Genomic DNA, 51,300 nt, shown 5'->3' on the forward strand with positions numbered 1-51,300 from the left:
GCTGTTCGCCATTTAAAGTGGTACGTGAGCTGGGTTTAAAACGTCGTGAGACAGTTTGGTCCCTATCTGCCGTGGGCGTTGGAAATTTGAAGGGGGCTGCTCCTAGTACGAGAGGACCGGAGTGGACAGACCTCTGGTGTACCGGTTGTCACGCCAGTGGCATTGCCGGGTAGCTAAGTCTGGAAGAGATAACCGCTGAAAGCATCTAAGCGGGAAACTTGCCTTAAGATGAGATTTCCCAGAGCCTTGAGCTCTTTGAAGGGTCGTTCGAGACCAGGACGTTGATAGGTCAGGTGTGGAAGTGCAGTAATGCATTAAGCTAACTGATACTAATTGCCCGTACGGCTTGTCCCTATAACCTTGGCAGTTATAGAGAATGAGATTTACCGCGTTGCCGTTCGTTGATACGAAGCGAACTACCTACAAAATGTTGAGGACAGAGTTACGTCGCTGTGCGACTAGACTCTTTCCCGCAATTTGATACAAGCCTACTTCTTCCAGATTCAAGGTACTGCTGCCCGGCCGGGAGCAGAACCTGCACAAGTTATGCCTGATGACCATAGCAAGTCGGTCCCACCCCTTCCCATCCCGAACAGGACCGTGAAACGACTTTGCGCCGATGATAGTGCTGCAACCAGTGTGAAAGTAGGTCATCGTCAGGCTTTTATTAGAAAACCCTCCCTGCCCACGCAGGGAGGGTTTTTGCTTTGCGTGAAGAATTTATAAAACGCAGAACAATTACCTCAAAAGACAGCTCTCCAGCCGGAATTGACACTGCAAAACCCGCCTCTTCAATATAAAACTTCGTCGCAAACACTTCTTTACCTGCAAATTCCCGCACACACTTCCCTCAATTTCTACGATTTGCCAAAAAAATAAGCAAAAAAAAACCAGTCAGCTTGCGCGACTGGCCTTCTTGCTAATCTATCCTGCTTCGTTATCGCGATTAATTATCCGACTTAGAACGGATAAGCTACCCGCAACACGGCAAAATTGGCGCCACTGTTCGGCTTCTTGATGCCGCCATTGGAGAAATGCTGTAATTTGAGGCCGACATCAAGCCCGTTGCTGAATACGTAGCCGGTGCCGATATGGTCGCCAAACTCGAAAGCGGTGGAAAAGCGACGGCTGTTGTTGTCATACAGATGTGACATCAGATGCACGCCGATGCCGGCTTCCCCGTACAGGCCCTTTTTATCATTGGCCTGGAAACGGAACACTGGCGTGAAGCCGATATCGGTCAGATTTTTCTTCTGGCCGGGAATATTCTGATACTGGTTCTGACGAAATTCAGCCAGGCTCAAATCCCAATAACCGCCAAGCTGGGTGCTGCTGCCTTGCCACAATGGCGCATTCCAATCCCATTGAGCGGCAACCCGTGCCAGCTGGCTCTTGTTGCCGGTGCCGAGTTCGAACGATGCGGAATCAACCGCGAAGCTGCTTGCGTGAACGCCAGCCAATAAGGTAGCTACAGCGAGAATCTTGAGTCCGGTTTGTTTTTTTTGCATAAAAGACTTTCGAGCGTAAAAAATAAAAAGCGAATGGCAAACAAGCCCGCGCTTTATTCATGAGGAGGCTGCGTTAGCCGGCCGGCGCCGACAGGAGAAAATTGCTTTTCTTATCGGATTGCCGCAGCGTACAGGTACAGCCCTAAAGAATAGTCGAAAACAGGAATTGTTGCCGAACTACAGGCAATTTGTGTCGTAAAACGGTGATTCAGCGCTTTAAAATCAAGCAATATAAGCAGGCTCAGCCCTTCCAGGCACATCAACGCGAAGCGACAAGACACAACCAGACAAGGGATATTCTTCCAGCTCTGCCGGGCTGCGCTTCTCACGCACGCTGGTAATGTATAAGGTACGCAAATCAGGGCCGCCAAAAGCTATCATGGTCGGGCAGCGTACCGGCACGATCACTTCCTGCAGCACCTCGCCGGCCGGCGACAAGCGCAGTAAACGGCCGCCTTCGTACATGGCGCACCAGTAGGCATCTTCGCTATCCACTGCCGCGCCATCAGGGCGTCCGCCATAATCCGGCGCGCTTTTGTCCATGGCAAACTGCTTCAGTACATGGCCTGCGCCGATTTTGCCACTGACCAGGTCAAACTCATAGCTGGTGACCCTGTGTGCGGTGGTATCGCTGTGATACAAGGTGCGGCTGTCACCGCTGAAGCCGAGGCCGTTGGAGACCGTGACAGGATTTCCAGCTGCGCGAACCACGCCTTTTTCGATCGCATACAGCTGCGCGCCGGCATGGTCGCGGGGCTCGTAAATAGTGCCTGCCCAGAACCTGCCGGCAGCGTCGCAGCGGCCGTCGTTAAAGCGCGCGGTGCTCATGTCATATGGCGCGTCGGCGATATGAGTGACTGTACCGGTGTCCGTATCCAGGCGGGCGACGCCGCTGCGCATGGCGACCACCAGGCCGCCACCCGCCTGCAAGCCGATACAGCCAGGCTCGGCGTCCAGCTGCCACATGGCGTGTTTGCCGTCGGCGGGATGCAGGCGATGCACTTGCATGGCGGAGATGTCGACCCAGTAAAGTGCCGCTTCTGCTGCATGCCAAAGCGGGCATTCGCCCAATAACATGGGAACGTCGTACGCGGCTTCGATGTGGTTCATGAGTGTGGTGATATGAAGTGAAGGTGGAGCCGAAGGAGAGCAAAACGACGTGCGCCGGCTCACAGTTGAAACCGTTAAGCCGGCGTCGCCATATTGCATCGTGTCGCCGCCGCGCCCGTGCGAGCGCGCGCGACGCCGCAATCATTTTTTCTTTAAATACGTCTCTGCCAGATTAACCCAGTAACTGGCGCCAATCGGCAGCAAGTCATCATTGAAATCATAGCTGGCATTGTGCAGGTTGCACGGTCCGAGGCCATGACCGCTGTCCCGGTGTGCGCCTTCGCCATTGCCGATGAAGACATAGCAGCCAGGTTTGTTCTGCAGCATGAACGCAAAATCTTCCGCCCCCATGGTTGGCTCGACTTGCGGATTGACGTTGTTGCTGCCAACCATCGCCTGCAGCACTTCCACAGCAAATGCGGTCTCTTTGGCGTGATTCACCAGCGGCGGATAATTGCGATGGAAACGGAACTCCACTTCGGCGCCAAACGCCGCCGCAGTGTGCTGCGCCACTTCCCGCATGCGGGCTTCGATCGTATCCAGCACCGCTAACGAGAATGTCCGCACCGTGCCAATCAGCGTTGCTTCATCGGGGATCACATTGGTAGCGCTGCCGCTATGGATCTGCGTCACCGACAGCACCGCCGGGTCATTCGGATTGATATTGCGCGAGACAATAGTCTGCCAGCTCTGCGCAATCTGCACCGCAACCATCACCGGATCGATACTCTTGTGCGGCTGTGCAGCATGCGACCCTTTGCCCTTGACGATCACCTCGAACTCGTTGCTCGATGCCATCATCGGTCCCGGCGTAACGCCGAAACTGCCGGTCGCCATACCCGGCCAGTTATGCATGCCGAACACCGCCTCCACCGGACATTTCTCAAACAAGCCATCATCGATCATGCGTTGGGCGCCACCGCCGCCTTCTTCCGCCGGCTGGAAAATCAGGTAGACGGTGCCGTCGAAATTGCGGTGCTGCGCTAGATGGTGCGCCGCACCAAGCAGCATCGCCGTATGACCGTCATGCCCGCAAGCGTGCATCTTGCCCTGATGTTGGGAGGCATGTGAGAAAGTGTTCAACTCCTGTACCGGCAACGCGTCCATATCGGCGCGCAAGCCGATGGCGCGGTCGCTGCTGCCGTTCTTTATAATACCGACAACGCCGGTAACGCCCATGCCGCGCAGAATGGGAATCTGCCATTCGGTAAGCTTGCGCGCCACCACGTCGGAAGTGCGTTGTTCTTCATAGTTGAGCTCGGGATGGGCGTGTAAATCACGTCGGATGGCTTGCAGTTCGGCCTGGAAGGCGATGATAGGGTCGATCAAATTCATAATGCACTCCTGATATATGGCATGCCTCTTGCCTATAGAAAAAGGTTAAAGGCGTAGCGTCCAGAATGTGTATATTACGCCTACACGGTCCGTCGGTGTTCATTCACAGTAGAGCATTATGTGTCTGATGTCTTGGTTTGCCCGGATGTGGTCGCGCATCAGCATCGATGACGGCTACGCCATCCCGATTCATCGGCAACTGACCACATGGGCCACAAAAAAAGGTATCGTATATAACCCGCGTACCGACGAGCGCACCCACGCTTACGGTTTCTATCCGCAATAGAAGTGGCGCGTGCATCCGCTCAGCGCGTGTGGCGAGCGGATTTTTTATGGATGTAATTAGGATATTCGATGCTGGCTTTTATTATCCGCCGCGTACTGCAAAGCCTGGTCGTGCTACTGGTCATGTCGCTGCTGGTGTTTATCGGCGTGTACGCGATCGGCAACCCGGTCGACGTGCTGATCAGCCCAGATGCAGATCAGATCGAGCGCGCCAAGGTGATCATCGCCTTCGGTCTCGACAAGCCGCTCTGGCTGCAATATTTCATTTTCCTGAAGCATGCGGCGGGCGGCGACCTGGGACTTTCGTTTGCCTATTCAACGCCGGCCTTGAGCCTGATTTTCGAACGCATGCCGGCAACGCTGGAACTGTCCTCGGCGGCGATCCTGCTCTCCGTCGTGCTGGGGCTGCCGCTGGGCTTGCTGGCCGGCCTGCGTCCTAACGGCATCGTCGGCAAAACCATCATGGCGGTTTCCATACTCGGCTTTTCGCTGCCGACATTCTGGGTCGGGCTGATGCTGATCATGGTGTTTGCAGTGCAACTCGGCTGGCTGCCTACCAGCGGCCGCGGCGAGACGCAATTGCTGCTGGGTGTGCCGGTCAGTTTCCTCAGTTGGGACGGCTTGAAACATTTGCTGATGCCGGCGTTCAACCTGGCGCTATTCAACATCGCCCTGGTGATCAGGCTGACGCGCTCCGGCGCGCAAGAGGCGCTGATGCAGGACTATGTCAAATTCGCGCGCGCCAAGGGCTTGCGCAATAGCCGCATCATTGGCGTCCACGTCCTGAAAAATATCCTGATCCCGATCGTCACTGTGATTGCCTTGCAATTTGGTTCGATCATCGCCTTTTCCATCGTTACCGAAACCGTGTTCGCCTGGCCCGGCATGGGCAAGCTGATTATCGATTCGATCCGCGTACTGGACCGGCCGGTAATCGTCGCCTATCTGTTATTGATCGTCACCATTTTCATCCTGATCAACCTGGTGGTGGACATGTTGTACTCATTGCTCGATCCGCGCGTGCGCCTGGCAGAAAGCAAAGGCTGATATGCAGATCACCGAAACGCTGGCGGCAGTAGAAACACCATGGCAACGCTTCGTGCGCAATTATTTCAGCAGCAAGATCGCCACCGTCGGTTTCGTGCTACTGGCGCTGATCCTGCTGGCGGCGATCTTCGCGCCGATCTTGTCGCCGCAAAATCCCTACGACCTGGCCAAGCTGGATGTGATGGATTCACGCCTTGAGCCGGGCAAGACCTCGGTCGACGGCAGCATGACTTATCTGCTTGGCACCGATGACCAGGGCCGCGACATGCTGTCGGCGATTTTGTATGGCGTCCGTATCTCAGTGCTGGTCGGCGTCGTAAGTACAATCATTGCGTTATCGCTGGGCTTGACCTTGGGCCTGCTGGCCGGGTACGCCGGCGGCCGCACTGAGGTGTTCATCATGCGCGTGGCGGATATCCAGCTATCTTTCCCGCCCATCCTGATCGCGCTGATTCTGCTGGCGCTGACCGGCCGCGGCGTCGATAAGATCATCATTGCGCTGGTAACGGTGCAATGGGCCTATTACGCTCGCACCACGCGTAGCGCCGCGCTGGTAGAGCGCAAGAAAGAATATATCGAGGCCGCCACTGCGCTCGGATTGTCGCCGTTGCGCATCATGTTCCGGCATTTGCTGCCTAACTGTCTGCCGCCGCTGATCGTGATCGCCGCGCTGCAAGTGGCATCGGCGATCTCTCTGGAAGCGACGCTGTCCTTTCTCGGTCTCGGCCTGCCGATTACGGAACCATCGCTAGGCCTGCTGATCGCCAACGGCTTCCAGTATCTGCTCTCCGGAAAATACTGGATCAGCGTGTTTCCCGGCATCGCCTTGCTGTTGACCGTGGTCACGATCAACCTGGTGGCGGACCAGTTGCGCGACGTTCTCAATCCACGCTTGCAGACGCAATAGGACGGCTATGGATACGCAAGCGACATTGGTCGTCAATAACCTGCAGACTCAGTTTGCTACCCGTGCCGGCCTGGTCAAAGCGGTCGACCAGGTTTCGTTTTCAGTCAAGCGCGGTGAAATCATGGGGCTGGTGGGGGAATCCGGATCCGGTAAATCGATGACCGGCTATTCCATCATGGGCCTGATCGATCCGCCGGGAAAAATCGTCGCCGGTGAAATTCTGCTGCAAGGGAATAATTTGCGGGGCTTGCCGGCGGAAGCCATGCGCAAGATTCGCGGCAACCGCATCGCCATGATTTTTCAAGATCCGATGATGACGCTCAATCCCGTGCTGCGTATCGATACACAGATGATGGAAGCGGTACGCGCGCATCAGGATGTGAGCCGCATGGTGGCACATGAAATGTCGCGTGAAGCGCTGGTGCGGGTCGGGATTCCTGCGCCGGATGAACGGCTGCAAGCGTATCCACATCAGTTTTCCGGCGGCATGCGGCAACGGGTGGCGATCGCGATTGCCTTGCTCAACAAACCGGACCTGATCATTTGCGATGAGCCGACTACGGCATTGGACGTGACGATACAAGGACAGATCCTGTACGAAATGCAGAAACTGTGCCGGGAATCCGGTACGGCGCTGATCTGGATTACCCACGATCTGTCAGTGGTGGCCGGGCTGGCGGATACCGTATCGGTGATGTACGCCGGACGTATCGTCGAGAGCGGTACGGTGCAGCAAGTCCTGGAACATCCGCGTCATCCTTATACGCATGGTCTGATCGCATCGGCGCCATCACGTAATCCGCGCGGCCGGCCGCTGCAGCAGATTCCGGGCATGACGCCATCGCTATTGAATCTGCCGGATGGTTGCACCTTCCGCACGCGCTGCGCCCATGTCACGGCCGAGTGCCAACAGACACCGCCGTTGCGTGCGGTTGAACAGCGCAAGCTGCGTTGCTACCATCCGTTGCGAGACGATGTGGTTGGGGCAATGCAATGAAGCAGGATGTCGATAACGAAGCGGCGCCAACGCCGGCATCAGCGCCGCTGCTGGAGCTGCAGGCGGTCAGCAAGCGCTTTGTCAAAGGTCTGGATAGCGCAGCAAAAATCGCTAACCTGTTCGGCGCCGGCATGCAACAGGAAGTGGTGCATGCCGTGGATGAAGTCAGTCTGAGCATCGCCCGCGGCGAGGTAGTGGGCCTGGTCGGCGAATCCGGTTGCGGCAAGTCGACATTGGGGCGGATGGCGGTCGGTCTGCATAGCCTTAGTGCCGGTGCACGCTTATGGAAAGGGGAGTCGCTGGAACAGCTGGATGCATCTGAAAAGCGCAAGAAACAACTCGCGATCCAGATGATTTTCCAGGATCCCTATGCCTCGCTGAATCCACGCATGCGCGTGCAAGATATCGTCGGCGAAGCGCCACTGGTGCATGGCCTGGTGGCCGCTTCGCAACAGCGCGACTATGTTGAAAACCTGCTGCAGCGGGTCGGGCTGGACGGCAGCATGTTGCGCCGTTTTCCGCATCAGTTTTCCGGCGGCCAGCGCGCACGGGTCGGCATTGCACGCGCGCTGGCGGTCAAACCGGAATTCCTGGTCTGCGATGAAGCCGTCGCGGCGCTGGATGTTTCGATCCAGGCACAGGTGCTCAACTTGTTTATCAAGTTGCGCGACGAGCTCGACCTGACATACTTGTTCATCAGCCATGACCTTGGCGTGGTCCGGCATTTGTCGGACCGGGTGGTTATCATGTATCTTGGCCGTATTGTTGAATCGGCCGCGACCGATGCGATTTTTGCCCACGCCAATCATCCTTATACGCAGGCTTTGCTGGCGTCGGCGCCCAAGCTGGAAGTCAGGAGAACAGAATTTTTTGCGGTGAAGGGAGAAATCCCGTCGCCGCTGCATCCGCCCTCCGGCTGTCACTTTCATCCGCGCTGCCCGCATGCGATGCCGCGTTGTAAAGTTGAAAAGCCAGAGTTGAAAGAAATCAGCAGCAACCATTTTTCCGCCTGTCATTTGAACCATGGCTAGCGTAGAGGACAGCACCATGAACGCACCGCACACAACCCAGCTGATGCCTTCCGCCGACGTCATGGCAATGATAGAACGCTTGATCGCGTTCCAGACCGTATCGCGCGATTCCAACCTGGGATTGATCGAATGGACCCGCGATTACCTGGCCGGTTTCGGTGTCAAGTCGCGCCTGACCTATGACGCCACCGGCAAGAAAGCCAATCTGTTTGCCACCCTTGGTGAAGGCACCAAACCCGGCTTGATCTTGTCCGGTCATACCGACGTGGTGCCGGTCGAAGGGCAGGCCTGGGATACGGATCCGTTCAAGGCCACCATCAAGGATGGTTTGCTATACGGCCGTGGCTCGGCTGACATGAAGAGTTATATCGCCACCGCGCTGGCGCTGACGCCTCAATTTTTGGCGGCGAAGATGGATGCGCCGCTGCACTTTGCCTTGTCGTATGACGAAGAAGTCGGCTGCATCGGCGTGCAAGGACTGATCAAGGATTTGCAGGAACTGGGCTTGAAACCGGCGGCCTGCATAGTCGGCGAGCCGACCTCGATGCAACCGATCATTGCGCACAAGGGTACGCACCGTTTCCGCTGCTGCATCCGTGGTCGCGAAGCGCATTCCAGCTACACCACCATGGGCGTCAATTCGATCGAATACGCGGCCCGCATCATTGTCTATATCCGCCAGATGGCGGACCGCTTTGCCCAGCTGGAGACGCGCGACTACGGGTTCACCGTGCCCTACACCACCATGCAGACCGGTATCATCCATGGCGGCCTGGCGGCGAATATCGTGCCGAAGGATTGCAAATTCGAATTCGAAGCGCGCACCATGCCCGGCATCGACGTCGAACGCCTGTACCAGGAAATCCAGGCTTTCGCCGCCACCCTGCTGCCGGAAATGCAAAGGGTAGAGCCGAACGCCGCCATCGACTTTGAATGGATGGCTTCCGCGCCCGGCCTCAACATGCAGGAGGGCGATGCGGTGGTCCAGCTGGCGAAGGCGCTGGCGCGCAACAAGACGCATGGCGCGGTTTCCTACGGCACCGAAGCCGGCCTGTTCCAGCGCGCCGGGATTCCCACCGTGGTTTGCGGTCCGGGCAGCATCGAGCAGGCACACCGGCCGAACGAGTTCGTGGCGCTGGAGCAGGTAGCGCAGTGCGAAGCGTTCATGCTGCGTCTGATGGATCCGGAAATGCAGTTGCAAGGCGTTAAATAGAAAAAGCGCAGAGAAAAACCGCAGTGGTCGTGTAAACGCCATCCTGCATGGCCGGATTTTGCTAAAGTAGTGGTTTGAAGCGCTCTGGTTCCGATGACATTATGACTACTACCATCGTTCGTGCCGCCTGCCCGCATGATTGCCCCGATACCTGCGCACTGCTGGTGACTGTCACCGACGGCGTCGCCACCGAAGTTCGCGGTGATCCCGGCCATCCGACCACGGCCGGCGTCCTGTGCACCAAGGTCTCGCGCTACACCGAGCGCACTTATCACAAGGACCGCCTGCTGCATCCGCTCAAGCGGATCGGCAAAAAGGGCGAAGGCAAGTTCGTCCAGATCAGCTGGGATGAGGCGATCGGCACGATAGCCGGACGGCTGGGCCAGATCGCCGCACGCAATCCGCAAGCCATCCTGCCCTACAGCTATGCCGGCACCATGGGCCTGGTGCAGGGTGAATCGATGTCGATGCGCTTTTTCAACCGCATCGGCGCTTCGCTGCTGGACCGCACCATTTGTGCATCGGCTGGCAGCACCGGCTACAAATACACGATAGGCGCCAAGATCGGCATGGACCTGGAACAGGTTCAGAACGCCAAGCTGATCCTGATCTGGGGCGGCAATCCGATCGCATCGAACCTGCATTTCTGGATGCGCGCACAAGAAGCCAAACGCAACGGCGCCAGGCTGATCGCCATCGACCCCTACCGCTCCCTCACCGCCGACAAATGCCATCAGCACATTGCGCTGCTGCCGGGAACCGATTCGGCGCTGGCGCTGGGCATGATGCATGTGCTGATTGCGGAAGATTTGCTGGACCACGATTACATCGCTCGCCATACGCTCGGTTTTGAGCAGCTCAAGCAACAGGTGCTGGAATGGTCGCCGCAAAAGACCGCGGAAGTGTGCGGCATCAGCGCCGATGAAGTCATCGATCTGGCGCGCGCCTACGGCGGCGCCGCGTTGTGCGGCGAGGCTGTGGCGATCCGGATCAACTACGGTTTGCAGCGAGTGCACGGCGGCGGCATGGCGGTGCGCAATATCACTTGCCTGCCGGCGTTGGTCGGCGCTTGGCGCCACGCCGCCGGCGGCGCTCAGCTATCGGCATCGGACAGTTTTCCAAAGAACAACCAGTTTTTGCAACGTCCCGATTTTTTGATCAAGCAAGGCATGGCGCCACGCACCATCAACATGAGCACCATCGGTGACGACTTGCTGCGCCAGGCTTCGCCTGAGTTCGGTCCGAAGATTGAAGCCGTGATCGTATATAACTCGAATCCGGTCGCCGTCGCACCGGAATCCGGGGCCGTCATGCAAGGCTTTGCGCGCGAGGATCTGTTCACCGTGGTGCTGGAGCATTTTCAGACCGATACCGTCGACTACGCCGACATCGTGCTGCCTGCCACTACGCAGCTGGAGCACGTCGATGCCCATTCGGCCTACGGCCATTTGTACATGCTGGCCAATAACGCAGCGATTGCGCCGCTCGGCGAAGCCAAACCGAATACTGAAATTTTCCGTTTGCTGGCGGCGCGCATGGGCTTCGATGACGCTTGTTTCCTTGAGAGCGACGACGACATTGCAGCGCAAGCGTTCGACCGCAAACATGTGCGCGCCGTCCATTTCGACTGGGATACGCTAAAGAAAAACGGCTGGCAAAAATTGAACGCACCGGACGCGCCGTTTGCCGAAGGCGGTTTTCCGACGCCATCCGGCAAATGCGAGTTCTACAGCGCGCAGATGCTGAAGGACGGATTGGATCCTTTGCCGACCTATATCGCGCCCTACGAATCGCGCGCCAGCAATCCTGAACTGGCGAAGAAATACCCGCTAGGGATGATTTCGCCGCCCGCGCGCAATTTCCTTAATTCCAGCTTCGTCAACGTCAAAAGTTTGCGCGATACCGAAGGCGAGCCGCATCTCGACATGCATCCATTCGACGCCGGACAGCGCAGCCTGGCCAGCGGCGACACAGTGCGTATCTATAATGACCGAGGCAGTTTCAACGCCAGGCTCCGGGTGACCGACAAGGCCAGGATCGGCTTGGTGGTGGGCTTGTCGATCTGGTGGAAAAAAATAGCCAGCGACGGAAAGAACGCCAACGAGGTGACCAGCCAGCGCCTGACCGACATGGGACGCGCGCCGACTTTCTACGATGTGCTGGTGGAAGTGGAAAAAGCCGACGTCAGCGTCACCGCTGGAATTAGCGCCGAGGCATGAGCACGCGCCGGCTGCTTCCGCTGCTTGCGCTGGTGCTGATCGCCGGCTGCGCCCAGCTGGCATATTACGGGCAAGCGGCCAACGGCCAGTTTTCGCTGCTGGACCGGGCCCATCCGATCGATGACTGGCTGGCGGATCCGCATGTCGACGCCGGCCTCAAGGCCAAGCTCAAGCGCACCAAGCAGATGCGTCGTTTTGCGGTCAGCGAACTGGGCCTGCCGGATAATCGCAGCTATACGGAATACGCCGATCTGCAGCGTCCTTTCGCGTTATGGAATGTGGTGGCGGCGCCGGCGTTGTCGCTGGAACCCAAGCAATGGTGTTTTCCGGTAGCGGGCTGCGTCAATTATCGTGGCTATTTCAGCCAAGGCGCAGCGCAGAAATTTGCCGCCGACATGCGGCAACAGGGCTATGACGTCCAGGTCAGTGGCGTGCCGGCCTATTCGACGCTCGGCTGGTTTAACGACCCGCTGCTGTCGACCTTTATCAAATATCCCGACGGCGAACTGGCTCGGCTGATTTTCCATGAGCTGGCGCATCAGACTGTGTATGCCAAGGACGATACCCAATTCAATGAATCGTTCGCCACTACTGTGGAACAGGCCGGCGTCGAGCGCTGGCTGCAAGCGGTCGGCGATCAAAAAATGCGCGACACCTACGTCCGGTTTGAAGGACGCAAGGAAGATTTTCTGGCGCTATTGCTGAAGTACCGCGAACAGCTGGCCGGCAACTATGACAGCGATCTTGGCGATGCGCAAAAGCTGCAGCAGAAGGCGGAAATTTTCGTCGCCCTGCAAGCAGACTATCAACGGCTCAAGGCCGGCTGGGGTGGCTACGCCGGTTATGACCGCTGGTTTGCCGAGCCGCTGTCGAACGCCCACCTGGCGCTGGTGGCGACCTATTACGATCTGGTGCCGGGCTTCAAGGCTCTGCTGGCGCAACAGCAGAGCCTGCCCAAGTTCTATATCGCCGTCGCCAAGCTGGCCGCGCTCAGCAAAGAAGAAAGACACCGGCAGTTGGCCGAGCTGGCGAAAGCGCCGCCGGGATAAGGCCGCAGGCGGGGGAGTCAGCCAAGCGGTATATCTCATCGGATAGTGCGTATTGTGTCGGGCGATTGGTTACAATGACAATATGACCTTCAATACCGACCTGCATCGCAGCACGTTGAAATTGCCCGGCCGCCTGGCGCGCGACGGTGGCGCCGCGCTTGAAATGAGCGTGCTTGACGCTGGTCCGGAATATGGCCGCAGACCGAGAAACCAGCAGCCGACCATGGTTTTCATCCACGGCTTTGGCGGCCGCGCCGCCTATTGGGAATATCAGCTGGAACAATTCCAGGCCGACTACCGGGTAATCGCGCTCGACCTGCGCGGCCACGGCTACACCGATGCGCCGACCGAGGCTGACGGCGCCCGCTATGACGTGCCGGAACTGGTGGCCGATATCGCCGCCGCACTCGATCAGCTGGACCTGCCGCCAACCTTCATCTTGGTCTGCCATTCCTTCGGCGGTGCGCTGTCTGCCTATTTTCTCAAGCAATTTCCTGAGCGCGTGTCGGCGCTGATCATGATCGCCTCGGCGGCGCGTTTCCGTCTGCGCTGGGCCGGCCGGACCCTGTTGCGCATGCCGCCGCCGATTTTCGGCGTAGTGCGCAAACTGATGCCGTATTTCGGCATCACCGCCGCCCGTATTTATCCGCCGCCGCATGTGGTCTACCTGCAAAACAAGAATGCCTTGCTGCCATGGGATGGCAGCGATTATTTGCGCGCCGTCAAGGCGCCGGCGCTGGTGATCCTGGGCCACCGCGACATCCTGTTCGATGAAGCCGCCTACAAGGAAGTGGCCAGCCTGATTCCAGGCGCCGAGGAAGTGGTGGTGCCGGTTTCCGCGCATCAGGTGATGGTGGAGCGGCCGGACGCGGTCAACCGCGCGATCGAACGCTTCCTGCAGATGCAATTCGATCCGGCCGAGCAAGCTGAGCGCCGCATCCGGCAAAAGGCCGAGCGGCGCGCCGCCCGCAAGCAACTGGAGAGCGAACGGCCGTGGCTGAAATTCTATGACGCCCGTACGCCTTACCGCATCAAGCCGCCGACTGTGGCGCTGCCGCGTTTGCTGGAGGCCACCGCCCGCCGCTTTGGCAAAACCACCGCGCTCTCTTACCGCGGCGGCAAGATCGATTGGCGCGAACTGGACCGGCAAGCCAACCGCTTTGCGCATGGCTTGATCGAGATGCGGGTCAAGCCGGGTGAGCGGATCATGCTGGCTTTGCCGAACATTCCGTCTTTGGTGATTGCCTATTTCGGCATCCTGAAAGCCGGCGCGGTGGCGGTGCTGAGCGATGCGGCGACGCCCGATGAAATCTTGCTGACGCGGATTGCGGACGCCACGGCGGTGATGCTGATAACGACCACCAACCGTTATGACGAATTGCGCGATGTGCTGCAAAGTGATCGCCGCGCAGCCGGCTTGCGACGCGTGATATTCGCGTCGATGATCGATTACATGGGCTGGCGTGAAAAGCTCAAGTTCGCAGTTTTGCATCATGTCCAGGAAGGGCACTGGCTGCCATGGTTCCGGCAGGACCAGCAGCATCGCAAGCAAGAGCGGCGCTATCTCAAATTCAAGCAGGTTTTGGGGCGCGGCATGATCTATCCGGTAGAACTGGCGCAAGACGTCAACGACATCGCCGTGGTGGTCTATACCTATGGCGCCACCGGGACGCCGCTGCCGGTGGCGCTCTCGCATCGCAACCTTGCGGCGAACGCCTTGCAGTTGCGACACTGGCTGCCGGAATCGCGGCCGGGCGACGAGCGCTTCCTGGCGCAGCAACCTTTGTCCAGCGTTTACGGGCTTACCGGCTTGCTGCACCTTGGCGTCTATCTGGGCGCAACCCTGATCCTGTTACCCGGCGCCGAGCTGGAGCCCTTGCTGAAGACTGTGAAGAAAATGCGGCCGACCTATTTCCCGACCACGCCGCGCATGGTGCGCGAGTTGGCGCATACGCCGGGTGTAAGGCGCTATGGATTGGCGTCGATACGCGTATGCGCGGTCAGCGGTTCGCCGCTGGCGCAGGAAATCCGCGAAGAGTTTGAGAAGCTGACGCGCGGCCGCCTGGTGGAAGCCTATGGCCTGGCCGAAGCGTCGCCTGCGGTGCTGGCCATGCCGTTGTCGGCGCGCCGTAATCCGGGTGTGGTGGGCGTGCCGCTGCCGGATACGGAAGTGAAAGTGGTCGATCTCGATAATGCCGAGCCCTTGCCGGTCGATACCTTGGGCGAGTTATGGGTACGCGGCCCGCAGCTGTTCTCCGGCTATGATCAGGGTCATGCCGACGCCGGTTCCAGCCTCGGCGCCACCGCCCTGAATCTGGTTGCTAAAAAAATAAGCAAAGAGCGCCTGCACGATGGCTGGTTCGCCACCGGTGACGTCGCCAGCATCGATGAAGACGGTTTTGTTTCTATTATCGATCGCAAGAGTAATATGTTGGTACGGGGCGGCCAGCGAGTATTCCCGCGGCAGATCGAAGAAGTCTTGTTCGAGCATCCGGCGGTTGCCGTGGCGCACGTGAAATGGAGTCCGGAGGAGGAGGGCGTTAAGCATCTGCGGGCAGAGGTTTTGTTGCACCACAACATGAAGCTTAGTGTCGACGATTTGCTCAAATATGCATCAAAACGCTTGCATGCCGACGCTTTGCCCGATAGCATCGCGATAGAACAAAAAAATACAACCGTGCTTTTTTAGCGGACGGAAGACAGAGGTCCCGGCAGCACTCCCCCTATCGGCATGTTTACTTTATATTCAAGTAAAACAAGCCAAAAACAATGCATTTATAACAAGCAGAGACTAAAGGCAGAATATGGATAAATTTTGGCTCAAATCGTATCCTGAAGGCGTAGCCACCGAGATCGACTACACGCAGTACCAGTCGCTGGTGCAATTGCTGGAAGAGTCGTTCCAGAAATATGCGGTGCGCAATGCCTATGCCTGCATGGGTAAATATCTGACCTACGCCGAAGTCGACCAGCTGTCGCGCAAAGTCGGCGCCTGGTTGCAAGCCAAGGGCCTGCAAAAGGGCGCGCGGGTCGCCATCATGATGCCTAACGTGCTGCAATATCCGGTGGCGATCGCCGCCATTTTGCGGGCCGGCTATACCGTGGTGAACGTCAATCCGCTGTATACGCCGCGTGAACTCGAACACCAGCTGAACGACTCCGGCGCGGAAGCCATCTTCATCCTGGAAAATTTCGCCACGACTTTGCAGCAAGTGGTGGCGCGCACCAAGCTCAAGCATGTCGTGGTTGCCAGCATGGGTGACCTGATGGGCCTCAAAGGCTTGGTGGTCAATCTGGTGGTGCGGCATGTCAAGAAAATGGTGCCAAGCTTTTCCCTGCCTGGCTCGACCCCGTTCAACAGCGCAGTCTCGCAAGGTGCTTCGATGCAGTTGCAGGCTGTTACGCTGGGTCCAGACGATGTCGCTTTCCTGCAATATACCGGCGGTACGACCGGCGTCTCCAAGGGGGCGACTCTGACGCATCGCAACGTGGTGGCCAACGTATTGCAGGCCGAAGCCTGGTTGTCGCCAGGTCTGGCCAAAGGACCGAAGGTCGAGCAACTGGCGTTCGTTTGCGCTCTGCCGCTGTATCACATCTTTGCGCTGACGGTCTGCGGTCTGCTCGGCATGCGCGAGGGCGCATTGAACCTGCTGATCCCGAATCCGCGCGATATCGCCGGGCTGATCAAGGAAATGTCGAAGTACCAGATCAATACTTTCCCGGCCGTGAATACCTTGTACAACGCGCTGCTGCATCACCCTGACTTCGCCAAGCTGGATTTCTCCGGCTACCGTGTGTGCGTCGGTGGCGGCATGGCGGTGCAAAAAACGGTTGCCGATAAATGGAAGGAAGTCACCGGCTGCCCGATCATAGAAGGTTACGGCTTGTCCGAAACTTCGCCTATCGCCAGCGCCAATCCTTGCAACATCACGGAATACAGCGGCACCATCGGCTTGCCGCTGCCATCCACTGAAATTGCGATCCTGGACGATGACGGCAATCCGGTGCCACTGGGACAACCAGGCGAAATCGCGATCCGCGGCCCGCAAGTGATGCGCGGCTACTGGAACCGTGACGATGAAACCGCCAAGGTCATGACGGCAGACGGCTTCTTCAAGTCCGGCGATATCGGCGTCATGGATGAGCGTGGCTACACCAAGATTGTCGACCGCAAGAAAGACATGATCCTGGTCTCCGGTTTCAATGTCTATCCGAACGAAGTCGAAGGCGTGGTGGTGCAGCATCCCGGCGTTCTGGAATGCGCCTGTGTCGGCGTGCCGGATGAGCATGCCGGCGAAGTCGTGAAGATTTTCGTGGTGCGCAAGGATCCGTCGCTGACTGCTGAACAACTGATGGCTTATTGCCGCGAACAGCTGACCGGCTACAAGCGGCCGAAGTACATCGAGTTCCGCACCGATCTGCCGAAGACCAATGTCGGCAAGATCTTGCGCCGTGAATTGCGCGATGAAAAGCCTGCGGAGCAAAAGCAGGCAGCTTGAAATTTAAAGTCTGAAAACAGCAGCATCTTGCCGGATGCCGCGGTTGTGAAGTGAGCACCCCGGATATGCCACAAGCGTATCCGGGGTTTGTTTTTTTTGCGACGCTTACACTGCTTCAGGCAGTGATGCGTTCCACTTCCCCTACCAGCAGGATGTACGACAGCGCACCTGCCAGCGCCATCACCGCGACATAAGTAATGGCCGGTGCGAAGCTGCTGCCGCTGATCAGGAAGCCGATCACCAGCGGCGTGGTGATGGCGGCCAGGTTACCGATGAAATTGAACACGCCGCCGGTCAGTCCCAGCATCTTGGCAGGCGCCAGCGACGACACCAGCGACCACGAGATCGAGGCGAAGCCGTTGCCGAAGAAAGCGACAGCCATGAAGACGATGATCCAGGCCGTCGAATCGGTATAGTTGGCGCCGATGATGCAGGTGGAAATCAGTAGGCCGCCGATGATCGGCACTTTGCGCGCCATGCCGAGCGAAGCACCCTTGCGGATCAGCCAGTCGGAAAACATGCCGGAGCTCAGCACGCCGAGGAACGCCGCGAGGAAGGGCAATGATGCCAGGAAACCGGATTTGATGAAGTCCATGCCGCGATATTTGACCAGGTAGGTCGGGAACCAGGTCAGGAAAAACCATAGCGTCGAATTGACTGCGTACTGTCCCAGATAGATACCCCACAATTTGCGCCGGCTTAGCACCAGTCGGAGGTCGGCCATGCTGAAGCCCGGCTTTTGCATGCTGGAGCTCTGGGCGATATCGACCAGGCCGCCGCCGGCGCGTATCAGTTCGATTTCCGCTGAGTTTGCGCCTTTGAACTGGCGCGGCTCACGATATATCCAGTACCAGATCGCGGCCCAGGCGACGCCGGTCAGGCCGGTGCTGACGAATACCATATGCCAGCCGTAGCGCTGCTGCAGCCATGCCAGCAGCGGCGTCAGGAACGCCAGGCCGACGAACTGGCCTGACGTGTAGAAGCCGATGGCGGTAGCTCGTTCGCGTTCCGGGAACCAGGTGGTGACGACGCGGTTATTGATCGGGTAGGCCGGCGCTTCCAATGCGCCAACCAGCAAGCGCAATGCGAACAAACCGACGAAGCTGCCGATGAAACCAAGACAGACGGTAGCCAGCGACCACAAGGCCAGCGCCAGCGCATAAAGCACGCGAGGAGCTACCCGGTCTACCAGCCAGCCGCCGGGGATCTGCATGGCGGCATAGGTCCAGCCGAAGGCGGAAAAAATCCAGCCGGCGCGGACCGGATCGATCGCCAGATCGCGCATCAGTTCAGGGGCCGCGATCGACAGGTTGCTGCGGTCCAGGTAATTGATCACGACTGTGATAAACAACAGCAGCATGATCAGGAAGCGCTTGCGGCTTGGCGCCTGCGTCGATGCTGCCGAGCTTGTTGATTGCGGGGATGGCCGTTCTGTTTCAAGCACCTGCTCTTGCATATGAATCTCCTGGCCGGCTACTGCCGGCCGTGTTTTGCAATGCGAGGGCTATAGCTGCCCCTTGTGAAACGGTTGATCCGCGCATTACTCCCTGCCATGCTTGCTTATTTCAAGCCTTACCACTCCGCAAAACTGCCGTCCTTGTGACGCCAGATCGGATTTCGCCAGCGATGGCCGATGGCGGCCCGTTCCTTGACATACTCTTCGTTGATTTCGATGCCCAGCCCCGGCCCCTGCGGAATCGTGACGTAGCCTTTATCGTAGGCGAACACTTCCGGCTGCTTCACATAGTCGAGCAGGTCGTTGCTTTCGTTATAGTGGATGCCCAGGCTTTGCTCCTGGATGAACGCGTTATACGACACCGCATCGACTTGCAGACAGGCGGCCAGCGCGATCGGACCGAGCGGGCAATGCAGCGCCACGGCGACGTCGTAGGCCTCGGCCATGGTGGCGATCTTGCGCGTCTCGGTAATGCCGCCGGCGTGCGAGACGTCCGGCTGGATGATATCGACATAGCCTTCGCTCAGGATGCGCTTGAAATCCCAGCGCGAATACAGCCGCTCACCCAACGCAATCGGCGTGCTGGTCAGCGGCGCCAGTTCCTTCAGCGCTTCGTAGTTTTCGCTGAGCACCGGTTCTTCGATGAACATCAGTTTGTACGGTTCCAGTTCCTTGATCAGGATCTTCGCCATCGGCTTGTGCACCCGGCCGTGGAAATCGACGCCGATGCCGATATGCGGACCGACCGCTTCGCGCACCGCGGCGACGTTGGCCAAGGTCGCTTCGACTTTTTCATAGGAGTCGACAAACTGCAATTCCTCGGTGCCGTTCATCTTCACCGCGGTGAAGCCGCGCGCCACGGCATCCTTGGCGGCTGCCGCGGTATCGGCGGGACGGTCGCCGCCGATCCAGGAATAGACGCGGATGCTGTCGCGCACCGGACCGCCCAGCAACTGGCTGACGGAGACGCCGAGCGCCTTGCCCTTGATATCCCACAAAGCCTGGTCGATGCCGGCCAGTGCGCTCATGTGGATGGCGCCGCCGCGATAAAAGCCGCCGCGGTAGAGCACCGTCCAATGGTCTTCGATATGGCGTGGATCCTTGCCGATCAGGTAGTCGGATAATTCTTCCACCGCGGCCACCACGCTGTGCACGCGGCCTTCCACCACCGGCTCGCCCCATCCGACCACGCCTTCATCGGTTTCTATCTTCAGAAAGCACCAACGCGGCGGGACGATGTAAGTGGTGAGTTTGGTGATTTTCATTAAACTGGTCTCCTGGTTACAAGCGACGGGTCGGCCCGCGCCTGGTCAACTATTTGCTGTGTTGTTCTTGTGCCGTACACCATGCCGCGACGAACTTGTTGGCATGCTGGCCTACTTGCTCCGCGCTCAGGCCCGGCTTGTACAAGGCCGATCCCAAGCCGAAGCCGGAAGCGCCGGCATCGATGAATGTTGCGAGGTTTTCCGGCGTGATGCCGCCTACCGGCAGCAAGGCTATTTCATGCGGGACGACCGCGCGCCATGCTTTCACAACATGTGCACCCAACTGCTCGGCCGGGAACATTTTCAAGACGTCGGCGCCGGCAGCGAGCGCGGCAAACGCTTCAGTGACCGTGGCGACGCCGGGCGCGCAAGCCAGGCCGGCCTGTTTGGCCGCAGCGATCACCAGCGGATCGCTATGCGGCATGACGATGATTTCGCCGCCGGCGCGTTTGACCGCAGCCACCTGGTCCGTGGTCAAGACGGTGCCGGCACCCACCACGCAGTCTGCAGGCAGGGTAGTGCGCAAGGTGCGAATGCTGTCGTAAGGTTCGGGCGAGTTGAGCGGCACTTCGATAATCCTGAAGCCGGCTTCATACAGTTTGAGGCCGATCGCCGCCACTTCGTGCGGCTTGACGCCGCGCAGGATGGCGATCAATCCGCATTGTTTCATTGCTTTTTTTAGCATGATGGTTTCTCGTCGACTCAAGAGCCTGGTTCAAATTGACGCGTCATTCAGCAAGCCGGCGCTGAGCGCCAGTTGCCAGAGTCCGCGTTCGGTGGCTTGCTGCACCACCTCGATGTTGTCGAAACCGTAGGCGCGCAACACTTGCGCATAGCGCTCGCACAAGCCGGTTTCGCCGACCAGCATGACTTTGCCCGGCAAGCGCTCCTGGGCTTGCAGCATGTGTTGCAAGGCGGCGATTTCGTGGCCGATCAGCAGGCCGGACAGGTATTCGCGCTGGCCTGCGCCGTCCAGCACGCCGGTCAAGCCCAGCGTGCGGGTGCTGAATATGGTCGACAATACACCCGTCTGGCCGGCCGGGGTTTGTGCAACTTGCAGGCCGCGTTCGAAGCCGCGCCTGGCTGTTTCGCTATTGCCGTCATCGGCGGCCATCATGCTGCGTCCCAGAATAGTGTGGCCGCACAGCGCGGCGTAGACCTCGCCGGTCATGAACGTGTCGAAACGGGTGACTTCGCTGCCGGCTTTCGCATCATGGATTTGCACCCATTTGGAATGGGTGCCGGGCAAGCCGATCAGAATGTCTTGTGCGGCGTCGTTACTGCGCGGGTACCCGTGCCGCCGGTGCAGGGCCAGCATCCCGACCACCTGGGTTTCTTCGCCGCGCATGACATTCGGCAGTTGCGAATGTTGAATCAGGCCGGGCACGATATGGATCAGCTGGCCATGCCGGTTGCGCAAGCAGGTCAAGTTGCCGCCGATCTGGTCGACCGCGATCGGCACCTCCAGGTAGGGCGCTTCATTCCAGCCCTGGCGGCTGCCGACCATGCCGGCCGCAATCACCGGCGTCTCCGGCGCGGCGCGCAGCCAGTCGCCGCATGCCTGTTCGAAAGCCGCTTCGAAACCGGCATTTGCTTCGGTTCCAGCTTCCGGCAGCTGCATCACACCCCAAGGCAGCGCACGCAACTCCAGCCGCTCGCCACCGGCGCCTAGCCGATATGCGCGCAACGACGAGGTGCCCCAATCGAGGGCGATCAAGCGCGTTTGATGCGGTGCTGGGTTCATTTTGTTTTACGCATCCAGGGATTATTCGGTTCGCTACCGACGGTTTTCAGATAAAAATTTCATCGGTCAAGTGCTGCGTACTTTATTCCGGCGTCGATTGCTTGTCAATATATGATATACTATCCCAATATATGGGATTAAAAGATAGTTAAAAGGTTGAATGATGCGCAAATCGCCGGACTCGGCCGAACCGATAAAAAATGCAGCTGAACACAGCGTGGCGATGCCGACCGGCACCCAGACCCTGACTCGCGGCTTGGCGGTGTTGCAGGCTGTGGCAGGCGGCGCTCGTGACTTGAAAGATATCTCGCTATTGCTGGGCACGACGCGCAGCACCACCCACCGGCTGGCGAATTGCCTGGTGCAAGAGCGCTATCTGCGTTTTACATCCGGCATCGGTTATGTGCTGGGGTCGAAACTGATTGAACTGGGTTTCCAGGCGCGTGAAGAAGTCTCGCTGAGCGTCGTGGCGCGGCCTTATCTGGAACAGTTGGCGGAACAGTCTGGCGACACGATCCATCTGGCTTTGCAGGACAGCGACGATGTACTTTACCTGGACAAGATCCCCGGCAAGAAGGGCTTGGAAATGCGTTCGCGCGTGGGACATCGGATGCCCATCGCCACCACCGGCGTCGGCAAGGCCCTGATGCTGGGCATGAGCGAGGATGAGTGGAAAAATCTATACCAGAAGCGCAGCTCTGCCACCAGCGTCGATACTTCCCGCTTGCTGCCGAAGCGCAGCTGGGCCGAGTTTCGCGAGCAGATGCGTGACTATGCGAAGGGCGGCTACGCCTTCGATCTGGAAGACAATGAACCGTCGATTCGTTGTGTGGCGGCGCCGATCTACGACGCCAGCCACGCCATCGTCGCCGCCATCAGCGTCTCCAGCACGCTGCCTTACATGCCACTTGAGCGGATGCAGTCGCTGATTGCGGTGGTGCAGGCCGCAGCCGCGGGCATCTCCGGCGAACTGGGTGCAAACCAGGAAATGGCTAGAAAATAATCAGAGTCTGATCAAGGTGTAAGCGGCGGCAACTGGCGCGGCTTGCGTTGAGCGTCGGTGGCGACATAAGTCAGCGTCGCTTCAGTCACCTTGACGATTTCCGTCTGCAGCCGGTTACGCTCAGCATAGACTTCGACATTCACCGTGATCGAGGTATTGCCGACCTTGACGATATCGGCGTAAAAAGACAGCAGGTCGCCGACGAATACCGGCTGCTTGAACAAGAAGGAATTCACCGCAATGGTGGCGACGCGGCCGTTGGCACGGCGCGTTGCCGGCAGCGAGCCGGCAATGTCGACCTGCGCCATGATCCAGCCGCCGAAGACGTCGCCATGGACATTGGCGTCGGCCGGCATCGGCATCACGCGCAGTTGCGGCATGGTGCCAATTGGTAATTGATTGTCGGTTTGATCAGTCATCTTTTATTTCCCCTGAGAGCTACAATGGTTTGTTGTTGCCGTTAGCTTAAACTATTCTTTAAGATTGTCACCTTATGCGCCACCATTCTGCCCCACAGCCGGACGCCGCTGCCTCCGTTGCCAACGGCGCCCAGCCCAAGCGCAGCGACTGGGCCACGCTCAAGACCCTGCTGCCCTATCTCTGGACCTATAAATGGCGGGTCTCGCTGGCGCTATTGTTCATGCTGGGCGCCAAGCTGGCCAATGTCGGCGTGCCGCTGGTCCTGAAGAAACTGGTCGACAGCATGACCATCACCGTCAGCCATCCGCAGGCGATGCTGGTGCTGCCGCTGGGGATACTGGTGGCCTACGGCGCGCTGCGGCTAAGTACGACCTTGTTCACCGAACTGCGCGAATTCGTCTTTGCCCGTGTCACCCAGCGCGCGGTACGCACCATCGCCTTGCAGGTTTTCCGCCACCTGCATGCGCTGTCGCTGCGCTTCCATCTGAATCGCCAGACCGGCGGCATGACGCGCGATATCGAACGCGGCACGCGCGGCATTTCCTCGCTGGTGTCGTATGCGCTGTTCAGCATCTTGCCGACCCTGATCGAAATCTCGCTGGTGCTGGGTTACCTGGTGCTGCATTACGATATCTGGTTCGCCGGCATCACCGTGGTGGCGCTGGTCAGTTATATCGGCTTTACGGTCACGGTGACCGAGTGGCGCACGCATTTCCGGCGCACCATGAACACGCTGGATTCGAGCGCCAATACCAAGGCCATCGATTCATTGATCAACTACGAAACCGTCAAGTATTTCGGTAATGAAGAATACGAAGCGCGGCGTTACGACGATGGCTTGATGCGTTATGAAACCGCGGCGGTCAAATCGCAGACTTCCTTGTCGCTGCTGAACACGGGACAATCGCTGATCATCGCCATTGCCGTCACCTTGATTTTGTGGCGCGCGACACAAGGCGTCATCGACGGAAAAATGACCCTGGGCGACCTGGTGCTGGTCAATTCCTTCATGATCCAGCTGTACATTCCGCTGAATTTCCTGGGCGTGATTTATCGTGAAATCAAGCAGAGCCTGGCCGACATGGAAAGGCTGTTCCATCTGCTCGACGAGAACCGCGAAATCGCGGACGCTGAAGAGGCGCGGCCGTTGCTGACCGGTGGCGCGCAAGTGCGTTTCTCGCACGTTGATTTCAGTTACGAAAGCAAACGCCAGATTCTGTTCGACGTCGATTTCACGATCGCGGCCGGCACCACCACCGCCGTGGTCGGCCATAGCGGTTCCGGCAAGTCGACCTTGTCGCGTCTGCTGTTCCGCTTCTACGATATCAACGGCGGCCGCATCACCATCGATGGCCAGGATTTGCGCGACGTCACGCAAGCCTCGCTGCGCCAGGCGATCGGCATCGTGCCGCAGGATACGGTGCTGTTCAATGACAGCATCGAGTACAACATCGCCTACGGCAAGCCGGGTGCGAGCAAGGAAGAAATCATTGCTGTGGCCAAGGCCGCGCACATCCACGATTTCATCGAGTCGCTGCCGGACGGCTATGGCTCGATGGTCGGCGAGCGGGGCTTGAAATTATCCGGCGGTGAAAAGCAGCGGGTCGCCATCGCCCGTACCTTGCTGAAGAATCCGGCCGTACTGATATTCGATGAAGCCACATCGGCATTGGATTCGAAATCGGAACAGGCAATCCAGGCGCAGTTGAAGGAGATTGCCAAGGACCGGACCACGCTGGTGATTGCCCACCGCTTGTCGACGATCGCCGACGCCGCGCAGATCCTGGTGCTGGATCATGGTCGCATCATCGAACGCGGCACCCATGCGCAACTGCTGGCTGAGGATGGCGCGTACGCGCAAATGTGGCTGCGCCAACAGGCGCATCCGGAGGAAGCGGGGCACGCATCGTCACCAACACCGGATGCCGATGGTTATACCGAGAACGTGATTCGCATGGTGTAGTCGCACAACGCTTGCGCCAATTTCCTGTGCTGAATACGCCGTCTCGCGTTACGATAGCGGCATGGAAAGCAAATGGTTAGAAGACTTCATTTCGTTGGCGGAAACGCATAGTTTCAGCCGTTCGGCAGAATTGCGTCACGTTACGCAGCCGGCGTTTTCGCGCCGCATCCAATCGCTGGAGGCGTGGCTGGGCGCCGATCTGATTGACCGCACTTCCTATCCGACGCGCCTGACCGCGGCCGGCGAAGTCTTTTACGAGCAGGCGCTGGAGATGCTCGGCCAGATCAACAACGCCCGCGCACTGATGCGCGGCAAGCGGCCGACAGCCCTGAGCACGGTCGATTTCGCGGTGCCGCACACCTTGTCCCTGACGTATGTGCCGCGCTGGATTCGCGTGCTGGAAGAGGGTTTCGGTCCGCTCAACACACGTTTGCTGGCGCTGAATGTGCATGACGCGGTGATGGCGATGGTCGATGGCGGTTGCGACCTGCTGCTTTGCTATCACCATCCGCGCCAGCCGGTGCAGCTCGATACCGGCCGCTACGACCTGATCACGCTGGGCAGCGAAGTGCTACGCGCCTACGCCCATTGCAACAAGGCCGGCGAGCCGGACTATCGTTTTCCCGGCAATGCTGCCTCGCCTTTGCCCTTTCTCTCTTACACCAGCAACGCTTATCTCGGACGCATGGTGGAACTGATCCTGGCCGACGCCAAAAAGCCGCTGCATCTGGAAAAACGCTACGAAACCGATATGGCGGAAGGCTTGAAGATGATGGCGCTGGAAGGCCACGGCGTGGCGTTTTTGCCGGAGTCCGCAGTGACGCGCGAGGTCAAGTTGAAGCAGTTGGCCAGCGTCGAGCAAGGCGTGCCGGAATGGGAGGCGACCATGGAAATCCGCCTGTATCGCGAGCGTCCCACGGTACAAAGACCGGGCAAGCCGGTGGTCGCGCGCTTGTGGGCCTATCTGCTGCAACAGCAGGACCTGGCGGCCAGGAACGCCAAACGCAAAACCCCGATTCCAGCCATTTCCAGCCAACGCTAACCGTTGCGCCAGCGCCTTGCGCGCTGGCAAAAGCCATGCTTCCAGCATGAAAATTGCCCTGTTGATAACCATGCAAAAAATGCATAGTTACATGCGCACAAAGCATTGGCAATGCCCTATGCCGTTGTCCTACGATTCGCCACTAGATCGATTTCGCCCCTGCTGCAATCTTTCATGCGGGGGCCGGTCTGCTACTTCCAGGAGCGCGCAAACGTATGACTATCAAGCACGAAGTCCCATCCTATCTGTCGCAACATGGCATTGGCCCATGGGGCGATTATCTCGAACAAATCGACCGCGTTACCCCTTACCTTGGCAACCTGGCACGCTGGGTTGAAACCATGAAGCGTCCGAAGCGGATGCTGATCGTCGACGTCCCTATCGAACGCGACGACGGCACCATCGCCCACTTCGAAGGCTACCGGGTCCAGCACAATACTTCACGTGGCCCGGGAAAGGGCGGCGTGCGTTTCCACCAGGATGTGACACTGTCGGAAGTGATGGCGCTGTCGGCCTGGATGACGGTCAAGAACGCGGCTGTCAACGTGCCGTACGGCGGCGCCAAGGGCGGTATCAGGGTTGATCCGAAGACCCTGTCGCAAGGCGAACTGCAGCGCATGACACGGCGCTACACCAGTGAAATCGGCATCATCATCGGCCCGAATAAAGACATCCCGGCGCCGGACGTCAACACCAACGAACAAATCATGGCTTGGATGATGGATACCTATTCCATGAATCAGGGCAGCACGGCGTCGGGCGTAGTGACCGGCAAGCCGATTTCCCTGGGCGGCAGCCTGGGACGGCGCGAAGCGACTGGCCGCGGCGTGTTCGTGGTGGGTTGCGAAGCGGCGGTCAAGCGCGGCCTGGATATCCATGGCGCCAAGATTGCGGTACAGGGTTTCGGTAACGTCGGCAGCATTGCGGCGCGCCTGTTTTCGGAAGCCGGCGCCAAAGTGGTGGCGGTGCAAGATCATAAGACCACCGTGATGCGCGACAGCGGCCTGGACGTGGCGGCGTTGCAAGCCCATGTGCAGGAAACCGGCAGCGTTGCCGGCTTCAGCGGCGGCGATGAAATCACCGACCGTGCGCAGTTTTGGGCGGTGGATTGCGATATTTTGGTGCCTGCGGCGCTGGAACAGCAAATCACTGTCGAGAATGCCGGTTCGATTCGCGCCAAGATCATTCTCGAAGGCGCGAACGGTCCGACCAGCCCTGCGGCCGATGACATCCTGCATGAAAAAGGCGTGCTGATCGTGCCTGACGTGATCGCCAATGCAGGTGGTGTGACCGTCAGTTATTTCGAATGGGTACAGGATTTCTCGAGCTTTTTCTGGAGCGAAGACGAAATCAATTTGCGTCTCACCCGCATCATGCGCGAAGCGTTCACGGCGGTCTGGCAACTGGCTGAAGAGAAGAAGGTGTCACTGCGCACCGCAGCGTTTATCGTTGCTTGTACGCGGGTATTGCAGGCGCGCGAAATGCGCGGTTTGTATCCTTGATTGATACTGCGCTAAGTTGAGTTATAGTCGAAATATTTTGCACGTGCGCAAACGGTAATCACCGTTTGCGCACGTGGCTTCCGGCCTCGGTACAATCCGGGGCGTTTGCTTATCTAAGAGCGATAAAAATAATCGCCGTCGGCAGCTAAGCAGCTGGCTTGAATATTGCATGTTTAAGCATATTCAAGACATAAAAATAGTTCGGCAACATTAGCGCATATCAACGGGAGAACAGATTGGACAACAGGGAATGCAACAAGAGCGGCCTGGCTGCTTGGCGTACATCGAGCTTGGGCGCGGCATTAATACTAGCGCTGGGCTTGAGTACAACGGCGGCGCATGCGGAAGATGTGCTGGCAAGAATCCGCGATAGCAAGACCATCACGATTGCGTATAGAGAAGCGTCGTTTCCCTTCTCTTTTCTGGATCAGGATAAAAAGCCGGTGGGCTACGCGATTGACCTGTGCTTGAAAATAGTAGATGCAGTAAAGCAACAATTGAAATTGCAGCAATTGAATATCGCTTATGTTCCGGTGACCTCTTCCAATCGCATCGATATGATTGCAGGTGGAAAAGCCGATCTGGAATGCGGTTCGACTACGAATAATGCGGAGCGGCGCAAGAAGGTGGCCTTTACCATTGCCCATTTCATGGCATCGTCGCGGATGATTGTCCGGGTCGACGACAAGATCAAGAACTGGCCGGACCTGCGCAATAAAAAAGTGGTGACGACCAAAGGCACGACCAGCGTCAAGTCGCTGGAAGACCGTGGCCAGGTCCGTTCGCTGAACATGACAGTGCTGGAAGGGCATGACCACAACGAGTCATTCAAGATGGTGGAGGACAAGCTGGCCGATGCGTTTGTGATGGATGATGTGCTGTTGTACGGCTTGAAAGCGACGGCCAAGGATCCTGCGGCCTATGCGATTGTCGGCGATCCGTTGACCACCGAGCCATACGCTATCATGTTGCCGAAGGATGATCCGGCATACAAAGCGCTGGTGGACCGCGAAATGGGCCGCATCATTCACGATGGCGAAATCTACAAGCTGTATACAAAATGGTTCCTGAGTGCGATACCGGCAAAAAATAATCTTACGTTGAACATGCCTATGAGCTATCTTTTTAGAGAGTCCTTGCGCTTTCCGTCGGATCAGGTGGGAAATTAAGTCAGTGAATCAAGTCGTTGCGCAGGCCATTGCGTACGGCGTGCCGGGCAATACAAAGAGCACAAGAACAAGAAAATTGATCGTTGTTGATATTTAATACAGGTGGGGAGGCCGGTATTTTTGGAGGAGAGCTAGAAATAAGCAATAAGCACAGGTATAAGTCTGCTGCGGCAGCAGTGAGTTTGTTAAACTATACAGATAATTTTTTAACGGGAGTTGCTATGATGTCATCGAAATTGGTTGTCGCTTTGGTAGGCTTGGGAGTGCTGGTTAGCTCCGTGCAAGCGCAAGAACTGACCGGAACACTCAAAAAAATCAAAGACACCGGCACCATTACCCTGGGTGTGCGTGATTCTTCCATCCCTTTCTCTTACCTTGATGACAAACAATCGTATCAAGGCTATTCGATCGACCTGTGTCTGAAAGCCGCAACCGCGATTCAAAAGCAGCTGGGCCTGACAGCACTGAACGTCAAGATGGTGCCAGTGACATCGGCTACCCGCGTTCCGCTGATCGCCAACGGCACGATCGACCTGTCCTGCGATTCCGCCACCAACAATGCCGATCGTCAAAAGGTTGTTTCTTTTGCGCCGACCATGTTCGTGACTGCAAACCGTATCCTGGCCAAGAAATCGTCCAACATCAAGACGCTGGACGACTTGAAGGGCAAGACTATTGTTTCGACGTCCGGTACTTCCAACCTGAAGCAGATCACGATCCTCAATGGCGAGCGCAACCTCGGCATGAACATCCTGGCTGCCAAGGACCACGCTGAAGCGTTCCTGATGGTGGAAACCGGCCGTGCAACGGCGTTCGTGATGGATGACATCCTGCTGGCTTCGCTGGCGGCAAGCTCGCGCGCGCCGAACGACTATGCCATCACTACCGAAGCGCTGTCGGTCGAGCCATACGGCATCATCGAGCGCAAGGACGATCCGGCTTTCAAGACAGCAGTCGATACAGCGCTGACCAACCTCTACAAATCGGGCGCGGTCAACGATATCTACGCAAAATGGTTCTTGAAGCCGATCCCGCCTAAGGGCGTCAACCTGAATGTGCCGATGAGCCCGCAATTGAAGGCCGCATTTGCCCATCCAAGCGACTCCAGCGATCCGTCTGTCTACGCTGTCGTGCCAGAAGCGCAAAAACAATCGTTGAAGAAAAAATAAGATTGACGATCTGAAGACATGAAGCGGGAGGCGTAAGCCTCCCCTTTTGTTTCTGGAATCGATTTGCTGCATTGCACAATTTTCTGTGCGCCGGATGGTAATAGAGCCGGCGCGCATTCAGGTGGTTTCAAGCAGTAGCAGCAGTGAGTTAGAGAGTGAGAGGGGACTTAATATGCATTACAACTGGAATTGGGGTATCTTCTGGCAAGAGTCTCCCGACGGTGTCAGCACTTACATGGACACCTTGCTGGCCGGTCTGAAGTGGACGCTTGCGTTGTCTATTTCAGCCTGGATCATGGCGCTGGTCATCGGTACGGTGATCGGTACGATTCGCACCATGCCGAACAAGTGGGCAGTACGCCTGGCCAACGGCTACGTCGAATTATTTCGCAACATCCCGTTAATCGTTCAGATGTTCCTCTGGTATTTCGTCATGCCGGAAATCGTACCTGCGAGCATTGGCAACTGGCTCAAGGCCCTGCCGAATGCATCGTTCATTACCGCCTTTTTGGCGCTGGGTTTCTTTACGTCGTCGCGGATTGCCGTACAGGTCTCCGCTGGCATTCATGCACTGCCCCGTGGCCAAAAGCTGGCGGGTACTGCACTTGGTCTGACGTTGCCACAAACATATCGCTACGTATTGCTGCCGATGTCGTTCCGGATCATCATTCCGTCCCTGACCAACGAATTTGCAGCGATCATCAAGAACAGCTCGGTCGCACTGACCATCGGCCTGGTGGAACTGACCGCCGCGACTTATTCAATGCGTGAATTTACGTTCCAGACTTTCGAATCCCTGACCGGCGCCACGGTAATTTACGTGATCATCTCGGGGATAGCCTTGTTGCTGGCGCGCTGGCTTGAAAAAGCCATTGCGATTCCAGGATTTATTGCCTCTGGCAGTGCGAACACAGGAGGCCATTAATCATGTTTTCGAATTTCGATTTTGACGTCATCCAGCGTTCCTGGTTCTACCTGTTCACCACCGGCATGAAGTTCACGCTGACGCTGACCTTGGTGGCGATGGTCGGCGGCATCCTGTTCGGCACCGTGCTGGCGATGATGCGCCTGTCGCACAACAAGGCGATTTCGTTAGCCGCCACCAGCTATGTCAACCTGATCCGCTCGGTGCCGCTGGTGCTGGTGATTTTCTGGTTCTACTTCCTGGTGCCGTATATCGGCGCCTGGATTATCGGCGCGAAAGAACCGGTGCAAGTCGGCGCTTTCTCATCGGCGCTGATTACCTTCATCCTGTTTGAAGCAGCTTATTATTGCGAAATCATGCGCTCCGGGATCCAGTCGATTCCGCGCGGCCAGGTTTCTGCCGGCTACGCGCTCGGCATGAACTACTGGCAAATGATGGGCAATGTAGTGCTGCCGCAAGCATTCCGCAACATGATCCCGATCTTGCTGACGCAAACCATCGTGCTGTTCCAGGACGTCTCGCTGGTCTACGTGCTGGGCTCGGTGCCGGACTTCGTTACCGTTGCCTCGAAGATCGCGCAGCGCGACGGCCGTCTGGTGGAAATGTACATGTTTGTCGCGGTGGTGTACTTCGTGATGAGCTTCGGTCTGTCGTCGCTGGTCAAGAAGCTGCAACAACGGGTTGCGATTATTCGATAAAGAACGGCAGCCTGTCTGTTGACAGGCTGCCCGTTGCAAAACAGAATTCAGGAATTAGGAGAAATACTCATGATTAAGTTAGATAACGTCAGCAAATGGTACGGTCAATTTCAAGTCCTGACCGATTGCACCACGCAAGTGGCCAAGGGCGACGTGGTGGTCGTGTGCGGACCATCGGGTTCCGGCAAATCGACGCTGATCAAGACCGTCAACGGCCTCGAACCGTTCCAGAAGGGCGTGATCACGGTCGACGGCGTGTCGGTCGGCGATCCGAAGACCAACCTGTCGAAACTGCGCGCGCGCATTGGCATGGTGTTCCAGAACTTCGAACTGTTCCCGCACATGTCGATCCGCGAAAACCTCACCATCGGCCAGGTCAAGGTGCTCGGACGCAGCCAGGATGAAGCCAACGAAAAAGGGTTGAAATACCTGGACCGCGTCGGCCTCATCGCGCAAAAAGACAAGTTCCCGGGTCAATTGTCGGGTGGCCAGCAGCAACGTGTGGCCATCGCTCGCGCGCTGTCGATGGACCCGATCGCGATGCTGTTCGATGAACCGACCTCGGCGCTCGATCCGGAAATGATCAACGAAGTGCTGGACGTCATGGTCGGCCTGGCGCAAGAAGGCATGACCATGATGGTGGTTACCCATGAAATGGGTTTCGCCAAGAAGGTCGCCAACCGCGTGGTGTTCATGGACAAGGGCCTGGTGGTGGAAGATTGCACCAAGGACGAGTTCTTCGGCGCCCCGCGCTCCGACCGTGCGCGTGATTTCCTGGCCAAGATCATTCACTGATCGCCGGGATTTTTGCAGGATCAGAAGCCGCTTTGGAGAATATCCAAGCGGCTTTTTTATTGTCTGTTTGATCTGCGGTATGACTCGGTTTGATGTGCCAATCCCGGCTCGAATTCGGGTTCTTCAACGCAGCTGCGGTAAAATGGCTGCCACTGAAGTCGCCGCCACGCCATGCTTTCCATCAAACCCTATCTGCGCAGCCTGAAACTCAATCCCGACATGGCGATTGACTACGATGCCTATCCCTTCAGCATTCCTGCCGTGCGGGAACTGGAGCAGATCGAGTTTCATCCCGAGGTGACGTTTCTGGTGGGGGAAAACGGCAGCGGGAAGTCGACCTTGCTTGAAGCGATTGCCGTGGCGTGGGGTTTTAATGCCGAAGGCGGCAACCAGAATGTAAATTTTTCGACTGCAGACGCCCATTCTGATCTGCATCGCTACCTGCGGACTGTGAAGAGTTACAAGCGGCCCAAGACCGGTTATTTTTTGCGCGCCGAGAGTTTCTTTAATGTTGCCAGCTACAAGGTCGAACTGGAGCGGCAGCCATTCGTCGGCTTTGATTCATCTTATGGTGAGAAGGGGCTGCACAAGCAATCGCACGGAGAATCCTTTCTGGCGCTGTTGCAAAATAAATTCCGCCCTGACGGTTTCTACATGCTTGACGAGCCCGAGTCGGCGCTTTCGCCCAATCGCCAGCTGACGGCGCTGGCGATCATCCATAAACTGGCGCAAGACCGCTGCCAGTTCATCATCGCCACCCATTCGCCGATTCTGCTGGCTTATCCGCACGCCAGGATCTATCTGCTGGACCAGAGCGGGCTGACCGAAACCCGCTACGAAGACACCGAACACTATACGACCACCCGCCATTTCCTGAACAATCCGGCAGCCATGCTGGAGCAACTTTTTGCAGAAGAGAATGAAGATGACTGATACCTTGACCATTACCCGGCCCGACGACTGGCACTTGCACCTGCGCGATGGCGTTGCCATGGCGAGCGTGCTGCCGCATAGTGCACGCCAGTTCGGCCGCGCCATCGTGATGCCGAACCTGAAGCCGCCGGTGACCACCACCGAGCAGGCCGCAGCCTACCGTGACCGTATCCTGGCTGCGTTGCCGCCCGAGCAGGCGTTTGAACCATTGATGACGCTGTATCTCACCAACAATACGCCGCCCGACGAAATCCGCCGCGCCAAAGACAGTGGCTTCGTGCATGCCGTGAAACTGTATCCGGCCGGCGCCACTACCAATTCGGATGCCGGCGTGACCGACCTGACCAAGTGCTACAAGACGCTGGAAACCATGCAGGAACTGGGCATGCCGTTCCTGGTGCATGGCGAAGTGACCGATCCGGCCATCGATATTTTCGATCGTGAAGCGGTCTTCATCGACCGTGTGATGCGGCCGCTGCGGCACGACATGCCGGAACTGAAAGTGGTGTTTGAACATATCACCACCAAGGACGCCGCCCAGTATGTCGAGAGCGCCGAAGGTCCGGTCGCCGCCACTGTCACCGCGCATCACCTGCTTTACAACCGCAACGAAATCTTCAAGGGCGGGATCCGTCCGCATTACTATTGCCTGCCGGTGCTGAAGCGCGAAGAACATCGCCAGGCGCTGGTGCGTGCGGTGACGTCCGGCAGCAAACGCTTCTTCCTCGGCACCGACTCGGCGCCGCATCCCAAGGGTTTGAAAGAACATGCTTGCGGTTGCGCCGGTTGCTACACGGCCTTGCATGCGATGGAACTGTACGCGCAAGCTTTCGATCAGGCCGGCGCGCTGGACCAGCTGGAAGCATTCGCCAGCTTTAACGGTCCGGCTTTCTACAATCTCCCACGCAATCAGGGCAGCGTGACATTGAAGCGCCAGCCATGGACCTTGCCGGCCGAGCTGCCGCTGGGCGAGACCACCGTGGTGCCGCTGAACGGTGGTGAGACCATCGATTGGCAGATGGTATAAAGTAATCAGGCCGCTGCAACAGCGGCCTGTCGCATCGACATGGTGCGATTTTTGCATGCTTGTACTGCAGGGAGGGATAAAACAGTCTCCCTTCCTGTCTAACCGTAGCTCACATAGTTGTCTTCGGACGCGGGTTTCAAGCATGCAAAGTCTACGTATCGTTGTTGTCAATCCAGTCGCCATCGAGGGTGAAGACGACCCTGCGTTTGCGGCCCAGGCCGCGCGTGGCAAGGACTTGCGCATCGGCTTGCTGGAAGCCGGCTACAACATCATCGCCTCGCTCCCGGCCGACCTGTATCTCCCCGAAAGAATTGCCCAATTGCAACCAGACATGATCATCGTGGACGCCGAATCCGACGCTCGCGATGTGCTGGAGCACGTCGTTGTGGCGACCCGAGATGCGCGCCGCCCCATCGTCTTGTTTACCGAGGATGCCAAGACCTCCAGCATGGATGCGGCCATGGCTGCGGGTGTGTCTGCCTACATCGTGGCGGGATTGCAGACGGCGCGGATCAAGCCGGTGCTGGACGTGGCTCTCGCGCGCTTCCGGCAAGAGCAGAAGTTGCTGGCGGAACTGTCCGATACCAAACTGAAGCTGGCCGAACGCAAAGTGCTGGAGCGCGCCAAAGGCTTGCTGATGGAGAAGCAGCAACTGAGTGAGCAGGAGGCTTATCAGAAGCTGCGCCGGCTGGCGATGGACAAGAATCTGAAGCTGTCCGAGGTGGCGCAGCGGATTATCGATGCCGCCGATTTGCTGGGTTAAGCCAGGCCAGGCCAAGCTGGCCAGATGGTCAGAGATTCAACGGAAACGCCCGAAAAACGTGAGCATATTTGGTGCGACGCACAAAGCGAGTGCGCTTTCCAAGTGAAAAGCGCGTGCGTTGCCGCGGAAAATCCTGGCACGTGGTTTGCATATAACCATCCAAGCGCCAACGATGGCGCCGCTGGAATCGGCTAACGGCGGTCCTTTCCACATAAGACAAAGGTGTCTTTCCACATGACTGGTTCATTGTGGGATGACGCCTTTTTTTGTTTGCCGAAACAAAGTGGAGCCATGCGATGGATGTAAAGAATGTGTTGCCGCAAGACGATCTTGATCCGAGCCTGGCTGTCGACGGCAAGCGCCGCCAACTATTACAAACCGCCGCTCTAGCGGCAGGAGCCAGCATGTTGGGATCAGCAAGCACTGGAGCGTGGGCCGCAGGCTCCGACAAGCCGGAAAAAACCGAGGTCAAGATCGGCTTCATTCCTCTTACCGATTGCGCCTCTGTTGTGATGGCGTCGCTGCTTGGCTTCGACAAGAAATACGGCATCAAGATCGTCCTCAGCAAGGAAGCTTCCTGGGCCGGCGTGCGCGATAAGCTGGCCAATGGCGAACTGGATGCGGCGCATGTGCTGTCAGGTTTGATCTACGGCGTGCAAATGGGCATCGGCGGCCAGAAAAAAGACATGGCGATCCTGATGGGACTGAACAATAACGGCCAGGCGATCACCTTGTCGAAAAAACTGGCCGACAAGGGCGCGGTGGACGGTCCCTCGCTGGCCAAGCTGATGGCCAGCGACAAGCGCGAATACACCTTCGCCCAGACTTTCCCGACCGGCACCCACGCCATGTGGCTGTACTACTGGCTGGCCGCCAACGGCGTCAATCCGCTCAAGGACGCCAAGGTGATCACCGTGCCGCCGCCGCAGATGGTGGCGAACATGCGGGTCGGCAACATGGATGGTTTCTGCGTTGGCGAACCGTGGGGCCACCGGGCGATTGTCGATGGCGTCGGCATCACCGCCATCACCACCCAGGAGATCTGGAAAGACCATCCGGAAAAAGTGCTCGGCACCACCGCCGAGTTCGCCGCCACGAATCCGAATACCTGCCGCGCGCTGATTGCCGCGGTGCTGGATGCGGGCAAATGGATCGACGCCTCGCTCGCCAACAAGAACAGGATGGCGGAAGCGATCGCCGATAAATCCTATGTCAACACCAGCAAGGACGTGATCGACCAGCGCATCATGGGGCGTTACCAGAATGGCTTGGGCAAGACTTGGGACGACCCGAACTACATGAAGTTCTACAACGAGGGCCTGGTCAATTTTCCCTACCTGTCGGACGGCATGTGGTTCATGACGCAGCATCGGCGCTGGGGTTTGCTGAAGACCGATCCCGACTACCTGGCGGTGGCCAAGTCGGTCAGCCAGATCGATATCTACAGGGACGCTGCGGCGATGACCAAGACGCCGGTGCCGAAAGATGTGCTGCGCACGTCGAAGCTGACGGATGGCGTGGTATGGGACGGCAAGAACCCGCAAGCCTATGCCGCGTCGTTCAAGATCCATGCATGACATGGTCCGGCAGTTGCCGGTCCAAGGCATATCCGGGAGTCAATATGAGTGCAACCATGGATACAGCGGCAAATGCAAATCGCCAGGCGGCGATCATGGATAACGCCGGGCATAAAGCGGAAGCGCCGGTCGACACAACCGCTGCGCCGCGGCCAATGCCGAACGCAGTCAAGCGGCGCAGCACCATGCCGCTTTGGCTGATGCAAATCGTCGCACCGCTGCTCGGGCTGGCGTTCCTGGTGCTGGTCTGGCAGGTCATCGCGATGAACAATACGCAGTTTCCGACGCCGCTGCTGACCTTGCAGGAAGCGCTCAAGCTATTCTCCGATCCGTTCTACCGCAACAGCCCCAACGACCAGGGCATAGGCTGGAATATCCTGGCGTCGTTGCAACGCGTCGGCGTCGGTTTCGGCCTGGCGGCGCTGGTCGGAATTCCGCTGGGTTTCATGATCGGCCGCTTCAAATTCCTGTCGAGCATGTTCGGTCCCATCATCAGTTTATTGAAGCCGGTATCGCCGCTGGCTTGGCTGCCGATTGGTTTGCTGGTGTTCAAGTCGGCCAATCCGGCTGCCATCTGGTCGATCTTCATCTGCTCGATCTGGCCGATGGTGATCAACACCGCGGTCGGCGTGCAGCGGGTGCCGCAGGACTATATGAATGTGGCGCGGGTGCTGAACCTGTCGGAGTGGAAAATCATCACCAAGATTCTTTTCCCGTCCGTGCTGCCGTACATGCTGACCGGCGTGCGGCTGTCGATCGGCACCGCCTGGCTGGTGATCGTGGCGGCGGAAATGCTGACTGGCGGCGTCGGTATCGGGTTCTGGGTCTGGGATGAATGGAACAACCTCAACGTACCGCACATCATCATCGCGATTGTCGTGATCGGCGTGGTCGGTTTGCTGCTGGAGCAATTGCTGGTGGCGCTGGCGAAGGCATTCACCTACGAACAGGTTGCGAGCTAGCGCAGCCACATCAGCGAGGGAAAACATGGAGCAGCGCGACGCCAGATTCATCGATATCCATCAGGTAGAAATGGTGTTCAACACCCGCAAAGGCCAGTTTCACGCGTTGCGCGATATCAACCTGACGGTGCGCAAGGGCGAGTTCGTGACGCTGATCGGCCATTCCGGTTGCGGCAAGTCGACCTTGTTGAACCTGATCGCCGGTTTGCTGATGCCAAGCGAGGGCGTATTGATTTGCGCCAGCCGTGAAATCGGCGGCCCGTCGCCGGAGCGGGCGGTGGTGTTCCAAAACCATTCGCTGCTGCCGTGGCTGACCTGCCATGAAAATATCTACCTCGGCGTCGAGCGCGTGTTTGGCGCCACCGAAAACAAGAACGCCTTGAAGGAGCGCACCAAGGCCGCCCTGGCCATGGTGGGTTTGACAGCGGCGGGGCAAAAGCGTCCGCATGAAATTTCCGGTGGCATGAAGCAGCGGGTCGGCATTGCGCGGGCGCTGGCGATGGAGCCGAAGGTGCTGCTGATGGATGAGCCGTTCGGCGCGCTGGATGCCTTGACGCGCGCCCATTTGCAGGACGAGCTGTTGAAGATTGTCGCCAAGACTGAATCGACGGTGGTGATGGTGACCCATGATGTCGACGAAGCAGTACTGCTGTCGGATCGGATCGTCATGATGACCAACGGCCCGGCAGCCACCATCGGCGAGATTGTACAAGTGAGGCTGGCGCGTCCGCGTGAACGGGTGGCGCTGGCGCAGGATCCGCTGTATGCCGAATACCGCACTTCGGTGCTGGAATTCCTGTACCGCAAACAGGCACATCCGGTGGCGGCTTAGGGGGGAGATGAATATGCAGCGACAAGGCAAAGTCATACTGGTGGGCGCGGGTCCGGGCGATCCGGATCTGCTGACGCTGAAAGCGGTCAAGGCGATTGCCGGGGCCGACGTGCTGCTGGTCGACGATCTGGTCAATCCCGAGATCCTGCAGCATGCGCAAGAGGGTGCGCGCATCATCCACGTCGGCAAGCGTGGCGGCTGTCAGTCGACTTCGCAAGAATTCATCCAGCGCCTGATGGTGCAGGAGGCGCAAGGAGGGCAATGCGTGGTGCGTCTGAAAGGTGGCGATCCCTACTTGTTCGGCCGCGGTGGCGAAGAGCGTGAATATCTGCGCGAGACCGGCGTCGCGGTCGAGATGGTGCCGGGCATTACCAGCGGCATGGCGGCGGCCGCCAGTATCGGTATTGCGGCGACCCATCGCGACTATAGCCAGGGCGTGATTTTCGTCACAGGTCACGGCAAGAGCAATGCGGCCCAAGCAAACTGGCAGGCGCTGGCGGCGTCCGGCATGACATTGGTGATCTACATGGGCGTGGCGCGCTGCCGGCAATTGCAGCGTAGTCTGCTGGATGCCGGCATGGCCGGAAGCATGCCGGTCGCGGTCATCCAGTCGGCAACGCTGGCCTCGCAGGCGCATTTGCTGACTTGCCTCGACCGCCTGCCGCACGATCTGCAGGAGAGCGGGCTTGGCAGTCCCAGCATTATCGTTATCGGTGACGTGGTGCGCTGTGCCGACGCTTTCGCACATATCGACATCGACCTGGACAAGCTGCAACAAGCCTTGGCTTGAGCCGGGCATTGGCGACGATGTAAAATGCGCGGCAAATGCCTACATTCGCCGCTTCCGATTTGTCCAACCCTTGCACATCGTTCCTGCACGCGATGGACTGGTCGCAGCCTTGGCTAGCGCCGTTTCGTGTTCTCGGCATGCAGTTGAGCGCGGCGGCAGATTGGCGCCTGGCGCTGAACAGGGTTGCACAAGAGCGCAACATCCATAATTACCTGGGCTTGCCGCTCAATTTTGTTGCGCAAGCCGAATTGCCGGCCGCGATGGCTTACGAGGCATTTATCGGCAGCAGCGGCAAAGTACCGACCCGCGATAATCTCCACGATTTCCTGAACGCCCTGATCTGGCTTTCCTTCCCGGCCATCAAGGCGCGCCTGAATGCATTGCAAGCCGCCGAACTGGCAAGGGCAGGCACGCTGTCGGGCAGCAAGCCGCGCGGCGCTGCACGCGATGCCGCCACCATCTTTGATGAAAATGCGGCCTTGCTGCTGGTGCGCGACAACGCTGCGGGACAAGCGTTGGTGACCGCTTTACGCAGTCATCAATGGACGGAAGCATTTATCGGACAGCGAGATGTGTTTGGGGAGGATGCCGAAGTCCGGCTGTTCGGCCACGCGTTGCTGGAAAAACTGGTGCGTCCGTACAAGGCGATTACCGCGCATACCCTGGTGATCAGCGCGCCGGCATTTTATTTCGCGCTGGACGAGGATGCCAGGCGCGACTGGATCGACCGCCAGATCGACGTCGACCTGGCGCAGCACGGATCCCTGGTGGGGCGTCTGACGCCGTTGCCAGTGCTGGGCATACCGGGATGGTGTGATGGACAAGACCGCGATTTTTATGCGGATAGCGCAGTGTTTCGGCCAAAGCGCTCTATATAGCGGCGGCCTGATAAAATTCGACCACCTACTTTTATAGATAATCCCCAGCATGCCATTCCTAGACAAAGCCATCGCCGATTTCGACAACGCCCTGCGCGTCATTACCGGGCAAGCCTCGGCATCGCGACCGAGCCCGGCTTTGCGGGCCCCTGACGGCGTGCTGGATGCGGCCGAGCAGCGTCATAGCGCAGGCCTGATGCGCATCAACCATGTAGGAGAAGTCTGTGCCCAGGCGCTGTACGACGCGCAGGGCCGATTCGCCCAGGGCGAGCCGATCAAGCAGCAATTTGCCGAGGCGGGCAGAGAAGAGGAAGACCATCTGGCCTGGACTGCAGAACGCTTGCGCGAGCTGGGCTCGCACGTCAGTTTGCTGAATCCTTTGTGGTACGCCGGTTCCTACGCGCTGGGCACGCTGGCGGCGCGGCTTGGAGACGTGCGCAGCCTGAGCTTTGTTTCTGAAACCGAGCGCCAGGTGGAAAAGCACCTGAACAGCCATCTTGAAACATTGCCGCTGCAAGACGCCAAGTCGCGCGCCATTGTCGAACAGATGCGTGATGACGAAATCGCCCATGGCGAGGCGGCGCGTAAGCTCGGTGGAGCTGAAATGCCGCTGCCGGCGCAAAAGGCGATGCAAGCGATGTCGAAAGTGATGACGACGCTCGCCTATTACATCTAATCTATCTAATCCGCCGCAGCCGGTTCGCTGGCGGTGGTGTCTGCCAGGTCGTCGACGATGTCGAACGAATGGGTTATTTCGGCTGTTTTTTCCAGCATGATCGAAGCCGAGCAGTATTTCTCATGCGACAACTTGATCGCACGCTCAACCAGATTAGGCTTCAGGTTACGGCCGCGGACGGTGAAATGGAAGTGAATCTTGGTGAATACCTTGGGGTCGGTTCCTGCCCGTTCTGATTTCAGCGTGACGTCGCAGCCGCGCACATCCTGCCGGCTTTTGCGCAAGATCAGCACTACATCATAGGCGGTGCAGCCGCCGGCGCCGGCCAGCACCACTTCCATCGGCCGCGGCGCCAGATCGCGGCCGCCGCCATCCGGAGCCCCGTCCATCGTCAGCAGGTGGCCGGAGCCGGTTTCAGCTAAAAAAGTCATGCCGGACGAGCCGGTCCAGCGTACTGTGCATTCCATAGGGTCTCGCGGGCTGTTTGTGTGTTGCGATATTCTAACTGCTCTTGGCGGATGTGGTTCAGGCGCGATTTTGTTGTCGCAAAGGCAAATCAAATAACATTTTTGGGTAAGCGCCCCTATTGTCTACCTTGCGATGCACAATTCCGTTTGCTAAAATGGTTCATCGATTCTCGGAATTGATTCCGGGCAATCAACGCCTTGTCTCCTCCACCCCTCCACAGGAGTGGATTTAAACCCGACGCCCAAGTGCAGATCGGGTTTTCTTTTGCCCGGTCACAGTTCCCCGGTAAGCGCAATAACAACAATTCCTAGCGCAACTGCCGATAATTTTCAATCCGTTTGACGCCAAGTCCTTGAAAAGGCTATAATTTACGGCTTTTCCGTTTGCTCAGGAAAAGATAACAAGGAAGAGTCTGTCGCCGATGCAGGACGAAAATCCGGTCTAACAACCAGGTTTCCGGTAGCGATGGAACCACCATTTGAGCGAATTAAACTAGTTAGGAAGTCAACATGAAAACTTTTTCCGCTAAGGGCCATGAAGTCCAGCGTGATTGGTTCGTGATTGACGCGACGGACAAAGTCCTCGGACGTGTTGCCAGCGAAGTGGCACTCCGACTGCGCGGCAAACACAAACCGGAATTTACTCCACACGTTGATACCGGCGATTTCATCGTCGTCATCAATGCAGGCAAACTGCGCGTCACTGGCGCCAAGGCAACCGACAAGACATATTTCCGTCACTCCGGTTACCCAGGCGGCATCTACGAAACAAATTTCCAGAAAATGCAACAGCGTTTTCCCGGTCGTGCGCTGGAAAAAGCGGTCAAGGGCATGCTGCCTAAGGGTCCGCTTGGCTACGCCATGATCAAGAAGCTCAAAGTGTACGCAGATGGCACCCATCCGCACGCTGCGCAGCAACCTAAAGCACTCGAACTCTAAGGAATAGACATGATCGGTAACTACAATTACGGAACCGGCCGTCGCAAGAGTGCAGTGGCTCGCGTTTTCATCAAGTCCGGCTCCGGCCAGATTATCGTCAACGGCAAGCCAGCGAATGAATATTTTTCGCGCGAAACCGGTTTGATGGTGATTCGTCAACCACTGGAACTGACTAACCATGTCGAAACTTTCGACATCAAAGTCAACGTCAGCGGTGGCGGCGAGTCCGGCCAGGCTGGTGCAGTTCGCCACGGTATCACTCGTGCACTGATCGACTACGATGCAACTTTGAAACCGGAGCTGTCCAAAGCCGGCTTCGTTACACGTGATGCACGTGAAGTCGAACGTAAAAAAGTTGGTCTGCGCAAGGCACGCCGCGCAAAACAATTCTCCAAGCGCTAATCTACGCTTTCAGAATAGTGAAAAGCCGCCAGGTTCGCGCCTGGCGGCTTTTTGTCTTTTGACGTGCTTCAATTTCGCGAAGGTAATATTGTGCAGTGGCATTTTCTCGTGCATTGCAATCTTCATAACGGCAAAATCTTGCCGTAGCGAATGTTAACAAGCTCAAAGAATTGGCTGATAAAATAGTCGGCCCTATGCTGTCTTGTCTGAAAAAACGGCAACCATAGATCGTACGATTTTCATATCAGGTTCAATACGAATTTCAGGAACGAATTCAAGAACGAATTCATGAATATCATAAGCGGCTCAGTACGCTTGCAAGCAAGGAAACAAGATGATCAAAGTCGGGATTGTGGGTGGTACGGGTTATACCGGAGTCGAGTTGCTGCGTTTGTTGGCAACCCATCCGCAGGTGCAATTGCAGGCGGTGACGTCGCGCAAGGAAGACGGTATGTCGATTGCGGACATGTACCCATGTTTGCGCGGTCGCGTTTCCCTGGCCTTTTCGGCCCCTGAAAAAGCCAACCTGACTGAATGCGACGTGGTGTTCTTCGCCACCCCGCACGGCGTCGCCATGGCGCAGACGCCTGAGTTGCTGGCCGCCGGCGTCAAGGTGATCGACCTGGCTGCCGACTTCCGCTTGCAGGATACTGCGGTGTTCGAGAAGTGGTACAAGATGCCGCACAGCTGCCCTGAGCTGCTGAAGGAATCTGTCTATGGCTTGCCTGAACTGAATCGCGCCGCGATCAAGGACGCGCGCATTATCGGCAACCCCGGCTGTTATCCGACCACCATGCAACTGGGTTTGGCGCCGCTGCTGAAGGCTGATGTGGTGGATGCTTCGCATATCATCGCCGATTGCAAATCGGGCGTTTCCGGCGCCGGCCGCAAGGCCGAAGTCGCCATGCTGTTCTCGGAAGCCAGCGACAATTTCAAAGCTTACGGCGTTTCCGGCCATCGCCATTCGCCGGAAACCATCGAACAACTCAGCAAGCTGACTGAGCAGAAAGTCGGCTTGCTGTTCACGCCGCACCTGGTGCCGATGATACGCGGCATGCATTCGACCATCTACGCGCGCCTGACCAAGGATATTGATAACGCCGCTTTGCAGGCGCTGTTTGAAGATGCCTACAAGAACGAGCCGTTTGTCGACGTGATGCCATTCGGCGCACATCCGGAAACCCGCTCCACCCGTGGCTCCAACATGCTGCGCATCGCACTGCATCGGCCGAATGACGGCGATACCGTGGTCGTGCTGGTGGTGCAGGACAACCTGGTCAAAGGCTCGGCCGGCCAGGCGGTGCAATGCATGAACCTGATGTTTGGATTCGAAGAAACGACTGGTCTGATGCACGTGCCAGTGATGCCATGAGCCGACCGAGGGCAAGCAACGCAGCCGCTGAGTCGCGATGAAATACAAGTTGTGGGTCCGGCGCATGTCGATTTCGGCGCCGAAAATGACTGTCAAAAGCCATTTTCCCTGGCCGTTGAAGGCGCTTTTCTTGATCGTGGTGCTGGGTTTTGGCGGCGCCATAGCAATGTGGGTGTACGACATGGGCCGCGATTTCACCGGCCACAGTCCGGCTATCAGCAAGCAGCAGCTGGTCGATTTGAATGACAAAGTAGCCAGTTTGACGGCGGAGCGCGATCGTTTCTCGACCACTGTCAATGCCGCGGAAAGCCGCTTGAATATCGAGAAGGCGTCGCAAGAACAGTTGGGCCAGCAGATCAAGGTACTGGAAACCGAAAACGCCAAGCTGAAGGAGGACCTGGCGTTTTTTGAAGGCTTGCTGCCGAATGCGACGGGCAATCAAGGCATTACCATTCAACGTCTGACCGCTGAATTGCAGACGCCGACGCAGTTGCGTTACCGGATGTTGATCATGCAAGGCGGCAAAGGCCCTAATTTTGTCGGCGACGTGCAAATACTGGTGAACGCCACTATGGCCGGAAAAAGCACGGTGCTGACGTTCCCGAGCGCCGGCGCCACGGTGGCTGATAAAGCGGCTTATAAGTTGGATTTCAAGTATTACCAGCGGGTCGAGGCCGAATTGACTTTGCCGGAAGGCGCCGTGGTCAAGGCGATTCAAGCCAAAGTCTTGGAAAAAGGCCAGGTCCGTGCGCAGCAAACCTCTAATTTGTAAAAAGGAAACATCATGTTCAACCGCAAAGCAAAGAGCACCATCGATAGCCTGATCGGCTCCTCGACCAGCATCCAGGGCGATGTCCACTTCAAGGGCGGGTTGCGCATTGACGGCCACGTCAAGGGCAACGTGGTGGCCGAAGTCGGGCAGACCAGCGTGCTGGTGATTTCCGAGAGCGCCAAGGTCGAGGGTGAGGTACGGGTCGCGCATCTGGTGGTCAACGGCGAAATCGCCGGCAACGTTTTTTCTTCGGAACTGCTTGAATTGCAGCCGAAAGCCCGCATAACTGGCGATGTCAATTACAAAGCGCTGGAAATGCATAGCGGCGCTCTGGTAAGCGGCAAGCTGACTCATGATCAGAATGTAATCGAGCCGGTGTTGAAACTTGCCATGACGCAATCCACCCAAAGTGTTGCATAAGCAATCGCGTAAGCGGTTTCAGCCTTTGCCTGCATGAATGCGGGCAAGCGCCTATAATGCAGTATTGTATGTACCCCGCAGGAGTCAAAAATGAATGCTGTCGCTGAAATCCAAGATGTAGTCGCGTCCCCGATCGTGTTTACCGATAGCGCGGCCGCCAAGGTTGCGCAACTGATCGAAGAAGAAGGCAATCCCGACCTCAAGTTGCGCGTATTCGTGCAGGGTGGCGGTTGCTCCGGCTTCCAGTACGGTTTCACTTTCGATGAAATCGTCAATGAAGACGACACCACCATGAGCAAGAACGGCGTGCAGTTGCTGATCGATTCGATGAGCTACCAGTACCTGGTCGGTGCCGAAATCGATTACAAGGACGACCTGGAAGGCGCGCAATTCGTGATCAAGAATCCGAATGCGACGACGACTTGCGGCTGCGGATCTTCGTTCTCGGCTTGATCGCGCTGGCCTGATCGGGCCTGACGATAGTTAGTGATTAAAAAAGACGCTGAGGAGAAATCCCGGAGCGTCTTTTTTTGCGTCTGTAGGTCCCGGCATCGCTAATCAGGCGGGATACAAGGCTCCCAGAATCCGTGGACCACGGGCTCCCGTCACCGCCGGCAGATTGCCCGCCAGGCGCTGGTCGAAGCGCATCGCCAGCCAAGCAAAAGCCACCGCCTCGACATGGTTCGGCGCAATCCCCAGCAGCTCGGTAGATTGTACAGAAGCCCCCGGCAGTCCGTGCTTTTGCAGCGCCTGCGCCAGTTGCGTCATCAGGTAAGGGTTGTAGGCGCCGCCGCCGCAGACATAGACGGTTTGCACATGTGGAGCGTGGTGCGCGATGGCGTCGGCAATGGTGGTCGCGGTTAGCATCGCCAGCGTTGCCTGCACGTCGGCCGCTGCCAGCTGGACGGAGCCGCTTAGTTGTTTCGCTAGCCAGCTTTCATGAAACAGGTCGCGGCCGGTGCTTTTTGGCGGCGCGGCGGCAAAATAATCCTCCTTGCGCATCTGCGCCAGCAAAGCTGGCGCATGCTGGCCGCTGGCCGCCCAGCGGCCACTATCATCGTAATCCTTGCCTTGATGGCGTTTGACCCACAAATCCATCAGAACATTCCCTGGTCCGGTGTCAAACCCTGTCACTTCGCGGCTTGCATCGGCGCTCGCCTGGCTATGCAAGACGCTGATGTTGGCGATGCCGCCGATGTTCACCACCACCCGGGTTTGCGCCGGATCGGCGAACACCGCCTGATGGAATGCCGGCACCAGTGGTGCGCCCTGGCCGCCGGCGGCGACGTCGCGGCTGCGGAAATCGGCGATGACGTCGATGCCGGTCAACTCTGCCAGCAACGATGGATTGTTTGCCTGGCGGGTAAAGCCGAGCTCGGGCCGATGACGAATGGTCTGGCCGTGGACGCCGATGGCGCGAATCTGCGCCGGCTGCAAACCAGCCTCCGCCAGCAGGCGTTCGACACAGGCGGCGTAGTGTGCGGTCAGGGTATTGGCGACCAGCGCTTCGCGTTCGATCTCATTCTGGCCGGAAGTCTGCAAAGCCATCAGTTCGGCGCGCAACCCGGCTGAAAACGGCATGTAGGCCGAGGCCAGGGTAGCCACTGGAGCTTGCCCCGGCCCAGCAGAAAAGGCTGCAATGACACCATCGACGCCATCCAGGCTGGTGCCGGACATCATGCCGATGAACAGGTCTGTATCGTTATGGGAAAATGAAGTGGGCATAATAAAACCGTTGTGAGATCGCTTGATTTTACTAGCGCTCCGACAACGGTTCTATGTTTATTGCAATATCAGCAGGCGTTTACTTTGACTTTACTTTGACGCCAGTTTAGTAGCAGGCGCCGACGGCGTTGTTTCGCTGCCGCTCAGCAGATTGAAGCGATGGGTGATGTCAGCGGCAACGGTCTTGAAGCGTTGCAGTTCCGCACCGGCCAGCGGTGTGGCGGTAGGCACCACCACCGATAGCGGATCGCGCGGCACATCGGCTACCCGGAATTCATAGTGCAGATGCGGGCCGGTGGCCCAGCCAGTCATGCCGACATAGCCGATCACATCACCCTGGCTGACCTTGCTGCCCTTGCGCGAGCTTGGCGCAAAGCGGCTCATGTGTGCATACACGGTTGAATATTTGCTATCGTGCTTGATGATGACGACATTGCCGTAGCCGCTTTCGACGCCGGCGAAGTCAATCGTGCCATCCGCGGTAGCGTGGATAGGCGTGCCCGTGGCGGCGGCGAAGTCGACGCCGGTGTGTTTTTTCCACTTGCCCAGGATCGGGTGGATCCGCATCGAGAAGCCGGAAGAAATGCGGGTAAAGGTCAGCGGCGATTTCAAAAATGCCTTCTTCAGAGATTTGCCGTCGAAGCCATAGTAGCCGCCCTGGCCGCTGCTGCCCGGTTCATCGAACCAGACCGCCTGGAATGGCTTGCCGCTGTTGACAAACTCACCAGCCAGGATGCGGCCGGCGCGCAGGAACTGGCCGTCTTGCCAGAATGTTTCGTAAGCGACGTTGAAGTGGTCGCCGCGCTTCAGGTCGGAGGCAAAATTGATATTGGTGCCGAACATGGCGACGATCTGCGACGCCACGCTGTCGGGAATATCTGCGGCGTCGGTAGCGGCAAACAGCGAGGAGCGGATCACGCCGGTATGCATTTCGACGCGGCGTTCAACTGTCGGCGTTTCTTCGGCGACGCTGAATTTGTCGCCATCGCGTCGGATCAACAGGTTCTTTGGCGTATTGTCGGCGCCGCCGGAAATGGTTGCACGCAACATTTGCAATACACCATCATTGCTGGTCTGCGCCTGCACCGCGGTGCCCGGCTTGAGCCGCAACATGGCCCGCGCGCTGCCGTCGGATTTGATGAAGCTGGCCGCAGCGTCGTCATCCACGCCAAGCCGGGTCAGCAAGGCCGCCAGCGTATCGCCGGCGCGCATCTTGTCTTCGGCAACATACAATTGCTGCTGGGCTTCAAGTTTCGCGATTTGTTCGTCGAGGCTAGGCAATTCCAGCTCGGCGGAAATGGCTCTTACGGCAACTTCGTCGGGATCCGTTGTTATCGGGGAAACACCGGCTGCGCCAAATGCGACCAAGGTCAACACGACGGCAGAAGCGGAGATAACGCGGGTTTTACGTGAAGAGCCGGTAAAAGACGCACTGACCCGCGCTGGTATCTGCTGGAACAATGGCGTGATACTGGACCGAAGGTCGATGAATTTATCTTTGATAGACATGCAATACGTTAAAATTTGCCGTTTGCTACCGATTCTTGTGTTGTTGTTGACTGAACGACTTGCGGCGGGATTAAAAGGATCAAGGATTATACCCCACGGTCGAATAGGACAAATCCGATTTTGTAACCCTATGTTTTCTCGCTGGCCGCAGGCGCAAGCGCTGTTTTTTTAGATGTTTTTATAGATTTTTTTCGCTGGATTTTCCTAACATGGCTCACGATTCTCAAAGTGCATCACCGAAAGCCGCCGCTGCCGCCGCGGCAGTTGAAAAAACTCCGCTGGTCCTCTCCGAGCGGACCCAGGAAGCCTTGGCGATCACCAAGCGCGGCGTTGACGAACTGCTGATCGAAAGCGATTTTGCGCGCAAGCTGCAACGCTCCGAACAAAGCGGCAAACCGCTGCGCATCAAGCTGGGCTTGGATCCGACCGCGCCGGATTTGCACCTGGGCCATACCGTGGTGCTGAACAAGATGCGACAGTTGCAGGACCTCGGCCACAACGTGATTTTCCTGATCGGCGATTTCACCTCGATGATCGGTGATCCGTCCGGCCGCAATGTGACGCGGCCGCCGCTGACACGCGAGCAGATCGAAGAAAACGCCAAGACCTATTTTGCCCAGGCCAGCCTGGTGCTGGATGCGGACCGCACCGAGATCCGCTACAACTCGGAATGGTCGGACAAGCTCGGCGCGCGCGGCATGATCCAGTTGTCGGCCAAGTACACCGTGGCGCGCATTCTGGAGCGCGAAGATTTCACCAAACGCTTCAAGGCCGGCACGCCGATCTCGGTGCACGAATTGTTGTACCCGTTGATGCAGGGCTACGATTCGGTGGCGCTGGAATCGGATCTGGAGCTGGGCGGCACCGACCAGAAATTCAACCTGCTGGTGGGCCGCGAGCTGCAAAAGGATTACGGCCAGGAGCCGCAATGCATCCTGACCATGCCGTTGCTGGAAGGCCTGGACGGCGTCGAGAAGATGTCCAAGTCGAAGGGCAACTACATCGGCATCACCGAGCCGGCCAACACCATGTTCGCCAAGGTCATGAGCATTTCCGATGTGATGATGTGGCGCTACTATGAACTGCTGTCGTTCAAGTCGCTGGCGGAAATCGCCGGCTACAAGACGCAGGTCGAAGGCGGCCAGAATCCGCGTGACATCAAGGTGGCGCTGGCGCAGGAAATCGTGGCGCGCTTCCATAACCGGCAAGCGGCGGAAGATGCCCTGAGCGATTTCAATAATCGCGCCAAGGGCGGCATCCCCGATGATATTCCTGAGCTGACTTTGAGCGGTGCGCCGCTTGGCATCGGCCAGTTGCTGAAGCAAGCCAATCTCTGCCCGTCGACTTCGGAAGCCTTGCGCATGGTGGAGCAGGGCGGCGTGCGGATAGACGGCGCAGTGGTGAGTGACAAAGGCTTGAAAGTCGATGCGGCGACGTTCGTGATTCAAGTCGGCAAGCGCAAATTTGCGCGGGTGACGTTGACAGCATGATCGGTTTGCCATGATCGGCTTGCTACAACGTGTGAGCCACGCCAGCGTCGTGGTTGACGGCGTCACGGTCGGCGCTATCGATGCAGGCCTGATGGTGTTGCTGTGCGCCGAGCGCGGCGACAGCGAAAAACAAGCCGATGCCTTGCTTGCCAAGCTGCTGGCGTATCGCGTGTTCAGCGACGACGCCGGCAAGATGAACCGCAGCCTGAGCGACATCGGCGGCGGCCTGCTGCTGGTGCCGCAATTCACGCTGGCGGCGGACACCCAGTCCGGCACGCGGCCTTCGTTCACGCCTGCCGCGGCGCCGGAAGATGGACGTCGTTTGTTCGATTATTTTGTGCTGCAGGCCGGTGGCCGCCACGCGCTGGTGCAGACCGGCCGGTTCGGCGCTGACATGAAAGTATCGCTGACCAATGACGGCCCGGTGACTTTCTGGCTGCAGGTAAAACCGCCGGCTGCCAAAGCGTAAACGGTTTTTACTGTAGTCTGGCAGATTGAATTTATCGACGGGAGCTTACTGTGAAACTCTGGAGCAATTCTTTTAAAGACGGTGCGTATATCCCTGGCGAATTCGCTTTCGCCGTGGCCCACCCGGAAACCCACATCACCTTGTCGTCCAACCGCAATCCGCACTTGGCCTGGGAGCAACTGCCGGTCGCTACGCAATCGTTGGTGCTGATTTGCCACGATCCCGACGTGCCATCGCGCGGCGACGACGTCAACCAGGAAGGCATGACGGTGCCGGCGGATTTGCCGCGTGTCGATTTTTTCCATTGGTTGCTGCTGGATCTGCCGCCAGGCACGACCTCGATTGCCGCCGGCGCATTCAGCGACGGCATCACACCGCATGGCAAGCCGGGGCCGGAAGTCCAGAACAGCCCGCTGCCTGGCGTCCGTCACGGCTTGAATGACTACACTGGCTGGTTCGCCGGCGATGCGGCGATGAGCGGCGACTATTTCGGTTATGACGGCCCTTGTCCGCCATGGAACGACGAGATCGTGCATCGCTATATTTTTACGCTATACGCGTTGTCTATTCCACGGCTGGCGGTGACCGGGAAGTTCACCGGCGCACAGGTGCAGGCCGCCATGCACGGTCATATCCTGGCGGAAGAAGCTATCGTCGGTCTTTATACCTTGAACCCGGCCCTATAAGAACGTGTTCACGATCTTCTTGCCATGGTGGATAATATAGGGATGAGAAAGCCCTACGCGAGCGACATCAGTCGCGATAAATTTGAAGAGATTCTGCCGCTGTTACAAAGCGTGAGGAAACGCACCAAGCCGACCACTGTGAGTTTGTACGAAGTGTTCTGCGCGGTGCTGTATCTGCTGCGTAGCGGCTGTCAGTGGAGGATGCTGCCGGGGGATTTTCCTAAATGGAGGACGGTGCATTCGTACTTTGCCAAATGGAG

The 51,300-nt window shown here is 57.9% G+C and carries 49 protein-coding genes and 2 rRNA genes; 40 read left to right on the top strand and 11 right to left on the bottom strand.

Going from position 1 to position 51,300, the window contains the following annotated elements:
* Window positions 1–354 (top strand): 23S ribosomal RNA (locus tag ABI171_RS09085); the annotation flags it as partial.
* A gap of 195 nt (window positions 355–549) precedes the next feature.
* Window positions 550–662, top strand: a 5S ribosomal RNA gene (rrf, locus tag ABI171_RS09090).
* Window positions 663–959: 297 nt separating this feature from the next.
* Here the strand turns inward: rrf and ABI171_RS09095 are convergent.
* From ABI171_RS09095 to ABI171_RS09105, 3 genes are all read right to left on the bottom strand, one after another.
* The gene (locus ABI171_RS09095; RefSeq protein ID WP_348092250.1) at window positions 960–1,508 is read right to left on the bottom strand and encodes an acyloxyacyl hydrolase; all 549 of its coding nucleotides are present in this window, start codon (window positions 1,506–1,508) and stop codon (window positions 960–962) included.
* Window positions 1,509–1,730: 222 nt separating this feature from the next.
* Entirely contained in the window at window positions 1,731–2,618 is an 888-nt protein-coding gene (locus ABI171_RS09100) for an SMP-30/gluconolactonase/LRE family protein (RefSeq protein WP_348092251.1), read from the bottom strand.
* Between the two features lie 141 nt (window positions 2,619–2,759).
* Window positions 2,760–3,953 (bottom strand): M20 aminoacylase family protein, encoded by a 1,194-nt coding sequence (locus ABI171_RS09105; protein ID WP_348092252.1) that lies wholly within the window; start codon window positions 3,951–3,953, stop codon window positions 2,760–2,762.
* A 118-nt stretch (window positions 3,954–4,071) separates the two neighbouring features.
* On the opposite strand from ABI171_RS09105, the gene ABI171_RS09110 reads away from it, so the two are divergent.
* The 10 genes from ABI171_RS09110 (at window position 4,072) to ABI171_RS09155 (ending at window position 17,200) form a co-directional block, all read left to right on the top strand.
* Window positions 4,072–4,239 carry a hypothetical protein gene (locus ABI171_RS09110; RefSeq protein WP_348092296.1) on the top strand — a complete coding sequence of 56 codons (168 nt, stop codon included), beginning with the start codon at window positions 4,072–4,074 and terminating at the stop codon, window positions 4,237–4,239.
* Window positions 4,240–4,307: 68 nt separating this feature from the next.
* Window positions 4,308–5,285, top strand: coding sequence for an ABC transporter permease (locus ABI171_RS09115; protein ID WP_348092253.1), 978 nt, complete (start codon window positions 4,308–4,310; stop codon window positions 5,283–5,285).
* Between the two features lies 1 nt (window position 5,286).
* Window positions 5,287–6,192 carry an ABC transporter permease gene (locus ABI171_RS09120; RefSeq protein WP_348092254.1) on the top strand — a complete coding sequence of 302 codons (906 nt, stop codon included), beginning with the start codon at window positions 5,287–5,289 and terminating at the stop codon, window positions 6,190–6,192.
* Between the two features lie 7 nt (window positions 6,193–6,199).
* Window positions 6,200–7,189, top strand: coding sequence for an ABC transporter ATP-binding protein (locus tag ABI171_RS09125; RefSeq protein ID WP_348092255.1), 990 nt, complete (start codon window positions 6,200–6,202; stop codon window positions 7,187–7,189).
* Window positions 7,186–8,220, top strand: coding sequence for an ABC transporter ATP-binding protein (locus tag ABI171_RS09130; RefSeq protein ID WP_348092256.1), 1,035 nt, complete (start codon window positions 7,186–7,188; stop codon window positions 8,218–8,220). Before ABI171_RS09125 ends, ABI171_RS09130 begins: the two co-directional genes overlap by 4 nt.
* 16 nt (window positions 8,221–8,236) lie before the next feature.
* The gene (argE, locus tag ABI171_RS09135; RefSeq protein ID WP_348092257.1) at window positions 8,237–9,433 is read left to right on the top strand and encodes an acetylornithine deacetylase; all 1,197 of its coding nucleotides are present in this window, start codon (window positions 8,237–8,239) and stop codon (window positions 9,431–9,433) included.
* Between the two features lie 101 nt (window positions 9,434–9,534).
* Complete coding sequence (locus ABI171_RS09140; RefSeq protein ID WP_348092258.1) at window positions 9,535–11,652, top strand: molybdopterin oxidoreductase family protein; 2,118 nt, start codon at window positions 9,535–9,537, stop codon at window positions 11,650–11,652.
* Window positions 11,649–12,701 carry an aminopeptidase gene (locus ABI171_RS09145; protein WP_348092259.1) on the top strand — a complete coding sequence of 351 codons (1,053 nt, stop codon included), beginning with the start codon at window positions 11,649–11,651 and terminating at the stop codon, window positions 12,699–12,701. Before ABI171_RS09140 ends, ABI171_RS09145 begins: the two co-directional genes overlap by 4 nt.
* Window positions 12,702–12,783: 82 nt before the next feature.
* Entirely contained in the window at window positions 12,784–15,390 is a 2,607-nt protein-coding gene (locus ABI171_RS09150) for an alpha/beta fold hydrolase (protein WP_348092260.1), read from the top strand.
* Window positions 15,391–15,505: 115 nt separating this feature from the next.
* On the top strand, window positions 15,506–17,200 hold the full coding sequence (locus tag ABI171_RS09155; RefSeq protein ID WP_348092261.1) for a long-chain fatty acid--CoA ligase: 1,695 nt from the start codon (window positions 15,506–15,508) through the stop codon (window positions 17,198–17,200).
* Window positions 17,201–17,315: 115 nt separating this feature from the next.
* Here the strand turns inward: ABI171_RS09155 and ABI171_RS09160 are convergent, their stop codons facing one another.
* The 4 genes from ABI171_RS09160 to ABI171_RS09175 form a co-directional block, all read right to left on the bottom strand.
* The gene (locus tag ABI171_RS09160; RefSeq protein ID WP_348092262.1) at window positions 17,316–18,656 is read right to left on the bottom strand and encodes an MFS transporter; all 1,341 of its coding nucleotides are present in this window, start codon (window positions 18,654–18,656) and stop codon (window positions 17,316–17,318) included.
* Between the two features lie 116 nt (window positions 18,657–18,772).
* The gene (dgoD, locus tag ABI171_RS09165) at window positions 18,773–19,921 is read right to left on the bottom strand and encodes a galactonate dehydratase (protein WP_348092263.1); all 1,149 of its coding nucleotides are present in this window, start codon (window positions 19,919–19,921) and stop codon (window positions 18,773–18,775) included.
* Between the two features lie 49 nt (window positions 19,922–19,970).
* Complete coding sequence (locus tag ABI171_RS09170) at window positions 19,971–20,606, bottom strand: 2-dehydro-3-deoxy-6-phosphogalactonate aldolase (protein ID WP_348092264.1); 636 nt, start codon at window positions 20,604–20,606, stop codon at window positions 19,971–19,973.
* 30 nt (window positions 20,607–20,636) lie between these two features.
* Window positions 20,637–21,665 (bottom strand): 2-dehydro-3-deoxygalactonokinase, encoded by a 1,029-nt coding sequence (locus ABI171_RS09175; protein WP_348092265.1) that lies wholly within the window; start codon window positions 21,663–21,665, stop codon window positions 20,637–20,639.
* A gap of 223 nt (window positions 21,666–21,888) precedes the next feature.
* Here ABI171_RS09175 and ABI171_RS09180 point away from each other — a divergent pair, with 223 nt between their 5' ends.
* A complete protein-coding gene (locus tag ABI171_RS09180) occupies window positions 21,889–22,668 on the top strand; it encodes an IclR family transcriptional regulator (protein WP_348092295.1) in 780 nt (259 codons plus the stop codon).
* A gap of 11 nt (window positions 22,669–22,679) precedes the next feature.
* Here the strand turns inward: ABI171_RS09180 and ABI171_RS09185 are convergent, their stop codons facing one another.
* Entirely contained in the window at window positions 22,680–23,087 is a 408-nt protein-coding gene (locus ABI171_RS09185; protein WP_348092266.1) for an acyl-CoA thioesterase, read from the bottom strand.
* A 74-nt stretch (window positions 23,088–23,161) separates the two neighbouring features.
* Between ABI171_RS09185 and ABI171_RS09190 the strand changes: the two genes are divergently transcribed.
* The 17 genes from ABI171_RS09190 (at window position 23,162) to coq7 (ending at window position 40,789) form a co-directional block, all read left to right on the top strand.
* Complete coding sequence (locus ABI171_RS09190) at window positions 23,162–25,051, top strand: ABC transporter ATP-binding protein/permease (RefSeq protein WP_348092267.1); 1,890 nt, start codon at window positions 23,162–23,164, stop codon at window positions 25,049–25,051.
* Between the two features lie 61 nt (window positions 25,052–25,112).
* The gene (locus ABI171_RS09195) at window positions 25,113–26,093 is read left to right on the top strand and encodes a LysR family transcriptional regulator (protein WP_348092268.1); all 981 of its coding nucleotides are present in this window, start codon (window positions 25,113–25,115) and stop codon (window positions 26,091–26,093) included.
* 215 nt (window positions 26,094–26,308) lie between these two features.
* The gene (locus tag ABI171_RS09200; RefSeq protein WP_348092269.1) at window positions 26,309–27,595 is read left to right on the top strand and encodes a Glu/Leu/Phe/Val dehydrogenase; all 1,287 of its coding nucleotides are present in this window, start codon (window positions 26,309–26,311) and stop codon (window positions 27,593–27,595) included.
* Window positions 27,596–27,831: 236 nt separating this feature from the next.
* On the top strand, window positions 27,832–28,764 hold the full coding sequence (locus ABI171_RS09205; RefSeq protein ID WP_348092270.1) for an amino acid ABC transporter substrate-binding protein: 933 nt from the start codon (window positions 27,832–27,834) through the stop codon (window positions 28,762–28,764).
* A 221-nt stretch (window positions 28,765–28,985) separates the two neighbouring features.
* A complete protein-coding gene (locus tag ABI171_RS09210) occupies window positions 28,986–29,933 on the top strand; it encodes an amino acid ABC transporter substrate-binding protein (RefSeq protein WP_348092271.1) in 948 nt (315 codons plus the stop codon).
* A 172-nt stretch (window positions 29,934–30,105) separates the two neighbouring features.
* Window positions 30,106–30,858, top strand: a complete 753-nt coding sequence (locus tag ABI171_RS09215) for an amino acid ABC transporter permease (protein WP_348092272.1) — start codon at window positions 30,106–30,108, stop codon at window positions 30,856–30,858.
* A gap of 2 nt (window positions 30,859–30,860) precedes the next feature.
* Window positions 30,861–31,556 (top strand): amino acid ABC transporter permease, encoded by a 696-nt coding sequence (locus ABI171_RS09220; protein ID WP_348092273.1) that lies wholly within the window; start codon window positions 30,861–30,863, stop codon window positions 31,554–31,556.
* 69 nt (window positions 31,557–31,625) lie between these two features.
* Window positions 31,626–32,351: an amino acid ABC transporter ATP-binding protein gene (locus ABI171_RS09225; protein ID WP_348092274.1), complete on the top strand. Its 726-nt coding sequence runs from the start codon at window positions 31,626–31,628 to the stop codon at window positions 32,349–32,351.
* 171 nt (window positions 32,352–32,522) lie between these two features.
* Window positions 32,523–33,284 carry an AAA family ATPase gene (locus ABI171_RS09230; RefSeq protein ID WP_348092275.1) on the top strand — a complete coding sequence of 254 codons (762 nt, stop codon included), beginning with the start codon at window positions 32,523–32,525 and terminating at the stop codon, window positions 33,282–33,284.
* Window positions 33,277–34,311, top strand: coding sequence for a dihydroorotase (gene pyrC / locus ABI171_RS09235; RefSeq protein ID WP_348092276.1), 1,035 nt, complete (start codon window positions 33,277–33,279; stop codon window positions 34,309–34,311). Before ABI171_RS09230 ends, pyrC begins: the two co-directional genes overlap by 8 nt.
* Window positions 34,312–34,453: 142 nt before the next feature.
* Window positions 34,454–35,074: an ANTAR domain-containing protein gene (locus tag ABI171_RS09240; protein ID WP_348092277.1), complete on the top strand. Its 621-nt coding sequence runs from the start codon at window positions 34,454–34,456 to the stop codon at window positions 35,072–35,074.
* Window positions 35,075–35,370: 296 nt separating this feature from the next.
* Entirely contained in the window at window positions 35,371–36,651 is a 1,281-nt protein-coding gene (locus ABI171_RS09245; RefSeq protein ID WP_348092278.1) for a CmpA/NrtA family ABC transporter substrate-binding protein, read from the top strand.
* 44 nt (window positions 36,652–36,695) lie between these two features.
* Window positions 36,696–37,613, top strand: coding sequence for a nitrate ABC transporter permease (ntrB, locus tag ABI171_RS09250; RefSeq protein WP_348092279.1), 918 nt, complete (start codon window positions 36,696–36,698; stop codon window positions 37,611–37,613).
* Between the two features lie 25 nt (window positions 37,614–37,638).
* Window positions 37,639–38,445 (top strand): ABC transporter ATP-binding protein, encoded by an 807-nt coding sequence (locus ABI171_RS09255; RefSeq protein ID WP_348092280.1) that lies wholly within the window; start codon window positions 37,639–37,641, stop codon window positions 38,443–38,445.
* 13 nt (window positions 38,446–38,458) lie between these two features.
* Complete coding sequence (cobA, locus tag ABI171_RS09260; protein ID WP_348092281.1) at window positions 38,459–39,235, top strand: uroporphyrinogen-III C-methyltransferase; 777 nt, start codon at window positions 38,459–38,461, stop codon at window positions 39,233–39,235.
* Window positions 39,236–39,270: 35 nt separating this feature from the next.
* On the top strand, window positions 39,271–40,113 hold the full coding sequence (locus ABI171_RS09265) for a DUF3025 domain-containing protein (protein ID WP_348092282.1): 843 nt from the start codon (window positions 39,271–39,273) through the stop codon (window positions 40,111–40,113).
* A 49-nt stretch (window positions 40,114–40,162) separates the two neighbouring features.
* On the top strand, window positions 40,163–40,789 hold the full coding sequence (gene coq7, locus ABI171_RS09270; protein ID WP_348092283.1) for a 2-polyprenyl-3-methyl-6-methoxy-1,4-benzoquinone monooxygenase: 627 nt from the start codon (window positions 40,163–40,165) through the stop codon (window positions 40,787–40,789).
* A gap of 5 nt (window positions 40,790–40,794) precedes the next feature.
* Here coq7 and ABI171_RS09275 read toward each other — a convergent pair whose 3' ends face one another.
* Window positions 40,795–41,256, bottom strand: a complete 462-nt coding sequence (locus ABI171_RS09275; protein ID WP_348092284.1) for an OsmC family protein — start codon at window positions 41,254–41,256, stop codon at window positions 40,795–40,797.
* 510 nt (window positions 41,257–41,766) lie between these two features.
* On the opposite strand from ABI171_RS09275, the gene rplM reads away from it, so the two are divergent.
* From rplM to erpA, 6 genes are all read left to right on the top strand, one after another.
* A complete protein-coding gene (gene rplM, locus ABI171_RS09280; RefSeq protein WP_348092285.1) occupies window positions 41,767–42,195 on the top strand; it encodes a 50S ribosomal protein L13 in 429 nt (142 codons plus the stop codon).
* Window positions 42,196–42,204: 9 nt separating this feature from the next.
* Window positions 42,205–42,597 (top strand): 30S ribosomal protein S9, encoded by a 393-nt coding sequence (gene rpsI, locus ABI171_RS09285; protein WP_092355603.1) that lies wholly within the window; start codon window positions 42,205–42,207, stop codon window positions 42,595–42,597.
* A gap of 334 nt (window positions 42,598–42,931) precedes the next feature.
* Entirely contained in the window at window positions 42,932–43,969 is a 1,038-nt protein-coding gene (gene argC, locus ABI171_RS09290; protein WP_348092286.1) for an N-acetyl-gamma-glutamyl-phosphate reductase, read from the top strand.
* 37 nt (window positions 43,970–44,006) lie between these two features.
* The gene (locus ABI171_RS09295) at window positions 44,007–44,741 is read left to right on the top strand and encodes a DUF6776 family protein (protein ID WP_348099288.1); all 735 of its coding nucleotides are present in this window, start codon (window positions 44,007–44,009) and stop codon (window positions 44,739–44,741) included.
* A gap of 12 nt (window positions 44,742–44,753) precedes the next feature.
* Window positions 44,754–45,161, top strand: a complete 408-nt coding sequence (locus ABI171_RS09300) for a polymer-forming cytoskeletal protein (RefSeq protein WP_348092288.1) — start codon at window positions 44,754–44,756, stop codon at window positions 45,159–45,161.
* A 90-nt stretch (window positions 45,162–45,251) separates the two neighbouring features.
* A complete protein-coding gene (gene erpA / locus ABI171_RS09305; RefSeq protein ID WP_014007938.1) occupies window positions 45,252–45,614 on the top strand; it encodes an iron-sulfur cluster insertion protein ErpA in 363 nt (120 codons plus the stop codon).
* Window positions 45,615–45,719: 105 nt separating this feature from the next.
* Here erpA and ABI171_RS09310 read toward each other — a convergent pair whose 3' ends face one another.
* Together ABI171_RS09310 and ABI171_RS09315 are read right to left on the bottom strand one after the other, a co-directional pair.
* Window positions 45,720–46,886 (bottom strand): anhydro-N-acetylmuramic acid kinase, encoded by a 1,167-nt coding sequence (locus ABI171_RS09310; RefSeq protein ID WP_348092289.1) that lies wholly within the window; start codon window positions 46,884–46,886, stop codon window positions 45,720–45,722.
* A 90-nt stretch (window positions 46,887–46,976) separates the two neighbouring features.
* Window positions 46,977–48,395: a M23 family metallopeptidase gene (locus tag ABI171_RS09315; RefSeq protein WP_348092290.1), complete on the bottom strand. Its 1,419-nt coding sequence runs from the start codon at window positions 48,393–48,395 to the stop codon at window positions 46,977–46,979.
* Window positions 48,396–48,604: 209 nt separating this feature from the next.
* Between ABI171_RS09315 and tyrS the strand changes: the two genes are divergently transcribed.
* The 4 genes from tyrS to ABI171_RS09335 all read left to right on the top strand — a co-directional run.
* Complete coding sequence (gene tyrS / locus ABI171_RS09320; protein WP_348092291.1) at window positions 48,605–49,885, top strand: tyrosine--tRNA ligase; 1,281 nt, start codon at window positions 48,605–48,607, stop codon at window positions 49,883–49,885.
* Between the two features lie 10 nt (window positions 49,886–49,895).
* Complete coding sequence (gene dtd / locus ABI171_RS09325) at window positions 49,896–50,354, top strand: D-aminoacyl-tRNA deacylase (protein ID WP_348092292.1); 459 nt, start codon at window positions 49,896–49,898, stop codon at window positions 50,352–50,354.
* Window positions 50,355–50,404: 50 nt separating this feature from the next.
* Window positions 50,405–51,040, top strand: coding sequence for a YbhB/YbcL family Raf kinase inhibitor-like protein (locus tag ABI171_RS09330; protein ID WP_348092293.1), 636 nt, complete (start codon window positions 50,405–50,407; stop codon window positions 51,038–51,040).
* A gap of 42 nt (window positions 51,041–51,082) precedes the next feature.
* On the top strand, window positions 51,083–51,300 hold a 218-nt coding region (locus tag ABI171_RS09335), incomplete at its 3' end, for a transposase (RefSeq protein WP_348092294.1).

Source organism: Collimonas sp., assembly GCF_039923675.1.
In the GTDB taxonomy this organism is placed as follows: Bacteria; Pseudomonadota; Gammaproteobacteria; order Burkholderiales; family Burkholderiaceae_D; genus Collimonas.

Excerpts from the sequence above, each read along its gene's own strand:
- ABI171_RS09175 (WP_348092265.1), bottom strand. The coding sequence starts at position 21,665 with ATGAACCCAGCACCGCATCAAACGCGCTTGATCGCCCTCGATTGGGGC.
- dgoD (WP_348092263.1), bottom strand. The coding sequence starts at position 19,921 with ATGAAAATCACCAAACTCACCACTTACATCGTCCCGCCGCGTTGGTGC.
- ABI171_RS09295 (WP_348099288.1), top strand. The coding sequence starts at position 44,007 with ATGAAATACAAGTTGTGGGTCCGGCGCATGTCGATTTCGGCGCCGAAA.
- tyrS (WP_348092291.1), top strand. The coding sequence starts at position 48,605 with ATGGCTCACGATTCTCAAAGTGCATCACCGAAAGCCGCCGCTGCCGCC.
- ABI171_RS09105 (WP_348092252.1), bottom strand. The coding sequence starts at position 3,953 with ATGAATTTGATCGACCCTATCATCGCCTTCCAGGCCGAACTGCAAGCC.
- dtd (WP_348092292.1), top strand. The coding sequence starts at position 49,896 with ATGATCGGCTTGCTACAACGTGTGAGCCACGCCAGCGTCGTGGTTGAC.
- ABI171_RS09180 (WP_348092295.1), top strand. The coding sequence starts at position 21,889 with ATGCCGACCGGCACCCAGACCCTGACTCGCGGCTTGGCGGTGTTGCAG.
- ABI171_RS09170 (WP_348092264.1), bottom strand. The coding sequence starts at position 20,606 with ATGCTAAAAAAAGCAATGAAACAATGCGGATTGATCGCCATCCTGCGC.
- ABI171_RS09245 (WP_348092278.1), top strand. The coding sequence starts at position 35,371 with ATGGATGTAAAGAATGTGTTGCCGCAAGACGATCTTGATCCGAGCCTG.
- ABI171_RS09210 (WP_348092271.1), top strand. The coding sequence starts at position 28,986 with ATGATGTCATCGAAATTGGTTGTCGCTTTGGTAGGCTTGGGAGTGCTG.
- erpA (WP_014007938.1), top strand. The coding sequence starts at position 45,252 with ATGAATGCTGTCGCTGAAATCCAAGATGTAGTCGCGTCCCCGATCGTG.
- ABI171_RS09315 (WP_348092290.1), bottom strand. The coding sequence starts at position 48,395 with ATGTCTATCAAAGATAAATTCATCGACCTTCGGTCCAGTATCACGCCA.
- ABI171_RS09225 (WP_348092274.1), top strand. The coding sequence starts at position 31,626 with ATGATTAAGTTAGATAACGTCAGCAAATGGTACGGTCAATTTCAAGTC.
- ABI171_RS09140 (WP_348092258.1), top strand. The coding sequence starts at position 9,535 with ATGACTACTACCATCGTTCGTGCCGCCTGCCCGCATGATTGCCCCGAT.
- ABI171_RS09255 (WP_348092280.1), top strand. The coding sequence starts at position 37,639 with ATGGAGCAGCGCGACGCCAGATTCATCGATATCCATCAGGTAGAAATG.
- ABI171_RS09145 (WP_348092259.1), top strand. The coding sequence starts at position 11,649 with ATGAGCACGCGCCGGCTGCTTCCGCTGCTTGCGCTGGTGCTGATCGCC.
- ABI171_RS09155 (WP_348092261.1), top strand. The coding sequence starts at position 15,506 with ATGGATAAATTTTGGCTCAAATCGTATCCTGAAGGCGTAGCCACCGAG.
- argE (WP_348092257.1), top strand. The coding sequence starts at position 8,237 with ATGAACGCACCGCACACAACCCAGCTGATGCCTTCCGCCGACGTCATG.
- cobA (WP_348092281.1), top strand. The coding sequence starts at position 38,459 with ATGCAGCGACAAGGCAAAGTCATACTGGTGGGCGCGGGTCCGGGCGAT.
- ABI171_RS09185 (WP_348092266.1), bottom strand. The coding sequence starts at position 23,087 with ATGACTGATCAAACCGACAATCAATTACCAATTGGCACCATGCCGCAA.
- ABI171_RS09150 (WP_348092260.1), top strand. The coding sequence starts at position 12,784 with ATGACCTTCAATACCGACCTGCATCGCAGCACGTTGAAATTGCCCGGC.
- pyrC (WP_348092276.1), top strand. The coding sequence starts at position 33,277 with ATGACTGATACCTTGACCATTACCCGGCCCGACGACTGGCACTTGCAC.
- coq7 (WP_348092283.1), top strand. The coding sequence starts at position 40,163 with ATGCCATTCCTAGACAAAGCCATCGCCGATTTCGACAACGCCCTGCGC.
- ABI171_RS09265 (WP_348092282.1), top strand. The coding sequence starts at position 39,271 with ATGCCTACATTCGCCGCTTCCGATTTGTCCAACCCTTGCACATCGTTC.
- ABI171_RS09200 (WP_348092269.1), top strand. The coding sequence starts at position 26,309 with ATGACTATCAAGCACGAAGTCCCATCCTATCTGTCGCAACATGGCATT.
- ntrB (WP_348092279.1), top strand. The coding sequence starts at position 36,696 with ATGAGTGCAACCATGGATACAGCGGCAAATGCAAATCGCCAGGCGGCG.
- ABI171_RS09300 (WP_348092288.1), top strand. The coding sequence starts at position 44,754 with ATGTTCAACCGCAAAGCAAAGAGCACCATCGATAGCCTGATCGGCTCC.
- ABI171_RS09190 (WP_348092267.1), top strand. The coding sequence starts at position 23,162 with ATGCGCCACCATTCTGCCCCACAGCCGGACGCCGCTGCCTCCGTTGCC.
- ABI171_RS09230 (WP_348092275.1), top strand. The coding sequence starts at position 32,523 with ATGCTTTCCATCAAACCCTATCTGCGCAGCCTGAAACTCAATCCCGAC.
- ABI171_RS09125 (WP_348092255.1), top strand. The coding sequence starts at position 6,200 with ATGGATACGCAAGCGACATTGGTCGTCAATAACCTGCAGACTCAGTTT.
- ABI171_RS09220 (WP_348092273.1), top strand. The coding sequence starts at position 30,861 with ATGTTTTCGAATTTCGATTTTGACGTCATCCAGCGTTCCTGGTTCTAC.
- argC (WP_348092286.1), top strand. The coding sequence starts at position 42,932 with ATGATCAAAGTCGGGATTGTGGGTGGTACGGGTTATACCGGAGTCGAG.
- ABI171_RS09130 (WP_348092256.1), top strand. The coding sequence starts at position 7,186 with ATGAAGCAGGATGTCGATAACGAAGCGGCGCCAACGCCGGCATCAGCG.
- ABI171_RS09100 (WP_348092251.1), bottom strand. The coding sequence starts at position 2,618 with ATGAACCACATCGAAGCCGCGTACGACGTTCCCATGTTATTGGGCGAA.
- ABI171_RS09095 (WP_348092250.1), bottom strand. The coding sequence starts at position 1,508 with ATGCAAAAAAAACAAACCGGACTCAAGATTCTCGCTGTAGCTACCTTA.
- ABI171_RS09115 (WP_348092253.1), top strand. The coding sequence starts at position 4,308 with ATGCTGGCTTTTATTATCCGCCGCGTACTGCAAAGCCTGGTCGTGCTA.
- ABI171_RS09120 (WP_348092254.1), top strand. The coding sequence starts at position 5,287 with ATGCAGATCACCGAAACGCTGGCGGCAGTAGAAACACCATGGCAACGC.
- ABI171_RS09275 (WP_348092284.1), bottom strand. The coding sequence starts at position 41,256 with ATGGAATGCACAGTACGCTGGACCGGCTCGTCCGGCATGACTTTTTTA.
- ABI171_RS09310 (WP_348092289.1), bottom strand. The coding sequence starts at position 46,886 with ATGCCCACTTCATTTTCCCATAACGATACAGACCTGTTCATCGGCATG.
- rpsI (WP_092355603.1), top strand. The coding sequence starts at position 42,205 with ATGATCGGTAACTACAATTACGGAACCGGCCGTCGCAAGAGTGCAGTG.
- ABI171_RS09110 (WP_348092296.1), top strand. The coding sequence starts at position 4,072 with ATGTGTCTGATGTCTTGGTTTGCCCGGATGTGGTCGCGCATCAGCATC.
- ABI171_RS09160 (WP_348092262.1), bottom strand. The coding sequence starts at position 18,656 with ATGCAAGAGCAGGTGCTTGAAACAGAACGGCCATCCCCGCAATCAACA.
- ABI171_RS09195 (WP_348092268.1), top strand. The coding sequence starts at position 25,113 with ATGGAAAGCAAATGGTTAGAAGACTTCATTTCGTTGGCGGAAACGCAT.
- ABI171_RS09215 (WP_348092272.1), top strand. The coding sequence starts at position 30,106 with ATGCATTACAACTGGAATTGGGGTATCTTCTGGCAAGAGTCTCCCGAC.
- ABI171_RS09240 (WP_348092277.1), top strand. The coding sequence starts at position 34,454 with ATGCAAAGTCTACGTATCGTTGTTGTCAATCCAGTCGCCATCGAGGGT.
- rplM (WP_348092285.1), top strand. The coding sequence starts at position 41,767 with ATGAAAACTTTTTCCGCTAAGGGCCATGAAGTCCAGCGTGATTGGTTC.